Origin of the sequence: Mycobacterium talmoniae, from assembly GCF_001854525.1 — a bacterium.
Lineage (GTDB): Bacteria > Actinomycetota > Actinomycetes > Mycobacteriales > Mycobacteriaceae > Mycobacterium > Mycobacterium talmoniae.
Genome location: NZ_MLQM01000008.1, coordinates 1 through 55059, shown reverse-complemented (window position 1 = coordinate 55059; position 55059 = coordinate 1). Strand labels below are relative to the sequence as shown.

59 protein-coding genes and 1 pseudogene (1 of these 60 only partly in view) are annotated in these 55059 nt (G+C 68.6%); 32 read left to right on the top strand and 28 right to left on the bottom strand.

Translation table 11 applies throughout. The features are described from left to right. The 7 genes from BKN37_RS03375 to BKN37_RS03345 form a co-directional block, all read left to right on the top strand. On the top strand, nt 1-39 hold the end of the coding sequence (locus BKN37_RS03375; protein ID WP_071021440.1) for an acyl-CoA dehydrogenase family protein. Its footprint begins 975 nt before the window's first position; the window shows 39 of its 1014 coding nt (coding positions 976-1014); the start codon falls outside the window, past its left edge; it ends in the stop codon at nt 37-39. Next, the gene (gene fadE29, locus BKN37_RS03370; RefSeq protein WP_071021436.1) at nt 24-1187 is read left to right on the top strand and encodes an acyl-CoA dehydrogenase FadE29; all 1164 of its coding nucleotides are present in this window, start codon (nt 24-26) and stop codon (nt 1185-1187) included. Before BKN37_RS03375 ends, fadE29 begins: the two co-directional genes overlap by 16 nt. After that, nucleotides 1184-2137 (top strand): bifunctional MaoC family dehydratase N-terminal/OB-fold nucleic acid binding domain-containing protein, encoded by a 954-nt coding sequence (locus BKN37_RS03365; RefSeq protein WP_071021433.1) that lies wholly within the window; start codon nt 1184-1186, stop codon nt 2135-2137. The genes fadE29 and BKN37_RS03365 overlap by 4 nt, the downstream gene beginning before the upstream one ends. A 49-nt stretch (nt 2138-2186) precedes the next feature. Further along, complete coding sequence (locus BKN37_RS03360; protein WP_071021429.1) at nt 2187-2588, top strand: MaoC family dehydratase; 402 nt, start codon at nt 2187-2189, stop codon at nt 2586-2588. Then, a complete protein-coding gene (locus BKN37_RS03355) occupies nt 2588-3745 on the top strand; it encodes a lipid-transfer protein (protein WP_071021427.1) in 1158 nt (385 codons plus the stop codon). Before BKN37_RS03360 ends, BKN37_RS03355 begins: the two co-directional genes overlap by 1 nt. 183 nt (nt 3746-3928) lie before the next feature. Next, nucleotides 3929-4420, top strand: a complete 492-nt coding sequence (locus tag BKN37_RS03350) for an EndoU domain-containing protein (protein ID WP_083341550.1) — start codon at nt 3929-3931, stop codon at nt 4418-4420. Between the two features lie 5 nt (nt 4421-4425). Continuing rightward, nucleotides 4426-4695, top strand: a complete 270-nt coding sequence (locus BKN37_RS03345) for a hypothetical protein (RefSeq protein ID WP_131823514.1) — start codon at nt 4426-4428, stop codon at nt 4693-4695. Here BKN37_RS03345 and BKN37_RS03340 read toward each other — a convergent pair. Genes BKN37_RS03340 through kstD form a run of 3 tightly spaced genes read right to left on the bottom strand, consistent with a single transcriptional unit; the run spans nt 4692 to nt 7605 of the window. Beyond that, nucleotides 4692-5009, bottom strand: coding sequence for a DUF732 domain-containing protein (locus tag BKN37_RS03340; RefSeq protein WP_071021417.1), 318 nt, complete (start codon nt 5007-5009; stop codon nt 4692-4694). The two genes, BKN37_RS03345 and BKN37_RS03340, sit on opposite strands and share 4 nt — an antisense overlap. A gap of 45 nt (nt 5010-5054) precedes the next feature. Further along, nucleotides 5055-5921 carry a MaoC family dehydratase gene (locus BKN37_RS03335; protein ID WP_071021414.1) on the bottom strand — a complete coding sequence of 289 codons (867 nt, stop codon included), beginning with the start codon at nt 5919-5921 and terminating at the stop codon, nt 5055-5057. A gap of 1 nt (nt 5922) precedes the next feature. Continuing rightward, the gene (gene kstD / locus BKN37_RS03330; protein ID WP_071021471.1) at nt 5923-7605 is read right to left on the bottom strand and encodes a 3-oxosteroid 1-dehydrogenase; all 1683 of its coding nucleotides are present in this window, start codon (nt 7603-7605) and stop codon (nt 5923-5925) included. Between the two features lie 72 nt (nt 7606-7677). Here kstD and BKN37_RS03325 point away from each other — a divergent pair, with 72 nt between their 5' ends. From BKN37_RS03325 to BKN37_RS03310, 4 genes are all read left to right on the top strand, one after another. Next, entirely contained in the window at nt 7678-8463 is a 786-nt protein-coding gene (locus BKN37_RS03325) for a 2-keto-4-pentenoate hydratase (RefSeq protein WP_071021410.1), read from the top strand. A 10-nt stretch (nt 8464-8473) separates the two neighbouring features. After that, on the top strand, nt 8474-9391 hold the full coding sequence (locus BKN37_RS03320) for an acetaldehyde dehydrogenase (acetylating) (RefSeq protein WP_071021407.1): 918 nt from the start codon (nt 8474-8476) through the stop codon (nt 9389-9391). Continuing rightward, a complete protein-coding gene (gene dmpG, locus BKN37_RS03315; protein WP_071021404.1) occupies nt 9388-10440 on the top strand; it encodes a 4-hydroxy-2-oxovalerate aldolase in 1053 nt (350 codons plus the stop codon). The genes BKN37_RS03320 and dmpG overlap by 4 nt, the downstream gene beginning before the upstream one ends. A gap of 61 nt (nt 10441-10501) precedes the next feature. After that, nucleotides 10502-10813, top strand: a complete 312-nt coding sequence (locus tag BKN37_RS03310; protein WP_071021467.1) for a hypothetical protein — start codon at nt 10502-10504, stop codon at nt 10811-10813. Nucleotides 10814-10817: 4 nt separating this feature from the next. Here the strand turns inward: BKN37_RS03310 and BKN37_RS03305 are convergent, their stop codons facing one another. Continuing rightward, a complete protein-coding gene (locus tag BKN37_RS03305; protein WP_071021401.1) occupies nt 10818-12821 on the bottom strand; it encodes an FAD-dependent monooxygenase in 2004 nt (667 codons plus the stop codon). Nucleotides 12822-12903: 82 nt separating this feature from the next. Here BKN37_RS03305 and BKN37_RS03300 point away from each other — a divergent pair, with 82 nt between their 5' ends. After that, complete coding sequence (locus BKN37_RS03300; RefSeq protein WP_071021397.1) at nt 12904-13497, top strand: TetR/AcrR family transcriptional regulator; 594 nt, start codon at nt 12904-12906, stop codon at nt 13495-13497. 19 nt (nt 13498-13516) lie between these two features. Here BKN37_RS03300 and BKN37_RS03295 read toward each other — a convergent pair whose 3' ends face one another. After that, nucleotides 13517-14452 (bottom strand): TIGR03619 family F420-dependent LLM class oxidoreductase, encoded by a 936-nt coding sequence (locus BKN37_RS03295; RefSeq protein WP_071021394.1) that lies wholly within the window; start codon nt 14450-14452, stop codon nt 13517-13519. A 10-nt stretch (nt 14453-14462) separates the two neighbouring features. After that, on the bottom strand, nt 14463-15377 hold the full coding sequence (locus BKN37_RS03290) for an IclR family transcriptional regulator (RefSeq protein ID WP_071021391.1): 915 nt from the start codon (nt 15375-15377) through the stop codon (nt 14463-14465). 127 nt (nt 15378-15504) lie between these two features. Here BKN37_RS03290 and BKN37_RS03285 point away from each other — a divergent pair, with 127 nt between their 5' ends. Genes BKN37_RS03285 through BKN37_RS03275 form a run of 3 tightly spaced genes read left to right on the top strand, consistent with a single transcriptional unit; the run spans nt 15505 to nt 18562 of the window. Then, nucleotides 15505-16632, top strand: a complete 1128-nt coding sequence (locus tag BKN37_RS03285) for a hypothetical protein (protein ID WP_071021386.1) — start codon at nt 15505-15507, stop codon at nt 16630-16632. 2 nt (nt 16633-16634) lie between these two features. After that, the gene (locus tag BKN37_RS03280; RefSeq protein WP_071021383.1) at nt 16635-17417 is read left to right on the top strand and encodes an SDR family oxidoreductase; all 783 of its coding nucleotides are present in this window, start codon (nt 16635-16637) and stop codon (nt 17415-17417) included. After that, nucleotides 17417-18562, top strand: coding sequence for a sulfotransferase family protein (locus BKN37_RS03275; protein ID WP_071021380.1), 1146 nt, complete (start codon nt 17417-17419; stop codon nt 18560-18562). The genes BKN37_RS03280 and BKN37_RS03275 overlap by 1 nt, the downstream gene beginning before the upstream one ends. Before the next feature lie 115 nt (nt 18563-18677). Here BKN37_RS03275 and BKN37_RS03270 read toward each other — a convergent pair whose 3' ends face one another. Both BKN37_RS03270 and BKN37_RS03265 read right to left on the bottom strand, forming a co-directional pair. Next, nucleotides 18678-19142, bottom strand: coding sequence for a hypothetical protein (locus BKN37_RS03270; protein WP_071021376.1), 465 nt, complete (start codon nt 19140-19142; stop codon nt 18678-18680). Beyond that, the gene (locus BKN37_RS03265) at nt 19139-20293 is read right to left on the bottom strand and encodes a 3-ketosteroid-9-alpha-monooxygenase, oxygenase component (protein WP_071021371.1); all 1155 of its coding nucleotides are present in this window, start codon (nt 20291-20293) and stop codon (nt 19139-19141) included. The genes BKN37_RS03270 and BKN37_RS03265 overlap by 4 nt, the downstream gene beginning before the upstream one ends. 113 nt (nt 20294-20406) lie before the next feature. On the opposite strand from BKN37_RS03265, the gene BKN37_RS03260 reads away from it, so the two are divergent. Beyond that, nucleotides 20407-20931: a gamma carbonic anhydrase family protein gene (locus BKN37_RS03260; RefSeq protein ID WP_071021368.1), complete on the top strand. Its 525-nt coding sequence runs from the start codon at nt 20407-20409 to the stop codon at nt 20929-20931. Here BKN37_RS03260 and BKN37_RS03255 read toward each other — a convergent pair. From BKN37_RS03255 to BKN37_RS03235, 5 genes are read right to left on the bottom strand one after another with little or no spacing between them, the layout of a single operon-like run. Further along, entirely contained in the window at nt 20928-21335 is a 408-nt protein-coding gene (locus BKN37_RS03255; protein WP_071021365.1) for a nuclear transport factor 2 family protein, read from the bottom strand. The two genes, BKN37_RS03260 and BKN37_RS03255, sit on opposite strands and share 4 nt — an antisense overlap. Next, complete coding sequence (locus BKN37_RS03250; protein WP_071021360.1) at nt 21332-22216, bottom strand: TIGR03619 family F420-dependent LLM class oxidoreductase; 885 nt, start codon at nt 22214-22216, stop codon at nt 21332-21334. The genes BKN37_RS03255 and BKN37_RS03250 overlap by 4 nt, the downstream gene beginning before the upstream one ends. Before the next feature lie 2 nt (nt 22217-22218). Further along, nucleotides 22219-23391 (bottom strand): thiolase domain-containing protein, encoded by a 1173-nt coding sequence (locus tag BKN37_RS03245; protein WP_071021356.1) that lies wholly within the window; start codon nt 23389-23391, stop codon nt 22219-22221. Next, the gene (locus BKN37_RS03240) at nt 23391-24458 is read right to left on the bottom strand and encodes a thiolase domain-containing protein (protein ID WP_071021352.1); all 1068 of its coding nucleotides are present in this window, start codon (nt 24456-24458) and stop codon (nt 23391-23393) included. The genes BKN37_RS03245 and BKN37_RS03240 overlap by 1 nt, the downstream gene beginning before the upstream one ends. A gap of 8 nt (nt 24459-24466) precedes the next feature. After that, nucleotides 24467-25459 carry a Zn-ribbon domain-containing OB-fold protein gene (locus tag BKN37_RS03235; RefSeq protein ID WP_083341549.1) on the bottom strand — a complete coding sequence of 331 codons (993 nt, stop codon included), beginning with the start codon at nt 25457-25459 and terminating at the stop codon, nt 24467-24469. Nucleotides 25460-25517: 58 nt separating this feature from the next. On the opposite strand from BKN37_RS03235, the gene BKN37_RS03230 reads away from it, so the two are divergent. From BKN37_RS03230 to BKN37_RS03220, 3 genes are read left to right on the top strand one after another with little or no spacing between them, the layout of a single operon-like run. Further along, nucleotides 25518-26549, top strand: a complete 1032-nt coding sequence (locus BKN37_RS03230; RefSeq protein WP_071021345.1) for an LLM class F420-dependent oxidoreductase — start codon at nt 25518-25520, stop codon at nt 26547-26549. 44 nt (nt 26550-26593) lie between these two features. After that, entirely contained in the window at nt 26594-27334 is a 741-nt protein-coding gene (locus BKN37_RS03225; protein ID WP_071021342.1) for an acetoacetate decarboxylase family protein, read from the top strand. After that, on the top strand, nt 27331-28533 hold the full coding sequence (locus tag BKN37_RS03220; protein WP_071021339.1) for a cytochrome P450: 1203 nt from the start codon (nt 27331-27333) through the stop codon (nt 28531-28533). The genes BKN37_RS03225 and BKN37_RS03220 overlap by 4 nt, the downstream gene beginning before the upstream one ends. Before the next feature lie 54 nt (nt 28534-28587). Here the strand turns inward: BKN37_RS03220 and BKN37_RS03215 are convergent, their stop codons facing one another. The 3 genes from BKN37_RS03215 to BKN37_RS03205 all read right to left on the bottom strand — a co-directional run bounded on the left by BKN37_RS03215 (nt 28588) and on the right by BKN37_RS03205 (nt 31320). Next, nucleotides 28588-29445 (bottom strand): hypothetical protein, encoded by an 858-nt coding sequence (locus tag BKN37_RS03215; protein WP_071021336.1) that lies wholly within the window; start codon nt 29443-29445, stop codon nt 28588-28590. 100 nt (nt 29446-29545) lie between these two features. After that, the gene (locus BKN37_RS03210; protein WP_071021332.1) at nt 29546-30532 is read right to left on the bottom strand and encodes an NAD-dependent epimerase/dehydratase family protein; all 987 of its coding nucleotides are present in this window, start codon (nt 30530-30532) and stop codon (nt 29546-29548) included. After that, nucleotides 30532-31320 (bottom strand): crotonase/enoyl-CoA hydratase family protein, encoded by a 789-nt coding sequence (locus BKN37_RS03205; RefSeq protein ID WP_071021328.1) that lies wholly within the window; start codon nt 31318-31320, stop codon nt 30532-30534. The genes BKN37_RS03210 and BKN37_RS03205 overlap by 1 nt, the downstream gene beginning before the upstream one ends. 69 nt (nt 31321-31389) lie before the next feature. On the opposite strand from BKN37_RS03205, the gene BKN37_RS03200 reads away from it, so the two are divergent. Together BKN37_RS03200 and BKN37_RS03195 are read left to right on the top strand one after the other, a co-directional pair. Continuing rightward, nucleotides 31390-33042, top strand: a complete 1653-nt coding sequence (locus tag BKN37_RS03200; protein ID WP_071021325.1) for an acyl-CoA synthetase — start codon at nt 31390-31392, stop codon at nt 33040-33042. Beyond that, entirely contained in the window at nt 33042-34166 is a 1125-nt protein-coding gene (locus BKN37_RS03195; RefSeq protein WP_071021321.1) for an NAD(P)H-dependent flavin oxidoreductase, read from the top strand. Before BKN37_RS03200 ends, BKN37_RS03195 begins: the two co-directional genes overlap by 1 nt. Before the next feature lie 392 nt (nt 34167-34558). Here BKN37_RS03195 and BKN37_RS03190 read toward each other — a convergent pair whose 3' ends face one another. From BKN37_RS03190 to BKN37_RS03185, 3 genes are read right to left on the bottom strand one after another with little or no spacing between them, the layout of a single operon-like run. Then, a complete protein-coding gene (locus BKN37_RS03190) occupies nt 34559-34822 on the bottom strand; it encodes a hypothetical protein (protein ID WP_071021317.1) in 264 nt (87 codons plus the stop codon). Then, complete coding sequence (locus BKN37_RS27550; protein ID WP_083341547.1) at nt 34819-35049, bottom strand: hypothetical protein; 231 nt, start codon at nt 35047-35049, stop codon at nt 34819-34821. Before BKN37_RS27550 ends, BKN37_RS03190 begins: the two co-directional genes overlap by 4 nt. Before the next feature lie 56 nt (nt 35050-35105). Next, entirely contained in the window at nt 35106-36659 is a 1554-nt protein-coding gene (locus BKN37_RS03185) for a succinic semialdehyde dehydrogenase (protein ID WP_071021464.1), read from the bottom strand. Nucleotides 36660-36743: 84 nt separating this feature from the next. On the opposite strand from BKN37_RS03185, the gene BKN37_RS03180 reads away from it, so the two are divergent. Then, the gene (locus BKN37_RS03180; protein ID WP_071021313.1) at nt 36744-38294 is read left to right on the top strand and encodes an acetolactate synthase large subunit; all 1551 of its coding nucleotides are present in this window, start codon (nt 36744-36746) and stop codon (nt 38292-38294) included. Here BKN37_RS03180 and BKN37_RS03175 read toward each other — a convergent pair. From BKN37_RS03175 to BKN37_RS03165, 3 genes are all read right to left on the bottom strand, one after another. Next, nucleotides 38291-39079, bottom strand: coding sequence for a serine hydrolase (locus BKN37_RS03175; protein WP_242657067.1), 789 nt, complete (start codon nt 39077-39079; stop codon nt 38291-38293). The two genes, BKN37_RS03180 and BKN37_RS03175, sit on opposite strands and share 4 nt — an antisense overlap. A 20-nt stretch (nt 39080-39099) precedes the next feature. Continuing rightward, a complete protein-coding gene (locus tag BKN37_RS03170; RefSeq protein ID WP_071021309.1) occupies nt 39100-39453 on the bottom strand; it encodes a hypothetical protein in 354 nt (117 codons plus the stop codon). Between the two features lie 182 nt (nt 39454-39635). After that, entirely contained in the window at nt 39636-40685 is a 1050-nt protein-coding gene (locus tag BKN37_RS03165) for an urea carboxylase-associated family protein (RefSeq protein ID WP_207547205.1), read from the bottom strand. 228 nt (nt 40686-40913) lie between these two features. Here BKN37_RS03165 and BKN37_RS29710 point away from each other — a divergent pair, with 228 nt between their 5' ends. Beyond that, nucleotides 40914-41048 carry a hypothetical protein gene (locus BKN37_RS29710; RefSeq protein WP_242657066.1) on the top strand — a complete coding sequence of 45 codons (135 nt, stop codon included), beginning with the start codon at nt 40914-40916 and terminating at the stop codon, nt 41046-41048. 101 nt (nt 41049-41149) lie between these two features. On the opposite strand, the gene fadD17 is transcribed toward BKN37_RS29710, so the two are convergent. From fadD17 to BKN37_RS03135, 6 genes are read right to left on the bottom strand one after another with little or no spacing between them, the layout of a single operon-like run. Next, nucleotides 41150-42658, bottom strand: a complete 1509-nt coding sequence (fadD17, locus tag BKN37_RS03160; RefSeq protein ID WP_071021302.1) for a long-chain-fatty-acid--CoA ligase FadD17 — start codon at nt 42656-42658, stop codon at nt 41150-41152. Next, on the bottom strand, nt 42648-43157 hold the full coding sequence (locus tag BKN37_RS03155) for a nuclear transport factor 2 family protein (RefSeq protein ID WP_071021297.1): 510 nt from the start codon (nt 43155-43157) through the stop codon (nt 42648-42650). Before BKN37_RS03155 ends, fadD17 begins: the two co-directional genes overlap by 11 nt. Beyond that, the gene (locus BKN37_RS03150; protein ID WP_071021293.1) at nt 43154-44020 is read right to left on the bottom strand and encodes an LLM class F420-dependent oxidoreductase; all 867 of its coding nucleotides are present in this window, start codon (nt 44018-44020) and stop codon (nt 43154-43156) included. Before BKN37_RS03150 ends, BKN37_RS03155 begins: the two co-directional genes overlap by 4 nt. 6 nt (nt 44021-44026) lie before the next feature. Next, nucleotides 44027-44818, bottom strand: a complete 792-nt coding sequence (locus tag BKN37_RS03145) for an SDR family NAD(P)-dependent oxidoreductase (RefSeq protein ID WP_071021458.1) — start codon at nt 44816-44818, stop codon at nt 44027-44029. Nucleotides 44819-44871: 53 nt separating this feature from the next. Beyond that, nucleotides 44872-45969: an acyl-CoA dehydrogenase family protein gene (locus BKN37_RS03140; RefSeq protein WP_071021289.1), complete on the bottom strand. Its 1098-nt coding sequence runs from the start codon at nt 45967-45969 to the stop codon at nt 44872-44874. 19 nt (nt 45970-45988) lie between these two features. Beyond that, nucleotides 45989-47167, bottom strand: coding sequence for an acyl-CoA dehydrogenase (locus tag BKN37_RS03135; protein WP_071021285.1), 1179 nt, complete (start codon nt 47165-47167; stop codon nt 45989-45991). 149 nt (nt 47168-47316) lie between these two features. Between BKN37_RS03135 and BKN37_RS03130 the strand changes: the two genes are divergently transcribed. The 9 genes and pseudogenes from BKN37_RS03130 to BKN37_RS29705 all read left to right on the top strand — a co-directional run. Continuing rightward, nucleotides 47317-47508, top strand: a complete 192-nt coding sequence (locus BKN37_RS03130) for a ferredoxin (RefSeq protein WP_071021281.1) — start codon at nt 47317-47319, stop codon at nt 47506-47508. Between the two features lie 15 nt (nt 47509-47523). Further along, entirely contained in the window at nt 47524-48432 is a 909-nt protein-coding gene (locus BKN37_RS03125; RefSeq protein ID WP_071021278.1) for a 3-oxoacyl-ACP reductase, read from the top strand. Nucleotides 48433-48641: 209 nt separating this feature from the next. Next, a complete protein-coding gene (locus BKN37_RS03120; protein ID WP_071021275.1) occupies nt 48642-49406 on the top strand; it encodes an MlaE family ABC transporter permease in 765 nt (254 codons plus the stop codon). 7 nt (nt 49407-49413) lie between these two features. Continuing rightward, nucleotides 49414-50256: an MlaE family ABC transporter permease gene (locus BKN37_RS03115; RefSeq protein WP_071021272.1), complete on the top strand. Its 843-nt coding sequence runs from the start codon at nt 49414-49416 to the stop codon at nt 50254-50256. 14 nt (nt 50257-50270) lie between these two features. After that, on the top strand, nt 50271-51470 hold the full coding sequence (locus tag BKN37_RS03110) for an MCE family protein (RefSeq protein WP_071021268.1): 1200 nt from the start codon (nt 50271-50273) through the stop codon (nt 51468-51470). Next, nucleotides 51470-52507 carry an MCE family protein gene (locus BKN37_RS03105; RefSeq protein ID WP_071021265.1) on the top strand — a complete coding sequence of 346 codons (1038 nt, stop codon included), beginning with the start codon at nt 51470-51472 and terminating at the stop codon, nt 52505-52507. The genes BKN37_RS03110 and BKN37_RS03105 overlap by 1 nt, the downstream gene beginning before the upstream one ends. Beyond that, nucleotides 52494-53561 (top strand): virulence factor Mce family protein, encoded by a 1068-nt coding sequence (locus BKN37_RS03100; RefSeq protein WP_071021262.1) that lies wholly within the window; start codon nt 52494-52496, stop codon nt 53559-53561. Before BKN37_RS03105 ends, BKN37_RS03100 begins: the two co-directional genes overlap by 14 nt. Beyond that, nucleotides 53558-54916 carry an MCE family protein gene (locus BKN37_RS03095; RefSeq protein WP_071021259.1) on the top strand — a complete coding sequence of 453 codons (1359 nt, stop codon included), beginning with the start codon at nt 53558-53560 and terminating at the stop codon, nt 54914-54916. Before BKN37_RS03100 ends, BKN37_RS03095 begins: the two co-directional genes overlap by 4 nt. After that, a pseudogene (locus tag BKN37_RS29705) lies at nt 54913-55059 on the top strand (mammalian cell entry protein); the annotation flags it as partial. The gene BKN37_RS03095 and the pseudogene BKN37_RS29705, both read left to right, overlap by 4 nt.

The following is a 55059-nucleotide window of genomic DNA, read 5'->3' as shown; positions in this document are numbered from 1 at the left end:
CGTCTCGACCTGGTGGGAGCGCAATGTACGTCGATCTGACCCCCGAGCAGCGGGCGCTGCAAGCCGAACTGCGGGAGTACTTCGCCAATCTGATCTCCTCGGACGAGGCCAAGGCGATGCAGTCCGACCGGCACAATGCGGCCTACCGCGCGGTCATCAAGCGGATGGGCGCCGACGGCAAGCTCGGCGTGGGCTGGCCCAAGGAGTTCGGCGGGCTGGGTTTCGGTCCGATCGAACAGCAGATCTTCGTCAACGAGGCCCAACGCGCCGACGTCCCGCTGCCGGCGGTCACCCTGCAGACCGTCGGCCCGACGCTGCAGGTGTACGGCAGCGAGGCGCAGAAGAAGAAGTTCCTGCCGGCGATCCTGGCCGGGGAGGTGCACTTCGCGATCGGCTACACCGAACCGGAGGCCGGCACCGACCTGGCGTCGCTGCGCACCACCGCGGTCCGGCACGGCGACGAGTACATCGTCAACGGGCAGAAGGTGTTCACCACCGGCGCCCACGACGCCGACTACATCTGGCTGGCGTGCCGCACCGACCCGGACGCGGTCAAGCACAAGGGGATTTCGATCCTGATCGTGGACACCAAGGATCCGGGCTACTCGTGGACGCCGATGATCCTGTCCGACGGTGCGCATCACACCAACGCCACCTACTACAACGACGTCCGCGTCCCGGCCGACATGCTGGTCGGCGAGGAGAACGGCGGCTGGCGGCTGATCACCACCCAGCTCAACAACGAGCGGGTGATGCTCGGGCCGGCCGGCCGGTTCGGCGGCATCTACGACCGGGTGCGGGCCTGGGCGGCCAAACCGGGCGCTAACGGGGTGAGGCCGATCGAGCAGGACGACGTCAAACGCGCGCTCGGGGAGCTGCACGCCACCTGGCGGATCAACGAGCTGTTGAATTGGCAGGTGGCCGCCGCCGGCGAGACCATCGATGTCGCCGACGCCGCCGCCACCAAAGTGTTCGGCACCGAACGGATTCAGCGGGCCGGCCGGTTGGCCGAGGAGATCGTCGGCAAGTACGGCAACCCCGCCGACGAGGACACCGCCGAGCTGATGTCCTGGTTGGACAGCCAGACCAAACGCAATCTGGTGATCACCTTCGGTGGCGGCGTCAACGAGGTGATGCGCGAAATGATCGCCGCCTCGGGGCTGCGGGTGCCGAGGGTGCCGCGATGAGCGACCTGGCCGCCGGCATCGAAAAGCTCAAATCCACCGGCCCCAGCAAGCCGCGGATGGGTCGGGATCCGGTGAACCAGGCGATGATCCATCACTGGGTCGACGCGATCGGCGATGCCAACCCGATCTACGTCGACGAGGCGGCCGCCCGCGCCGCCGGACATCCCGGCATCGTCGCCCCGCCGGCGATGATCCAGGTGTGGACCATGATGGGGCTTTCCGGGGTGCGCCCCGACGACGACCCGCTGGGCAAGATCATCGAGCTGTTCGACAGCGCCGGGTATGTCGGCGTGGTCGCGACCAACTGCGAGCAGACCTACCACCGCTACCTGCGGCCCGGCGAAGAGGTCAGCGTCACCGCCGAGATCACCGACATCGTCGGCCCCAAACAGACCGCGCTGGGGGAGGGCTACTTCATCAACCAGCGCATCGCCTGGCAGGTCGGCGACGAGGATGTCGCCGAAATGATGTGGCGCATCATGAAGTTCATTCCGGCCGATCGGCAATCCGCCGCGGCGCCGGTACCGGAGGACCTGGACCCGGACAAGATGATGCGCCCGGCGTGGTCGCGGGACACCCAGTTCTTCTGGGACGGCGTGGCCGCCCACGAGCTGCGCATCCAACGCCGCCCGGACGGAAGCCTGGTGCATCCGCCGGTGCCCGCGGTGTGGGCCGACAAATCCGAGCCGATCGACTATGTGGTGGCTGCCGGCACCGGCACGGTGTTTTCCTACGTGGTGCACCACGCCCCCAAGGTGCCCGGCCGCAGCCTGCCGTTCGTGATCGCGCTGGTCGAACTCGACGAAGGGGTGCGGATGCTCGGTGAGCTGCGTGGCGTCGACCCCGCCGCCGTGCAGATCGGAATGCCGGTCCGCGCAACGTATCTCGACTTCCCGGCCAGCGACGTCGGGCCGGCCTGGACCCTCTACGCCTGGGAGAAGGACGCATGAGCGCCGCGCCAGCGACGATGCAGAGCGAAGCGATGAGGAGGAGCGGCGCATGAGCGCGCCGACGGTAGCGGTGGGCACCAAGCTGCCCGAACTCAAACTGTACGGCGACCCGACGTTCATCGTGTCCACCGCGATCGCCACCCGCGACTACCAGGACGTGCACCACGACCGGGATAAGGCGCAGGCCAAGGGATCCAAGGACATCTTCGTCAACATCCTCACCGACACCGGCCTGGTGCAGCGCTACCTCACCGACTGGGCCGGCCCCACCGCGCGGATCCGTTCGATCGGGCTGCGGCTGGGGGTGCCGTGGTATGCCTACGACACCGTGACCTTCACCGGCGAGATCACCGGCATCGAGGACGGGCTGATCACGGTGAAAGTGGTGGGGAGCAACAGCCTGGGCGACCATGTCATCGCCACGGGCACACTGACGATCGGGGAGGCGTGATGCTGTCCGGGAAGGCCGCGATCGCCGGGATCGGTGCCACCGATTTCTCCAAGCAGTCCGGCCGCAGCGAGCTGCGGCTGGCCGCCGAGGCGGTGCTCGACGCGCTCGACGATGCGGGGCTGACCCCGGCCGATGTCGACGGCCTGTGCACGTTCACGATGGACTCCAACCTGGAGACCGCGGTCGCGCGCTCCACCGGGATCGGGGAGCTGAAGTTCTTTTCCCAGATCGGCTACGGCGGTGGCGCCGCGGCGGCGACCGTGCAGCAGGCCGCGCTGGCGGTGGCCACCGGGGTCGCCGAAGTCGTGGTGGCCTACCGGGCCTTCAATGAGCGTTCGGAGTTCCGGTTCGGCCAGGTGATGACCGGCCTGACCGTCAACGCCGATTCCCGCGGGGTGGAGTACAGCTGGTCCTACCCGCACGGGTTGAGCACGCCGGCTGCGTCGGTGGCGATGATCGCCCAGCGCTACATGCACGAATACGGGGCCACCAGCGCGGATTTCGGGGCGGTGTCGGTGGCGGACCGCAAGCATGCGGCCACCAACCCCAAGGCGCACTTCTACGGCAAGCCGATCACCATCGAGGATCACCAGAACTCGCGGATGATCGCCGACCCGCTGCGGCTGCTGGACTGCTGCCAGGAGACCGACGGTGGGGTGGCGATCGTGGTAACCACCCCGGAGCGGGCCAAAGACCTCAAGCACCGGCCGGCGATCATCGAGGCGGCCGCGCAGGGCTCGGGCGCCGACCAGTTCACCATGTACTCGTATTACCGCGAGGAGCTCGGCCTGCCCGAGATGGGGCTGGTGGGCCGCCAGCTGTGGGCGCAGTCCGGCCTGGCGCCGACCGACATCCAGACCGCGGTGCTCTACGACCACTTCACCCCGTACACGCTGATCCAGTTGGAGGAGCTGGGTTTCTGCGGCAAGGGCGAGGCCAAGGACTTCATCGCCGGCGGGGCCATCGAGCTCGGCGGCCGGCTGCCGATCAACACCCACGGCGGCCAGCTCGGCGAGGCCTACATCCACGGCATGAACGGCATCGCCGAAGGGGTACGGCAGCTGCGCGGCACCTCGGTCAACCAGGTCGACGGCGTCGAGCACGTGCTGGTCACCGCCGGCACCGGGGTGCCCACCTCCGGCCTGATCCTGGGTTAGTCCTCCCGCGACCGTGCGTGTCCCCGGCCGACACGCCGTGCGGAACACCGTTTCTGCGCACGCGCACGGGGCAGTGGACGGCATCGACTCACACACAAACTGAAGTGACGCGATCGCCGGTCCGTGGCATGCTGCGGCCGTGGGGGAGTCATCGGATAACCCGCTGGCAGAGTTCACCCGCTGATGTCGCGGCGCACGGGTGATGAGGATCGTCCACCGCCGCGGGTCAAGGGCATGCTCGGGCCGAGTACCGACGACGATTTCGGGAAGTTCGGAGGCTACCGACCCCCGGCGCTGCGCAGCCAGATCGACGAGTTCGCTGTGGCTTACGCGCAATTGGTGCTCGATGGAAACGTGACGCCCGAGGAATCGCGGGCGATCGCGAAAAAGGTCCGCTTGGCGCTGCGCCAGGGCAGGCACTACATCGTGATCGAGCATGGTGGTCATCGACACGGCACCGGTTGGGGCAAATCGGAGTTCGCCCCAGGTTGGGGCGACGCCGACGTTATCGACTTCACCCGCGGCATCGTGGACAACCCGACGATTGCGACCGAAAGTCCGCGGGGATTCAAGCTGCACGGCACCTATCGAGGCGTACAGGGCGTCGTCGTGGTCAATACGACCGGTGGCGGCCGCTGGTACATCGCGACCGCGTACCCAACCGGACTACCATGACGAGCGTGGACGGAGCCGAATTGGTGGCACGGTTGTACGACCGGTACGCCTCGGCGCTGTCCGAATCCCAGCGCGCGGATATGGACTGCCTGATCCACGAGGAAGCCCTGGTGGCGCTTATCGACCTGCTGTACCTCGGCTTGGACCGTGGCGACCTGCAATCGCCTGAAGTCAGTGCGGGTCTAGAGTTGGCCCGCGCCGGCAAGTTTCTGAAGTCCAGCGATGACCTTGCCGCCCGGTTAGCCGAGTACCAGCGCACCCACGTCGCGGTCTAGCTGGAGGTGCTGGGCGCCAGCTGGTCCGGGCAGTACGACCGCACCGCGATGCCGACAAACCGGGCCGCGTGGTCGTGCGTGAGTTCGGGGTTGCGGGCCCGCAGGATGGCGAGGACCTCCGGCGCCGGCTGGCCGTCGGTGATCAACCGGCACACCGTTTTGGCGCTGGTGATGACCTGATCGGCGTCGGTGTAGGTGATGCCCGCGGCTTGCAGGGAGGCCAGGAAGGCCGCGTCGGTGTCCGGGTCGCCGTGCGCGGGCCCGGCGAGGCCGATTGCGACGGCCACGCTCGCCAGCGCCACTCGCAGTCTCACCGGTCCTCCCGCTGTTGCAGCGTGGAAAACCCCAGGATATCGCCGTTACCCGGCGGCGCGCACCAACTCCACCCCGGTCAGCACCGCCGCGTTGTCCCGGGCCGGCGCCACCACGGTGGCCACGAAGCGGCCGTCGTCCTTCCAGATCGCGGCCCGCAGCGTCTCACCCGGAAACACCACACCGGCGAACCGGGCGCCGTAGGAGCCCACCGCGCCGGCGTCCCCGTCCAGCAGCGTGTCGACGATCGCCTTGCAGGTCATGCCGTAGGTGCACAGGCCGTGCAGGATCGGGCGGTCAAAGCCGGCGGCGGCGGCGAACTCCGGGTCGCTGTGCAGCGGGTTGCGGTCCCCGCAGAGCCGGTACAGCAGCGCCTGCTGTGGCAGCACCGGGATGTCCACCTCGAAATCCGGGGCCCGGTCCGGCGCGGCCGCCGACGTCGACGGGCCCCGCTCGCCGCCGAATCCGCCTTCGCCGCGGGCGAAGATCGACCGCTTCTGCGTCCACAGCACGGTGCCGTCCGGGGCGGTGGCGGTGGTCTCCGACCAGATCACCGCGGCCTTGCCCTTGTCCCAGATGTCGGTGAACCGGGTGACCGCGGTCGCCGAGCCCGACGGCGGCAGCGGTGCCGGCGCGGAGATGCCCTCGCTGGCGTGCAGCACCCTGCTCAATTCGATGTCGATGCCCGGAAACTGCACCGTGGGCGGCTCGGTCATGTGGAAGCTGGCCGCGACGTTGCCGAACGTCGGCAGCACCTGCGGGGTGTTGTCGACCAGGTAGCGCAGTTCCCGCGGGCTCATCGGGTCCGCGCCGGCGCCCAACCCGAGGTGGTAGAGCTGGATATCGCTGCTGGTCCACGAGAATTCGATCGGCTCCAGCTCCGCGCCCAGCGCGACATCGAGATCGATGGGCATATCAGGCCTTTCCCGCAAGGTGGAGTGCCGCCAGGTAACCGAACGTCATCGCCGGCCCGATGGTGCCGCCCGGACCGGGATAGGTGTGGCCCATCACCGGGGCGCTGACGTTGCCGGCGGCGTATAGGCCTTCGATGACGCTGTCGTCGTCGCGCAGCGCCCGGCCGTGTACATCGGTGCGGATACCGCCCTTGGTGCCCAGGTCGCCGGGCACCATCTTGGCGGCGTAGAACGGTCCCTGGCTGATCTCGCCGAGGTTGGGGTTCGGCTTGTTGGTCGGGTCCCCGTAGTAGCGGTCGTACGCGCTTTCACCGCGGTGGAAGTCTTCGTCGACGCCGCTGCGGGCGAAGCCGTTGAAGCGCTGAACGGTGTCCACGAACGCCTCGGCGGGCAGCCCGGTCTTGGCGGCCAGCTCCTCCAGGGTGTCGGCGGCGACGATGACCTCCGATTCCAGCCACTTCTTCGGGAAACGTTGTCCGGGCTGCAATCCGGCGAAGATGTAGCGGTCCCGGTAGCGCTGGTCGAACACCAGCCAGGCCGGGATGTTCTCGCCGGGGCCCGGGCCCTGCCCGTACTGGCCGCCGTACATGTGGTGGCAGGCCTCGACGTAGGGCATGGACTCGTTCATGAAGCGCTTACCGGACATGTTGACGATGATCGAGCCCGGCGAGTTGCGCTCGGACAGCGCGAACCACGGCGCACCCGGCAGCGGCACCGTCGGCCCCCACCAGGCGTCCTCCATGATGTCCAGTGCGGCGCCGAGCTTCTCGCCGGCCAGGATGCCCTCGCCGGTGTTGGCCTTGGCGCCGACCGTCCACTCGGTGGTGATCGGGGCGCGCTGGTACTTCACCCGCATCTGCTCGTTGTGCTCGAACCCGCCGCTGGCCAGGATCACCCCGCGCCGCGCCCGAATCAGTTCCGGCTCGGCCGATTCCGAGCCGGCCGTGTCCCGGACATAGATGCCGCGCACCACCCCGTCCTCGACGTACAGGTCGGTCAGCGCGGTGTTCAGCCGCACCGGCACCCCGGCCTGCTTGAGGCCGATGCGCAGCGGCGCGATCAGGGCCCGGCCCATCCCGACCAGGTTTTTGCCGGTGGCCTGCGCCCACATGGTGCGCACACCGACCTTCACACTGCGCAGCACCCCGCGTGGATGGCGTTTGAGCTGGTTGAGCCGGACGTAATCCTGCTGCATCACCACGACATTGAGCGGCACCTTGCCGTACGCCGGCTCCAGGCCGGGCAGGTCGGCGCCAAGCTTCTTGGCGTTGAACGGCTTCGGCTCGATCGAGCGCCCGGTCGGCTTGCCGCCCGGGGTCTCCGGGTAGTAGTCGGCGTAGCCGGGCACCCAGCACATCTTCAGCGGCGAATGCTTGAGCACGAACGACAACATCTCCGGGCCGCGCTGCAAGTAGGTGTCGATCTTCTCGGCCGGAACCACGTCGCCGACGATCGCGTGCAGATAGGTGCGGGCGGCGTCGGCGGTGTCGCGGACCCCGTCACGCTGCAGCACCTCGTTGTTCGGGATCCACACGCCACCGCCCGAGCGGGCGGTGGAGCCGCCATAGTGTGCGGCCTTCTCGACGACTACTGTTGAGAGACCCTGGTGAGCGGCGGTGAGGGCGGCGACCATGCCCGCGCCGCCGCTGCCGACCACGACGACGTCGTACTCCTGACCTGTCATGTAGAACACGTTATAGAATTGCCCCGTCCGGGCGCTAGTTGCCCGGTCACAACGATGAGGGGACTTTGCGAAATGCTCACCGTCCAGATCCGTGACGAGCTGGCCGCCGACCTGGCCCAGGCCGAGCGCAGCCAAGTCCCGATCTCCCCGTTGACGACGGCATATCCGGACATCGACGTGGTCGACGCCTACGAGATCCAGTTGATCAATATCCGCCAGCGGGTCGCCGAAGGGGCCCGGGTGGTCGGCCACAAGGTCGGGCTGTCGTCGCTGGCCATGCAGCAGATGATGGGCGTCGACGAGCCGGACTACGGGCACCTGCTCGACGAGATGGAAGTCTTCGAGCACACCCCGGTCAAGGCAGCGAAATACCTGGCCCCGCGCGTCGAGGTCGAGGTCGGGTTCATCCTGGCGCACGACCTGCCGGGGGCGGGCTGCACCGAGGACGACGTGCTGGCCGCCACCGCGGCGTTCGTGCCGTCGATCGAGCTGATCGACACCCGGATCACCGACTGGCAGATCAAGCTGTGCGACACCATCGCCGACAACGCCTCGTCGGCCGGGTTTGTGCTGGGGCAGGCCCGGGTGGCGCCGGCCGACATCGACATCACCAGCATCGACGCGGTGTTGACCAAGAGCGGGGAAGTGGTGGCCAAGGGCCGCAGCGACGCGGTGCTGGGCAATCCGGTCACCGCGGTCGCGTGGCTGGCCCGCAAGGTGGAGAGCTTCGGGGTGCGGCTGAAGGCCGGCGACATCGTGTTGCCCGGCTCGTGCACCCGAGCGATCGACGCCCGGCCCGGGGATGATTTTGTCGCCGACTTCACCGGATTGGGTTCGGTCCGGCTGGTTTTCGAGTAGAGGAGCGTTAATGCCTGCTAAAGCGTCGGTCGCGATCGTCGGGTCCGGCAATATCAGCACCGATCTGCTGTACAAGCTGCTGCGGTCGGACTGGTTGGAGCCGCGGTGGATGGTCGGAATCGATCCGGAGTCCGAGGGGCTGGCCCGGGCCCGCAAGCTGGGGCTGGAGACCACCCACGAGGGGGTGGACTGGCTGTTGGCGCAGGACGAGAAACCCGACCTGCTGTTCGAGGCCACCAGCGCCTACGTGCACCGCGACGCCGCCCCGCGCTACGCCGAGGCCGGCATCCGGGCCATCGACTTGACCCCGGCCGCCGTCGGCCCGGCGGTGATCCCGCCGGCCAACCTGCGCGAGCACCTGGACGCCCCCAACGTCAACATGATCACCTGCGGTGGGCAGGCCACCATCCCGATCGTGTACGCGGTGTCCCGGGTGGTGCCGGTGCCCTACGCCGAGATCGTGGCCAGCGTGGCCAGCGTCAGCGCCGGGCCGGGCACCCGTGCCAACATCGACGAGTTCACCAAGACCACCTCGGCCGGCGTGCAGACCATCGGCGGTGCCCAGCGGGGCAAGGCGATCATCATCCTCAACCCGGCCGACCCGCCGATGATCATGCGCGACACCATCTTCTGCGCGATCCCCGAGGACGCCGACCGCGACGCCATCGCCCAGTCGATCCACGACGTCGTCAAAGAGGTGCAGAGCTACGTGCCGGGTTACCGGTTGCTCAACGAGCCGCAGTTCGACGACCCGTCGATCAACTCCGGCGGCCAGGCCCTGGTCACCACGTTCGTCGAGGTGGAGGGCGCCGGGGATTACCTGCCGCCGTACGCGGGGAACCTGGACATCATGACCGCCGCCGCCACCAAGGTCGGCGAGGAAATCGCCAAGGAATCACTGTCGGCCACCGCAGGAGGCACCCGATGAGCACCGATATCTTCTTCAATCCGGTGTGGGACGTCCGCATCACCGACACCAGCCTGCGCGACGGCAGCCACCACAAACGCCACCAGTTCACCAAGGAGGAGGTCGGTGCCATCGTCGCGGCGATCGACGCCGCCGGGGTGCCGGTGATCGAGGTGACCCACGGCGACGGGCTGGGCGGGTCCAGCTTCAACTACGGGTTCTCCAAAACCCCGGAGCAGGAGCTGATCAAGCTGGCCGCCGAGACGGCCAACGACGCCAAGATCGCGTTCTTGATGCTGCCCGGGGTGGGCACCAAGGAGGACATCAAGGAGGCCCAGGGCAACGGTGGGTCGATCTGCCGGATCGCCACCCACTGCACCGAGGCCGACGTGTCCCGCCAGCACTTCGGGCTGGCCCGCGAGCTGGGCCTGGAAACCGTCGGGTTCTTGATGATGGCGCACACCATCCCGCCGGAGAAGCTGGCCGCGCAGGCCCGGATCATGGCCGACGCGGGCTGTCAGTGCGTGTACGTGGTCGACTCGGCCGGGGCGCTGGTGCTCGAAGGGGTGCGCGACCGGGTGGCGGCGTTGGTCGCCGAACTCGGCGACGACGCCCAGGTCGGCTTCCACGGTCACGAAAACCTGGGGCTGGGGGTGGCCAACAGCGTGGAGGCGGTGCGCGCGGGCGCCAAGCAGATCGACGGCTCGGTGCGCCGGTTCGGTGCCGGCGCCGGTAACGCGCCGGTCGAGGCGCTGATCGGGGTGTTCGACAAGATCGGGGTCAAGACCGGCATCGACTTCTTCGACATCGCCGACGCCGCCGAGGACGTGGTGCGCCCGGCGATGCCGGCCGAATGCGTGCTGGACCGCAACGCGCTGGTGATGGGTTACTCCGGGGTGTACTCCAGCTTTCTCAAGCACGCCGTGCGCCAGGGTGAGCGCTACGGGGTGCCCGCCCACGAGCTGCTGCACCGCGCCGGGCAGCGCAAGCTCATCGGCGGCCAGGAGGATCAGCTCATCGACATCGCGCTGGAGATCAAACGCGAACAGGGTGCCGCGGCCGCGGGGTGACCTGCCGGGCCGTGGGGAACGGCACAGGCGGCGCAAAGGTCGCGCGAGTAACCTGGCCCGCATGAGCACATCCAACACAGCCGGCCCTCGTCGCCGCGGGCTGTACGGCCTGCTCGCCGGCGGGTTCCTGACTGCGACCGCCGCGACGGTGATCGCGCTCCCGTTGGCGGGCCCGGCCAGCGCGGATCCCCCGTGCGATCAGACCGTCGGCAACACCATCGACGACTACCTGCAGCGCCATCCGGACCTGCACCGGGAGCTGCAGGCCAAGTCGGAGGCCGAGGGCGGTAACGGCAACGTCATCGACTACCTGAACCGGCACCCGGACGTGCGGCAGCATCTGATCGATCTGTCGCAGCAGTGCGTGCCGTAGCTGGTCAGCGGGCGGACAGTCGCATTCCGTCGCGGATGCTTACGGTTTGGATGCGCCAACCTGCCGGGGTGCGGGTGTAGGTGAGGTCGGCGCTGAGGTAGGCCGCGCCGCGGTCGTTGTCGATGATTGAGGCGACCCACATCAGCCAGGTGCCGGTGGCGGCGTCGCCATCGATCGTGATGGCTGGGTTGAGGAACGTGTGCATGGCGAAGCTGACGGCTGCCGTTGCTGCCGGGAGTTCGGTGGCGATGGCCGCTGCACCGTGGGTAGCTGGGCTTCCAGGAATTTCGACGCTGGCGTCGGCGACGAAGAGGTGCGGGATCGCATCAAGAGTGAGTTTCTTGCCGTTCCATTGGTTGGTCGCGTCGGCGTAGCGTGCGGTGAGGTCGGTGATCGCCTGGATGTCTTCCAGACGACGCAGACGGCGCGACAACGGTGAGAACCCCATGGCCGCGGTCTGGAGGGCGGCGGTCAGGGCTGCGGTTCGGCTGGTAGGTGGCGTGCGGGCGCGCCAGGCGACGTAGCCGTCGGGCCGGATCAGCGCCGCGCCGCCGGGGCCCAGCCCGTAGGCGATCCTGAATTGCGCCGCGGCATCCGGGGCGGTGGCGGCGTCGATGTGGGTGAACGCGGCGGATACACCCAGCTCGGCGGTGGCGCGTGCGGCGGCGAGTTCCCAGGCGTGGTCGTCGGAGACCAGCACCCAACCGCGACCGAATTCGTCGAGGAGCGAACGGTGCGCCGTCGTGTCGAGCCACAGGTGCGGGGCGCGGGTGCCGGGTTGGCCGGTCCACTGGTCGGGCCGGCGCGCGGGGGGTAGGTCAGCGCCGGTCTCGGGCAGCGCGGCCGATCGGTAGAGCTGGCCGAGTTCCATGGCGGTGTCGTCGATGATCGGCACCGCGGATTCGGGGGCGTCCAGGAACGCTTTGTAGTCGGCGCGGGCGAAGAGCTGGTCGTGACGCAGCCAGGCGATCGGTCGGCGTTCACTGTCGTAGGTGTCGAGCAGTTCGGGGCGGCTGGTGCCGCCAAGGACCGCGGCCAGCTTCCAGCTCAGGTTGTGGGCGTCTTCGATGCCGGTGTTGGCTCCGTAGCCGCCGCGGTTGGGCGGCAGTTGATGGGCGGCGTCGCCGGCCAGGAAGACGCGGCCGTAGCTGAACTGGTCGGCGATCGCCGCGGCGAGTTCCCAGCGTCCGGTGGTGATGAGGTCGATCGGAACGTTGCTGCGGCCGACGGCCTGTCGTACCACGGCGCGCTGCTCGTCCTCGGTGCGTTCGGTGTCGTCACCGAGCATCAGCACCCAACGACCGTCGGAGTAGGTGGTCAGAAACGCTTTGAGGTCGGCGTGGTCGATCTCGAACTGCACCACGCCGTGGCGCAAATAGTCTTGCAGGGGCGCACGGAACAGGATGCTGCGCTGCACGGAGAGCAATCCACGTCCACCGCGGCCGATGCCGAGGGTGTTTCTGATGGTGCTGGATCCGCCGTCGGCGGCAACCAGATAGTCGGCGCGCATCCGGTATTGCGACCCGTCGTCGCCGCGGTTCAGGACAGCCGTGACCCCGTCGTCGTCCTGGTCGAAGGCGATCAGTTTGGTGCCCAGGCGGAGGTCGGCGCCGAGCTCGATCGCTCGGGCACGCAGCAGGGATTCGAGGCGGTCCTGAGCGATCGCGGTGCCGTGCACCGGGGAGAAGTCGTCAGGGGAGCCGCCCTGGGCGTGTGGTGTCCAGGGGTATTCCTCATGCCAGGCTCCGGCGAGGCTTTCGACGCGGGCCCGCCGCGGTGGCCCGCCCCGTTCCACGCTGCGGGGCACCTCGATGCCCACGCTGCGGAACAACTCCAGGGTGCGGGTGGTATAGCCGATGGCCCGGGGATGCACCGAACTGCCGGTGTGGCGTTCCACCAACACCGTCGGCACCCGGTGCCAGGCCAAGAACACCGCGGCCGACAAGCCGACCAGGCTGCCGCCCACGATCAGGACCGGGGTGTTGTCGTGGTCTCGCGAGGTGTCCATCGCCCCAGCAAAACATGATTGACTCAAAAAAACAACTGACTAAAGGTATTGAAGCGATAAATCAGGTGGTTATGATCCGGGGATGACGGCAAAGCCACTGGGCCGGCGGGAGCGGAAGAACGCGCAGACGCGGCGAGCGCTGGCCGAGGCCGCGGCGCGGCTCTTCCTGGCCAAGGGCTACGACCAGGTCAGCGTCAAGGAGATCGCCGACGCGGTCGACGTCTCGGTGCCCACACTGTTCAACCACGTTCCCGACGGCAAGGAAGCGGTGATGTTCGACGACGGCATCGAACGCCGGGAAAGCCTGCTGGCCGCGGTCCACCACCGCGCCGAGGGGACGTCGGTGATGGCGGCCTTGCGCGAATTCATGTCCGGCCGTGGACCGTTCATCGTCGACCCGACGCCGGAGATGCGCGAGCGCACCGAGCTCATCGTGAACACCCCCGCGTTGCGGGACTATTCACGCAAACTCTGGATCCGGTGTGAAGCGCCCCTCGCCGAAGCCATCGCCGCCGAGCTCGGCCGCCCGCCCGACGATATGACCGCCCGCGCGGCGGCACGCTACGTCCTGGAAATCCCGCAATTCGTCGTCAACGAACCAGACCGGCTCGCCGCCCTCAACGCAGTGTTCGATCTGCTCGAATACGGTCTACCCACCGCCGACCCCGCGCCTTGACTTGACCGGGGCGGAAGTCTCAACTGGTCGCCGCCCGGAACGCGGCAACGAGTTCGGTCAGCAGATCGCGCGCCTGCCCGACGTCGCGGGGCAGCGAGCAGGTGACCCGCACATCGGTGACCCCGGCCGCGATCAACGCCGGCGCCGACGCCACCGTCGCCCCGAGGTCGACGGAACCATCGGCTCGCTTGACCGTGGTGGCGTGACCGAGCACCTGCAGCTCGGTGGGATCGCCGCCGAGGTCGGCGATCTTGTCCTTCATCGTGGCGATCGCCCCGGCCGGATCGGCGATGGCCGGACCCCACGGGATCCAGCCCCGCCCGAAGCGCCGCAACCGGCGCGCGACCGCGTCGTTGACGGTGCCGCTGACCCAGATCGGCACCCCGCCGGCCTGCACCGGTTTGGGCATCTGGTGAATGCGCTCGAACGCCAACTCCGGTGCGCGATACGTGCTGCGCTGCTGGGTCCACGGCGCGTCGCACACCTCCAGGGTGTGATCGAGCAGCCGGCCGCGGCGCTCAAACGGCAGGCCGGCCGCCTGGTACTCCTCGCGCTGCCAGCCCACCCCGACCCCGAGATCGACCCGGCCGCCGGACAGCACATCCAAGGTGGCGACCTGCCTGGCCAGCACCGCGGGACGGCGCAGCGCCGCCAGCAGCACCGCGGTGCCGAGCCGGATGCGGGTGGTGAGCGCGGCCAGCGCGGTGAGCACGGTCAGCGGCTCCAGCCACTGCCCGTCCGGTCCGGTGGGTTGGCGGCCGCCGGCGATCCCGCCCAGCGCCGGGTCGCCGTAGGCGTCCAGGTTCTCGCCGAACGCGATGTGATCGGAGACGACGACGCGGTCCACCCCGGCGGCGTCCATCGCCTGCCCCAACGCCAGCGTCGCACCCCAGTCGTGGTCCGGGTCGTCGGTGAACGTGCGCAGCTGCAGCGAGATCTGCGGCGAGAGCGACATGAGCATCCTTCTACGCGTCGAAAACCGGTTTGGACCCGCCCAGCTGGGCGGTCACCGCGTCGGCGGCCGCGGTCAGGCCGCGGGCCCATTTGGTGATCTCGGTGTCGGTCAACGCCCGGCCGATCTGCAGGGACACCACCATCACCTGGCGCTGGTGGTGGTCGTAGACCGGCGCCGCGATCACGCTGATGTCGTGCCGCTGCCGCCCGGAGGTGCCGGCCTCGCCGCGCAGGTAGACCCGCTCTCCGATGTCGGCGACCAGTTCGCCGAGCAGCGCCTGCAACTCGGCGGGCAGGGTGGACGACATGCCGGCCATCAGCGCATACAGCCGGCGGCCGCCGGGGGTGAGCCGTTCGACCAGGTAGCCCTGCGCGCGGCATTCGGCGACGACGCGGTCCAGCCGCTGGCCGTCGGTGCGCAGCGGGATGGTCGGTTCGCGGGCCAGCCACCCGCGCAGCGCCGCGTCGTCCCACAGCACGAACATCAGCCCCACCGGCGGCGCGAACGGATAGCTCTGCCCGACCCGCACCCCCGGTTTGGCTCCGGGCGGGGCGACCAGCTCCAGCAGGGTGATGCGGTCATCGATGACCGCGGCCAGCGCGGCGGTGGTGCTGAACGCCGCCGACAGCCGCCGCAGCTCCTCGCGGGCGGCCGGGCTGACCCGCATCGACTCCTGGGCGGTGTGCCCCAACCCGATCAGCGCCGGTCCCAGCCGGTAGGTCTTGTCCTGGGGGTCGCGGACCAGGTAGCCGGCGTCGGTCAGCGTGGTCACGATCCCCAGGCAGGTCGGCTTGCTCAGGTCCAGCCGCCGGGCCAGTTCGGACAGGCCGAACTGGTCGTGCGGATGCTGGGCCAAAAAGTCCAAGATGGCGACCACGCGGCTGGTGGGCGGGGAGGCCCGACCCGATGACTCACCCGGTGGCATTCCAAAATACTAACGCAGCGATCCAGATCTGTACCGACGCGCCCGTTGACTCAAACTAGAACCCGTTCTAATCTTCTTTCAGAATCTCTACCGATACGGTTCATTATTGAACCACTAAGGACGGTCGATGTTTACCCAACCGCTGGCCGAGGCGATCGCCGAGGCCGAGAGACTGGTGGCCGACGCCCCGCACATCGAGACCGAGGCCGACCTGCTCGAGGGCCTGCAGTACCTCGCCGGCGGCATCGCGGCGTGCACCCACCTGGCCTTCGACTACGACCGCGACCACCCGTTTTTGCAATCGGGGACCGGGCCGTTCACCAAGATGGGCCTGGACAACCCGGACACCCTGTACTTCGGCACCCGGGTGCACGGCGGGCACGAATACGTGGTGACCGGGACGCGCGGCACCACCACCGACCTGAGCTTCCAACTGCTCGGCGGCGAGTACACCGACGACAACGTGCCGGCCAGCCAGGCCGCGTTCGACGACCGGGAACTCGACATCGCCGCCGACGGCAGCTTCGAATGGCGGGTGCGCCCGGACAGCAACGGACAGCTGGTGATCCGGGAGGTCTACAACGACTGGTCGGCGCGGCGCGGCACCCTGGCCATCGCGCGGACCGACACCGCCGGCACCGCGCCGCCGCCGCTGAGCCGCCCGCTGATCGAAAAGCGGTACGCCATCGCCGGAAAGCAACTGGTGCAGCGGATCAAGACCTGGCTGGCGTTTCCGCAGTGGTTCTACCTCAACATCCCGGTCAACACCATGGTGGCGCCGCGGCTGACCCCCGGCGGGCTGGCCACCCAGTACTCCTCGGCCGGGCATTTCGAGTTGCGACCCGATCAGGCGCTGGTCATCACGCTGCCGGTCAGCGACGCGCCCTACCTCGGGTTCCAGCTGGGCAGCCTGTGGTACATCTCGCTGGACTACATCAACCACCAGACCTCGCTGAACGGCACCCAGGCCCAAGCCGACCCGGACGGCAAAATCCGCATCGTGGTGGCCGACCAGAATCCGGGCGTCACCAACTGGGTGGAGACGCTGGGGCATCGGCGCGGCTTCCTGCAGTTCCGCTGGCAGCGGGTGTCGCGGGCGCTCACCGAGGCCGACGGCCCGACCGTGGAGCTCGTCGACGTCGACGCGGTGCCGGCCGCGCTGCCGTATTTCGAGCACAACAAGATCTCCGACGACGACTGGCGGGCGCGCATCGCGACCCGCCAGCTCCAAATTGCGAACAGAATGCTGGGGTAGTGATGGCCGGAATGCTGGACGGCAAGGTCGTGGTGATCAGCGGGGTGGGGCCCGCACTGGGCACCACGCTGGCGCAGCGCTGCGCGGCGGCGGGCGCCGATCTGGTGCTGGCCGCGCGCACCGCGGAGCGCCTCGACGACGTGGCCAAACGCGTCGCCGAGAGCGGCCGGCGCGCGGTGGCGGTGTCCACCGACATCACCGACGAGACGCAGGTGGCCAACCTGGTCAGCGAGTCGTTGGCCGCCTACGGCAAGGTCGACGTGCTGATCAACAACGCATTCCGGGTGCCATCGATGAAACCCTTGGCCGGCACCAGCTTTCAGCACATCCGGGATGCGATCGAGCTCAGCGTGCTGGGCGCGCTGCGGCTCATTCAGGGCTTCACCCCGGCCCTCGCGGAGACCAACGGGGCGGTGGTCAACGTCAACTCGATGGTGATCCGGCATTCGCAGCCCAAGTACGGCGCCTACAAGATGGCCAAGTCCGCGCTGCTGGCGATGTCGCAGTCGCTGGCCAGCGAACTCGGCAGCGACGGAATCCGGGTCAACTCGGTTGCGCCCGGCTACATCTGGGGCGACACCCTGAAAAGCTACTTCGAGCATCAGGCCGGCAAGTACGGCACCACGGTGGAGGCGATCTATGACGCCACCGCCGCCAACTCCGACCTCAAGCGGCTGCCCACCGAGGACGAGGTGGCCTCGGCGATCCTGTTTTTGGCCAGCGACCTGGCCAGCGGCATCACCGGCCAGACCCTCGACGTCAACTGCGGGGAGTACAAATCCTGATGACCGAACGCACCGATGTCGGCACCGTCGAGGACCTGCACGCCTCGGCCAGCAAGTTCGTCGGGCTCGACGATTTCGGCGCCGACGACGACAACTACCGCGAAGCCCTGGGTGTGCTGCTGGACTCCTACCAGACCGAAGCCGACCTAACCCCGTTGGGCAGCAAGATGAACCGGTTCTTTCTGCGCGGCGCGCTGGTGGCCCGGCTGCTGTCGCAGGCCGCCTGGCAGCAGCACCCCGAGCACGCCGACGTCGTCATCGAGCGGCCGATCTTCGTGACCGGGTTGCCGCGTACCGGCACCACCGCGTTGCATCGGCTGCTCGGCGCCGACCCCGCGCATCAGGGTCTGCAGATGTGGCTGGCCGAATACCCGCAGCCGCGCCCGCCGCGGGACACCTGGGACGCCAACCCGGTGTTCCAACAGCTGCAGGCCCAGTTCAGTCAGCACCACGACGAAAACCCCGGCTACACCGGCCTGCACTTCATGACCGCCGACGAGCTGGAGGAGTGCTGGCAGCTGCTGCGCCAGTCGCTGCATTCGGTGTCGTATGAGACGCTGGCGCACTTGCCCAGCTACGCGCAGTGGCTATCCCGGCAGGACTGGGGGCCGTCGTATCGGCGGCACCGCCGCAACCTGCAGCTGATCGGCCTGTACGACGCCGAGAAGCGTTGGGTGCTCAAGAACCCCAGCCACCTGTTCGCGCTGGACGCGCTGATGGCCACCTACCCCGACGCGCTGGTCGTGCAGTGCCACCGCCCGGCCGAGACCATCATGGCGTCGATGTGCTCGCTGGCCCAGCACACCACCGCCGGGTGGTCGAACAGCTTTGTCGGGGCGCAGATCGGCGCGGACGCGATGGAGACCTGGTCGCGGGGGCTGGAGCGGTTCAACGCCGAACGCGCCAAGCACGACCCGGCGCAGTTCTGCGACGTCGACTACGCCGACTTCGTCGCCGATCCGCTGGCGACCGTGGAGTCCATCTACCGCCACTTCGGCTTGCCGCTCACCGAGGCGGCCCGGGCCGCGATGCAGGCCAGCCACGCCGCGAGCCAACAGGGCCCGCGCGCGCCCAAGCACACCTATTCGCTGGGTGATTACGGGCTGACCAGCGACGCGGTCAAGGAGCGGTTCGCCGGGCTGTGACCCGCGAGGCGCTCTGTCCGCCGAGCGTGTACTCAGCGCGAAAAATCGGCTGAAATCCCGGTCTGATTACACGTTCGGCGCGGGCCGGTTCGGCGCGGGCCGGTTCGGTGGGCCGCTAACCGTCGCCGGGGGGCGGTGCGCTGGACACCTCTTCGAGGCAGCCTTCGGCGACCGCGTGTTTGATGCTGTCGGCCAGCTTCGGGCAGGAGCGGGCCCGGCCGCTGTGCTCGCCGCTGCTGCGCAGCTCGGCGAAATACGCGCAGCGCCCGGTGGCCTCGGAATTCCACTGCACCGCAGTGTGTCCGGGCCCCAGCTTCTTGACGGCGACGGTGGCGTGGCAGAACCGGCAGTCCACCGGCACCAGTCCCGCGGTGAGGTAGCGTTCGCGGTCGGCTCGGGTGGCGGCGGCCACCTCGGCGGCCCGCGCCGGATCGTTGGCGAAATCCGGCGCCTTCGCCCACCGGCCGACGCCGGCGTCACTCGGCGGGTGGTCGTGGTCGTCGTGCGGGCCGTGCAGGGACAGCATGGACCGAGCCAGCAGATCGACGTCTGGCGGCGGCTGCGGCCCGGAGTCGGTCATGCCGAGCCCTGTTCGGCCTTCTCTTTCTCTGCGGCCTGGCGTTTGAGGTTCTCCTCGACCTCCACGTGCCATTTCTCGTTGGCCACCGTGGTGTCCACCTCGATTTCGAAGCGGTCGGTCATCTCCGGGGTGACGTCGGCGACGTCGACGTAGAACTGCTGATACCACCGGCGCATCTGGTAGACCGCGCCGTCCTCCTCGACCAGCAGCGGATTGTCGATGCGGGTCTTGTGCTTCCAGATCTCGACGTCCTGCAGGAAGCCCTTGCTGACGCCGTCGGTCATCGCCGCCGCCAGCTTCTCGGTGGTCGCGTCGTCCATGCCCTTGGGCTTTTCCACGATCACCCCCCACTGCAGGACGAACTTCTCCTGGCTCACCGGGTAGTGGCAGTTGATCAGGATCGACTCGGCCTTGAACCCGCCGTAGCTGTTGTGCAGCCAGTTGATCATGAACGACGGGCCGAAGTAGCTGGCCTCCGAATCCAGGTGCGCCTCACCGTAGGTGGTGCCCATGTCGTTGACGTCCGGGCGGCCGACGTTGTGCAGGTACTGCGAGGCGATGTGGCCCTCGAACACGTTCTTGAAATAGGTGGGCAGCCCGTAGTGGATGTAGAAGAAGTGCGCCATATCGGTGACGTTGTCGATGATGTCGCGGCAGTTGGCGTCGATCTCAATGCTGTTCCAGCGCCATTCGGTCCACTCCCCGCTGGACGCCTCCGGGATCTCCGGGATCCGCACTTCCTCCGGCGGTGGGTTGCCCTCGTGGTCGTGCCAGACGAACAGCAGCCCGCCGCGCACATCGGTGGTCCAGGCGCGGGTGCGGGCCAGTCGCGGGGTGCGCTTGGCGTAGGGCACCAGCTTGCATTTGCCGTCGCCGCCCCAACGCCAGTCGTGGAACGGGCAGGCGATCTCGTCGCCCTTGATGGTGCCCTGGGCCAGGTTGCCGCCCATGTGCCGGCAGTAGCCGTCGAGGATCTTCAGCTCGCCCTGCGAGTCCGCGAACACGACGAGGTGGGTGCCGAAAATCTCGATGCCGTGCGGTTGGCCGTCCAGGAAGTTCTTGACCGGACCCAAGCAGTGCCACCCCCGGGCGTACCTGTCCGGCAGGGTGCCGGTGTCGATCTCGCGAATACCGGCCGTCTCGGTCGCCATCACGCCTCCCAGTTCCGTAGCTTCTAACTAGAACACGTTACAGTTTTTCCGTTGGATTGCGCAATAACGGCTGCTCGTGAGCTTGAGTACCCGCGCTGGGGTATATCTGGACGATGCCGCTGTTTTCCTTTGAAGGCCGATCGCCGCGCATCGACCCCACCGCGTTCGTCGCCCCCACCGCGACCCTGATCGGCGACGTCACCATCGAGGCCGGCGCGTCGGTGTGGTTCAACACCGTGCTGCGCGCCGACTACGCGCCGATCGTCGTGCGCGAGGGTGCCAATGTGCAGGACGGCTCGGTGCTGCACGCGCCGCCGGGCATCCCGGTCGACATCGGGCCGGGTGCGACGGTGGCGCATATGTGCGTCATCCACGGTGTGCATGTCGGCGCCGAGGCGCTGATCGCCAACCACGCCACCGTGCTGGACGGCGCGGTGATCGGGTCGCGGGCGATGGTCGCCGCGGGTGCGCTGGTGGTCGGCGGCACCAAGATCCCCGACGGGGTGCTGGTGGTCGGGTCGCCGGCGAAGGTCAAGGGTCCGATCGCCGGCACCGGCGCCGAAATGTGGGTCAACGTCAACCCGAAGGCCTACCAGGAGCTGGCCCAGCGCTACCGGGCCGGGCTGGAACCGCGCTAGATCTTGCGGGCGGTCGCCGCGGCGCGGTCCAACTCCCAGTACGCCCGCAGCGCCACCAGCTGGCCGGCGTCGTTGACCCGGTAGGTGAACACGCCGTCGGTGGTGATTTGGTGGCCGCCCATGGTGATGACGATGTTGCCGACGTTGGCTTCCTCGTCCCCGCAGCGGAAGCTGTCGACGAAGTTGAACTCGATCTTGTCGGTGGGCGCGATGGCCTTGTCCCAGAACGCGGAGATCTCATCGCGGCCGCGATGCCCCTTGCCTTCGGGGTCGAAGTGCGACGGCCCGATCGGGTCCTGCACGATCGCGTCGTCGGCGAAGACCGCCAGCCAGGCGTCCTTGTCGCGGGCGGCCACCGCCTCGCGGGAACGACGGCCGGCCGCCTGGGCGGGGTGTTCGGTCATTGTTGGTCCTGCCATCCCGAATGTATGTAGGTGTCGGCGAAGCGTTTCAGCGAGTCCTTCTTCTTGTCCAGCGGCGCGTCGAAGCCCAGGCCGTCGAACATCCACGGGATGACGATGTTGTCGGTGACGCCGGCGGCGGCCAGTTCGCGGTGGCCGTCCACCCCGAACTTGTCGATGCACACCGCCTGAAACTCGAACGGCTCGTTGGCACGGCCGAATTCGGTGCGCAACGCGTTGAGCCGGGCGATGGTCTGGCTCAACTGCTCACCGGTCATCATCGCCGACGTCCAGCCGTCACCGACCCGGGCGGCGCGCTTGAGTGCCACCTCGGTGTGCCCGCCGACGTAGAACGGCACCGGGCGCGACGGCGCCGGGCTCATCTGCAGCCGGTCGAAATCGAAGAATTCGCCGTGGAATTCCACCATGCCGCCGGCCAGCACGAGTTTGATCACCTCGATCATCTCGTCCACCCGGGCGCCGCGGCGCGCGTACGGCACCCCGCACCATTCGAATTCCTCCGGCGCCCAGCCGATCCCGACCCCGAAGCCGAACCGGTCGCCGGTCAGGTTGGCCACCGAGCCGACCTGGCGGGCCAGCAGCAGCGGATTGCGGGAGCCCAGCTTGAGCACGTTGGTGTAGAACCGCAGCGTGGAGGTCACCGCGCCCATCGCCGCGGCGGCGATCAGCGGATCCACCCACGGGGTGTTTTCGTCCCACATCCGCGAGCCGTCCGGGGTGTACGGATAGTCCGCGGCGGCCTTTTCCATGTAGAACAGCGAATCCGGCAGCGCGATCGCGTCGAACCCGACTTCTTCGGCGGTCTTCGCCAGATCGACCAACTGATCGATCGGGCCCATCGCCACGCTGCAGGTGTACTTCATGGTCACGGCTTGTCTGCCCCCACCACCCACATCGAGTAGTACTGCGAGCCACCGCCGTAGGCGTGGCCCAGCGCCTTGCGCGCGCCGGGCACCTGGTGGTCACCACCCTTGCCCATCACCTGGATCGCCGCCTCGGCGAACCGGATCATGCCCGACGCGCCGATCGGGTTGCTGGAGAGCACCCCGCCGGAGGCGTTGACCGGCAACCGGCCCCCGATCGCGGTCTCGCCGGCCTCGGTGAGCTTCCAGCCCTCGCCCTCGGCCGCGAACCCGAGGTTCTCCAGCCACATCGGCTCGAACCAGGAGAACGGCACGTAGATTTCGGCGGCGTCGATCTCCTCGATCGGGTTGGTGATGCCGGCCGCCTTCCACAGCGCCGCCGCGGCGTCCCGGCCGGCCTGCGGGTTGACCTGGTCGCGGCCGGAGTAGGCCAGCGGCTCGGTGCGCAGCGCGGTGGCATGAATCCACGCCACCGGATGCCCGTCGGCGACCCGGGCGTCGGCGGCCTGCTGGTCGCCGATCACCACCGCGCAGGCGCCGTCGGAGGACGGGCAGGTTTCGTCGAACCGGATCGGATCCCACAGCATCTGCGAGGCCATCACCTTCTCCAGCGTGATGTCCGGCTGGTGCAGGTGGGCCAGTGGGTTTTTGGCGCCGTTGAGCCGATCCTTGACCGCCACCATCGCGCCGATGTGGGTGGGGGCGTTGGCCCGGCGGATGTAGGCCCGCACGTGCGGGGCGAAGTAGCCGCCGGCGCCGGCGCCGACCGGCTTGGTGAACGGGACCGGGATACTCAGCGCCCACATGGCGTTGGATTCGGACTGCTTCTCCCAGGCCATCGCCAGCACCCGGCGGTACTTGCCGGACTGCACCAGGCTGGCGGCCACCACACCGGTGGAGCCGCCCACCGAACCGGCGGTGTGCACCCGGATCAGCGGCTTGCCGGACGCGCCGACGGCGTCGGCCATGAACAGCTCCGGCATCATGACGCCCTCGAAGAAGTCGGGCGCCTTACCGACCACGACGGCGTCGATGTCGTCGAACGTGGACCCCGAGTCGGCCAGCGCGCGGTCGATGGCCTCGCGCACCAGGCCGTTCATCGACACGTCCTGACGTTTGGCGACGTACTTGGTCTGTCCGGTGCCCAGCACCGCGGCGAGTTGCTTCGCGGCCATTACTTGTCCCGACCTTCCATGACGGCCACCAGGTTCTGCTGCAGCGCAGGTCCGCTGGTGGCGTGGGCCAGCACCCGCTGCGCGGTCCCGTTGAAGATGTGCTGGGCGGCGAACCCGATCCGTTCCAGCCCGGCGACGAACATCGGGTTGGCGGCCAGCGCACCGCCGGACGGGTTGACCCGCGCCGACGACGGCAACCCCATTGCCTCGGTGAGGATCAGCTGCTGGTGGGTGAACGGGGCGTGGATCTCGGCGACCTCCACCGAGCCGACGTCTGCGCCGGTGCCGGCTTGCGCCGACGCGGCGGTGGACGGCGATTGCGTCAGATCCCGGGCACCGAGCACCGGCGTTTCGATGCGGTGCTCGAAACCGGTGATCCAGGCCGGGTTTTCGCACAGCTCGCGGGCCTTGTCGCCGGCGGCCAGCACGATCGCGGCCGCCCCGTCGGTGATCGGCGCGATGTCGTGGCGGCGCAGCGGGTCGGCGAAGTACGGCCGCTCCAGCAGCTCGTCGATGCTCTTGGCCGGCTTTTCCGAATCCACCCGGTCGGCGCCGGCGAACGACTCCAGCGCCACCTGGGCCATCTGCTCGGCGGTCCACTTACCCGCGTCCAACCCGAGGCGGGCCTGCAGCCCGGCGATCGACACCGAGTCCGGCCACAGCGGTGCGACGGTGTACGGGTCGGTCTGCAGCGCCAACACCCGGCGCAGTATGCCGGCCGAGGACTTGCCGAACCCGTAGGCCAGCGCGGTGTCGACCTCGCCGGTCAGCACCTTGATGTAGGCCTCATACAGCGCCCACGCGCCGTCCATCTCCACGTGCGACTCGTTGATCGGCGGCACCGCACCGATCGAGTCGATCGCCGAGATGAACGAAAACGCGCGGCCGGCCAGGTAGTCCGAGGACCCCGAGCACCAGAAGCCGATGTCGGCGCGTTCGATGCCCAGCTCGGAGTACAGCTGGGCAAAACACGGCATCAGCATTTCGACGCCGTTGGTGGTGCCGTCGGTGCGGCGGACGTGCGGGGCGTGGGCGAACCCCACCACCGCGACTTCGCGTTGCGTCATGCTGCCCCTCACAGGTGGTGCTTGTAGCTGTCGTAGTCGGCGTCGGGTTCGCCGGAGGGCCGGAAGTACTCGATGTTGTCGATGCCCAGACCCCACTCCTCGCGCGGCTTCCACACCGCCTGCACCCGCATGCCCATCCGGACCTCGTGCGCGTCGATGTCGGAGACCAGGTGCAAGAACGGGATATCGGCGCCGTCGAGCAGCACGTAGGCCGCCACATACGGCGGCTTGATGCGCTGACCGGCGAACGGGATGTTGATGATCGCGAACGTCGTCACGGTGCCCGTGTCCGGCAGTTCGACGAAGGTGTCCAGGGGTAGCCCGGTGGCCGGATCTGCTTCCTTGGGCGGGAAGTACAGCTTGCCGGTTTCGCCGGTGCGCGCGCCGAGCAGCTTGCCGTTCTGCAGCGCCCGCAGATAGGCGCTCTCCGGTTGCGACGCGGTGTGCTGGATCTCGATGTTGGCCGGGCTGACCACCATCGTCACCGGATCCCGCTGCTCGGTGTCATCCGGCACCGGTTCGGCCTGATCCCCGAGCGCGAAGTAGGCGATATCGGTGATCGCGCCGACCGGCTCGTCGGCCCAGTGCACGTGCACGCGGGTGCCGGCGCTGATGGCGGACGGGTCGCCGGCGTCGACCGCGTGCAGGATCGGGGTGTCGGCGCCGTCCAGGGTGATCAGCGCCCAGGCGAACGGGCGGTCCAGCGGCTGGCCCTGCAGCGGCGCCGGCTGCCAGCTCCAGGAGACCACGGTGCCCACGCTGCTCACCGGTACCATCTCGGTCAGCTGTTCATAGGTGACCGGGTCGTATTCGGCCGGCGGTACGTGGACCCGACCGTCGGAGCCGCGGGCCCCCACGATGCGGCGCTCCCGCAACGCGGTGAAGAACGCGCCGAGGGTGGGACCGACTGAACGGGTGTAGTCGAAGGACAACGTCAGCGGCGCGGAGAGGGGCGGCTCATGCTGGTCCATCAGCGCCGGGCGGCTTTGGCTGGCAGTCACAGCATCGAGTAGAACAGGTTCTAACAATGGTTTCAAGAACGGGCCGGAAGGCGATCGCATGAAGCTTGGACTCCAGCTGGGATATTGGGGCGCACAGCCCCCGGAAAACGCCGCCGAACTGGTCGCGGCCGCCGAGGCCGCCGGCTTCGACGCGGTGTTCACCGCCGAAGCGTGGGGCTCCGACGCCTACACCCCGCTGGCCTGGTGGGGTGCCGCGACCAGCCGGGTGCGGCTGGGCACCTCGGTGGTGCAGCTGAGCGCGCGCACCCCGACCGCGGCGGCGATGGCCGCGCTGACGCTGGATCACCTGTCCGGCGGCCGGCACATCCTCGGGCTCGGGGTGTCCGGCCCGCAGGTCGTCGAGGGCTGGTACGGCCAGCGCTTTCCCAAGCCGCTGGCCCGCACCCGCGAATACATCGACATCCTGCGCCAGGTGTGGGCGCGGCAGGCGCCGGTCACCAGCGCCGGCCCGCACTACCCGTTGCCGCTGACCGGGGAGGGCACCACCGGGCTGGGTAAGGCGCTCAAGCCGATCACCCACCCGTTGCGCGCCGACATCCCGGTGATGCTCGGCGCCGAGGGCCCCAAGAACGTGGCGCTGGCCGCCGAGATCTGCGACGGCTGGCTGCCGATCTTCTACACCCCGCGGATGGCCGACACCTACAACGCATGGCTCGATGAGGGCTTCGCCCGGCCCGGCGCGCGGCGCAGCCGGGCGGACTTCGAGATCTGCGCGACCGCCCAGGTGGTCATCACCGACGACCGTCCCGCGGCGTTCGCCGGGATCAAACCGTTCCTGGCGCTGTACATGGGCGGGATGGGCGCCGAGGACACCAACTTCCACGCCGACGTCTACCGCCGGATGGGTTACGCGGAGGTGGTCGACGACGTCACCGCGCTGTTCCGTTCCGGGCGCAAGGACGAGGCGGCCAAGGTCATCCCCGACGAGCTGGTCGACGACGCCGTCATCGTCGGCGACATCGACTACGTGCGCAAGCAGATCACCGTGTGGGAAGCCGCCGGGGTGACGATGATGGTGGTGTCGGCGCGCAGCACCGCCCAGATTCAGGAGCTGGCCGCCCTGATCTGACCAAAGCGCTACCGTCGGATTAGAACACGTTCTAAGTTGGCGGTATGACTGCCGGAAACCTGTCCCAGCACACGATCGCCGGCACCGTGCTGACCATGCCGGTGCGCATCCGCCAGGCCGACACCCACGTCGCGATGTTCTCGGTGCCCGCCGCCGCCGCGCAGCGCCTCATCGACTACAGCGGATTGTCGGTGTGCGAATATCGGCCCGGCCGGGCGATGACGATGCTGATGCTGGTCCGCTACGTCGACGGCGACCTGGGGCAGTATCACGAGTTCGGCACCGCGGTCATGGTCAACCCGCCCGGGTCCACCGCGCGCGGGCCGCGGGCGCTGGGCTCGGCGGCCGCGTTCATCCACCACCTGCCGGTCAACCAGGGCTTCACCTTGGAAGCCGGGCGGCGGATCTGGGGCTTCCCCAAGGTGATGGCGGATTTCACCGTGCGCGAGACGCCGCGGTTCGACTTCGACGTCACCGTCGACGGCCAGCTGGTGGCCGGCATCGAATTCGGTGCGGGCCTGCCGATCCCGTCGGCGCTGACGTCGCGACCCCAGGTGTTGACGACCTACAGCCACAGCGACGGCGTGACCCGCGAAATCCCCTGGGAAATGCGTAATTACGGGATGCGGGTGCGGCTGGGCGGGGCGCGGCTGCGGCTCGGCGACCACCCGTACGCGGCCGAGCTGGCGGCGCTGGGGCTGCCGAAACGGGCGTTGGCCAGCCAGTCGTCGGCCAATGTGCAGATGACCTTCGGCGACGCGCACGAGATCGGGGCGACCCGATGACCACCACCGCCCTCGACGTCGACCTCACCGACGGCACCTTCTACGCCGACGGCGGCGCGCGCGACGCGTACCGCTGGATGCGGGCCAACCAGCCGGTGTTCCGGGACCGCAACGGGCTGGCCGCGGCGGCGACCTACCAGGCCGTGATCGACGCCGAACGCCGCCCGGAACTGTTCTCCTCCACCGGCGGCATCCGCCCGGATCAGCCCGGGATGCCGTACATGATCGACATGGACGATCCGGCGCATCTGTTGCGCCGCAAGCTGGTCAACGCCGGGTTCACCCGCAAACGGGTCAAGGACCGGGAGCCGGCGATCGCCGCGCTGTGCGACACGTTGATCGACGCGGTGTGTGAGCGCGGGGAATGCGACTTCGTCCGCGACATCGCCGCCCCGCTGCCGATGGCGGTGATCGGCGACATGCTCGGGGTGCTGCCCGAGGACCGCGGCATGCTGCTGAAATGGTCCGACGACCTGGTGACCGGGCTGAGTTCGCATTTCGACCCGACGTCGCCGCAGTTTCAGGCGGTGATGGCGGCGTTCGCCGCCTACACCGAGTTCACCAAGGGCGTGATCACCGAGCGCCGCCGTGAACCCACCGACGACCTGTTCTCCATCCTGGTCAACGCCGAGGTCGACGGGCAGCGGATGTCGGACGACGAGATCGTGTTCGAGACGCTGCTGATCCTGATCGGCGGCGACGAAACCACCCGGCACACGCTTTCCGGCGGGACCGAGCAGCTGCTGCGGCACCGCGACCAGTGGGACCGGCTGGTCGCCGACCCGTCGCTGTTGCCCGGCGCGATCGAGGAGATGCTGCGCTGGACGTCGCCGGTGAAGAACATGTGCCGCACGGTGACCGCCGACACCGAGTTCCACGGCACCGAACTCACGGCGGGCGAGAAGATGATGCTGCTGTTCGAATCGGCCAACTTCGACGAATCGGTGTTCGGTGATCCGGAGAACTTCCGCATCGACCGGGATCCCAACAGCCACGTGGCGTTCGGTTTCGGCACCCACTTTTGCCTGGGCAACCAGCTGGCCCGCCTGGAGCTGAGCATGATGACCGCCCGGGTGCTGCAGCGGCTGCCGGATCTGCGGCTGGCCGCCGAGGACGCCGTCCCGCTGCGGCCGGCCAACTTCGTGTCCGGCCCGGAAGCCATGCCGGTGGTGTTCACCCCCAGCTCACCGCTGCGCTGAGCTTTTCGCCGAGCGTGTACTCAGACCGAAAAATCGGCCGGAAAATCGGTCTGATTACACGTTCGGCGCGGGCACACCGCGACGCTCCCAGGCCGCTGCGACCCGCCCGATGATGCCGGCCTCGCAGTCCTCGACCGTCACCCGCACATCGATCCAGTCGAGCCCGGTCACCGTCTCGTGGCGCCTGATGCCCTTGTTGAATTCCCGGCGGGTGGTCCGGTGGTGCTCGCCTTCGTAGTCGACACCGACTTTGATGTCCTCCCATCCCAGATCGATCACCGCGACGAGTTGCCCGTATTCGTCGTACAGCGGGATCTGGGTTTGCGGCCGCGGGAAGCCGGCCCGGATCAGCAGCAGCCGCAGCCAGGTTTCGCGCGGCGACTCGGCACCCGGGTCGACGAGGTCCAGCGCGATGCGGGCGCGGCGGATGCCGCGACGCCCGGGGTACCGCTCGGCGAGCAACTCGACATCGGCCATCTTGAGGTGGGTTGCCCGAGCCAACGCGTCGATGGCCGCGACCGCCCGCCCGACCGGATAGCGGCAGGCGAGGTCTAAGGCGGTGCGCGCCGGGGTGGTCACCTTCATGCCGGCGATCAGCTCGACCTCGTCGTCTTCGACGCGGTCGGACCAGGTACGGAGGCCTCGGGGCGGGCGCCGGTAGTCGTACAGCAACTGGGCGGGTGCGCGGCCGTCGACCCATTGGGCGCGATGCAGCGCCGCGGCCGAATGGCCCGCGATCACCCCGCGACGGCGCGACCACAGCCACGCGGCCTGCGCTTTGTGCACGGCGGTGAGCTCAGTGCCTCGAGGCAGGTAGACGTCCGGATGGATGGCGACGAACCTGCTGCTCAGCGCGTACTTGGTCACCTGGCCCGCGGCGACGGCCGCGCTGCCGATAAAGGGCTCCCCCATGGCCCGAGTGTGCCGGTGGGCACCGACAGCCTCCGACGGCGTCGGCCAGCGTCGCCGAGCGTGCACTCAGACCGAAAAATCGGCCGAAAAATCGGTCTGATTACACGTTCGGCGCGGGGGCCCGCAGCGACTCCACGATCGCCTCGACCGGGGAGCGCCACGCCATCCCGAGGTCGGCCAGCGTCGCGGAGTCGTCGGTGGGGGTGGCCGCGGTCAGCAGCAGCGCCGCCTCGTAGCTGAGGCCGTCGCCGAGCGGCAGGTACCGTCCCACGGCGTCGGCGACCCAGCCGAGGCCGCGAAACACGCTCGGCGCGACCGGGATCCGCCGGATCGGACGCCCGATGCCGGTCTGCAGCGCGGTGATCATCTCGTCGAAGCTCAGCAGCAGCCCGCCGCACACGTAGCGGCGCGGCCCGCGCCCGGGCCGCATCAGCGCCGCGTGCACGTCGGCGACGTCGCGCACGTCGACCATCTGCATCCCGCCGCGTAGCCGCGGCGCCACCCGGTACCGCACGATCGGCGCCCAGCCCTGCTCGGTCACCCCGGGCGCGGTGAAAAACGCCGGCCCCACCACGCTGGACGGGTAGGTGACCACCACCGGGGCGCCGCCGTCCTGCAGCCGGCGCGCCACCTTATCGGCGTAGGCCTTGGTGCGGGCGTAGGCGCTGCGGCCCTCCACGGTGGGGGAGTCGGGCCCGATCACCCCGTTCGGCGGCGGAAACAACGCGCTGTAGCTGCTCACCGACACCACCGGATCCAGGCCCGCCTCCACGGCGCGGGTCAGGATCGCCTCGGTGGCGTAGGCGTTGATGTCCCACATCAACCGCTCGCGGCGGCTGTCGGTGCCGACGACGCCGGCGGCGTGCAGCACCGCGTCGCAGCCGTCCAGCAGCGCGGCCACCACGCCGGGGTCGCGGACGTCGCCGTCGAGGACCTCGAGGTCACCGAGTTCACGCAGCCGGGGGATCACCGGCTCGTCGCCGCAGCCCGGGGCCACCAGCAGCCGCACCCGGTGTCCGGCTTCCAGCAGTGCCTTGACGGTGTGCGCCCCGAGATACCCGGTGCCGCCGGTGACCGCGATCTGCATCAGCGGTTCTTGAACACCGGTGCGCGTTTCTCGGCGAACGCGCGCGGCCCCTCCTTGGCGTCCTCGCTCAAGAACACCTTGATGCCGATCTGGGTGTCGATCTTGAAGGCGTCGTTTTCGTGCAGGCCCTCGGTCTCGTGGATGGTGCGCAGCATCGCCTGCACGGCCAGCGGCCCGTTGTTGTTGATCAGCTCGGCGATCTCCAGCGCCTTGTCCAGCGCGGACCCGTCGGGCACCACGTAGCCGATCAGCCCGATCTCCTTGGCTTCGGCGGCCTTGATGTGCCGGCCGGTCAGCAGCAGGTCGCAGGCCACCGTGTAGGGGATCTGCCGGACCAGGCGCACCGCCGAGCCGCCCATCGGGTACAGGCTCCAGCGTGCCTCGGAGATACCGAACTTGGCGCTTTCGCCGGCGATGCGGATATCGGTGCCCTGCAGGATCTCGGTGCCGCCGGCGATGGCCGGGCCCTCGACCGCGGCGATCAGCGGCTTGGTCAGCCGGCGGCCCTTGAGCAGCGCGTCGATCCGCGACGGGTCGTAGCTGCCGTCGGCGAACGAGTCGCCCGGCGGCTTGGCGGTGGCCGCCTTGAGGTCCATGCCGGCGCAGAAGTAGCCGCCGGCGCCGGTCAGGATGCAGGACCGGATGTCGTCGTCGCCATCGACCCGGTCCCACGCCTCGACCATGATCGAGAGCATCTCGGAGGACAACGCGTTGCGCGCCTCGGGCCGGTTCAGCGTCACGATCAGGGTGTGTCCGCGCTGCTCAACCAGCGCATGGGGGTCGCTCACCGATAGCCGCCTTTCCGCGGGAGGGCCAACAGACTTGTGTCGAAATGTAACACGTTCTAGTTTGGGTCCGTGGCTCTGAACATTGCCGACCTTGCCGAACATGCCATTGACGCCGTGCCCGACCGCGTCGCCCTGATCTGCGGCGACCAGCAGTTGACCTACGCCCAACTGGAGGAGAAGGCCAACCGCCTGGCGCACTACCTGATCGACCAGGGGGTGAAAAAGGACGACAAGGTCGGGCTGTACTGCCGAAACCGCAACGAGATCGTCATCGCGATGCTCGGCATCGTCAAGGCCGGCGCCATCCTGGTCAACGTCAACTTCCGCTACGTCGAGGGTGAACTGCGCTACCTGTTCGACAACTCCGACATGGTGGCGCTGGTCCATGAGCGCCAATACGCCGACCGAGTCGCCAACGTGCTGCCCGACACCCCCAACGTCAAGACCGTGCTGGTGGTCGAGGACGGCAGCGACGGCGACTACCAGCGCTACGGCGGGGTGGAGTTCGAGGCCGCGCTGGCGCAGGGCTCCCCCGAACGGGACTTCGGGGAACGCAGCGCCGACGACATCTACCTGCTCTACACCGGCGGCACCACCGGATTCCCCAAGGGCGTGATGTGGCGCCACGAGGACATCTACCGGGTGCTGTTCGGCGGCACCGACTTCGCCACCGGTGAACCCATCGCCGGCGAATACGACCTGGCCACCCAGGCCGCCGCCAACCCGCCGATGATCCGCTACCCGATCCCGCCGATGATCCACGGCGCCACCCAGTCGGCGACGTGGATGTCGCTGTTCTCCGGTCAAACCGTGGTGCTGGAACCGGAATTCGACGCCGACAAGGTGTGGCGCACCATCCACGACCACAAGGTCAACCTGCTGTTCTTCACCGGCGACGCGATGGCCCGCCCGCTGCTCGACGCGCTGCTGGCGCACCAGGACGCCGGCAACAACTACGACCTGTCGTCGCTGTTTTTGCTGGCGTCCACCGCGGCGCTGTTCAGCCACAGCATCAAGGAGAAGCTGCTGGAGCTGCTGCCCAACCGGGTCATCACCGACTCCATCGGCTCGTCCGAGACCGGGTTCGGCGGCACCAGCATCGTCGCCAAGGGCCAGGAGCACACCGGCGGCCCGCGGGTGACCATCGACAAAACCACCGTGGTGCTCGACGAGGACGGCAACGAGGTGCAGCCCGGTTCCGGGGTGCGCGGCATCATCGCCAAACGCGGGCACATCCCGGTCGGCTACTACAAGGACGAGAAGAAGACTGCGGAAACGTTCCGCACCATCAACGGGGTGCGCTACGCGATCCCCGGCGACTACGCGCAGGTCGAAGCCGACGGCACCGTCACCATGCTGGGCCGCGGGTCGGTGTCGATCAACTCGGGCGGGGAAAAGATCTACCCCGAGGAGGTCGAGGCCGCCCTCAAGGGCCACCCCGACGTGTTCGACGCGCTGGTGGTGGGGGTGCCCGACCCGCGCTACGGCCAGCACGTCGCCGCCGTGGTGCAGGCCCGCCCGGGGGCGCGCCCGGCGTTGGCCGAGCTGGACAGCTTCGTGCGCTCCGAGATCGCCGGCTACAAGGTGCCGCGCAGCCTGTGGTTCGTCGACGAGGTGAAGCGCTCCCCGGCCGGCAAACCCGACTACCGCTGGGCCAAGGAGCAGACCGAGGCGCGGCCCGCCGACGAGGTGCACGCCAACCACGTGGGGGCAGGCAGGTAGTGCGCACCGATCTGTGCGACCGCTTCGGCATCGACTACCCGATCTTCGTCTTCACCCCGTCGGAGAAGGTGGCCGCGGCGGTCAGCCGCGCCGGCGGGCTGGGGGTGCTGGGCTGCGTGCGGTTCAACGAGGCCGACGACCTCGAGGCCGTGCTGAGCTGGATGGACGCCAACACCGGCGGCAAACCCTACGGCGTCGACATCGTCATGCCGGCCAAGGTCCCCACCGAGGGGGCGGCGCCGGATCTGGACAAGCTCATCCCGGCCGCGCACCGCGCCTTCGTCGACAAGACGCTGGCCGATCTGGGGGTGCCGCCGCTGCCGGCCGACGAGCAGAAATCCGCCGGTGTGCTGGGCTGGCTGCATTCGGTGGCCCGCTCGCACGTCGAGGTCGCGCTGCGGCACCCGATCAAGCTGATCGCCAACGCGTTGGGCTCCCCACCCACCGACGTGATCAACCAGGCGCATGAGGCCGGGGTGCCGGTCGCCGCGCTGGCCGGATCGGCCAAACACGCGCTGCACCACGTCGACAACGGGGTGGACATCGTGGTCGCGCAGGGCTACGAGGCCGGCGGGCACACCGGCGAGATCGGGTCCATGGTGCTGTGGCCGGAGATCGTGGACGCGCTGGACGGTCGGGCGCCGGTGCTGGCCGCCGGCGGGATCGGCACCGGCCGGCAGGTCGCGGCGGCGCTGGCGCTGGGCGCGTCCGGGGTGTGGATGGGTTCGGCGTTCCTCACCGCCGCCGAATACGACCTGGGCGCCCGGGAATCCGGGGTGTCGGTGATCCAGCAGGCGTTGCTCGGCGCGACCTCCAGCGACACGGTGCGGCGCCGCATCTACTCCGGTAAACCCGCCCGGCTGCTCAAGAGCCGCTGGACCGACGCCTGGGACGCCCCGGACGCCCCCGACCCGCTGCCGATGCCGCTGCAGAACATCCTGGTCGGCGAGGCCCATCAGCGGATGAGCCGCTCGACCGACCCGACCGCGGTGGCGATGCCGGTCGGTCAGATCGTCGGGCGGATGAACCAGATCCGCCCGGTCGCCGACATCATCGCCGAGCTGGTGTCCGGGTTCGACGCCGCCAGCCGCCGGCTCGACGACGTCCGCGACGCGTCGCCCTAGCCGCGGCCACCGCCGGGTGGGTCACCGCGGTGACGTGACGGAAGGCGCGGCGGGGGAGACCATGTGGTGTTGCGTCCGCGTCTGAGCGACAATGATCGGCTTTGACGTGGTGCATGGGGCCAGAAAACCGCCGCTGACGACGCTGCCGCTTCAATTGCGCACCTGCGGTGCAGGTTGTCCCTGGCGAGAAAGTGCCCGCCTTTCAGCGACAACGATTGAATGCCCGCGTCACTTTGTCGCTGTGAGGCGGACGAAACACCACATCCCAACTTCCTTCGGGTGCCAGTGGATTCTGAAAAGGAGGTGCTCCAGACGACGGGCGATCGATCGTGAGCCGGGGTGACCTTCGCCTTACCGCCGGACGCAGCGATGAGGGAGCGTGGCATGGCTGCCTAAGGGTGCGGGAATACGGCTTCGATGCGTGGCCCCTCGGTCGACCAGAAGACTTTGTAGGGCGGATGCCCAGGGACCGGAAGCCGCATGCGGATACCGTCCTTGGTGGTGACCGCACTGGACAACGCGTGCGCCTGCCCGGGCAGGCGGAAAATCAGCTCGCAGGCGTCGAGGACCGCGTTGTAGAGATCGACGTCGGGTCCGGATTCCAGTGCGTCGAGTTGGGCGTTAGCCACCGCCGAGTAGTCGCCCTCGGCGGTCACTGAGTTCTGCGCTGACGTGCCCGACGCACCGTGGGCGATGCGGTGGCACGGGCCAGCAACTCGCGTAACTCGGGGTCGCTGTCGTATTCGTGTTGCGCCTCCGTCACCACCCGCGCGGGTTGGAGCAAGATGCTGCCGTCAGCGTTCTCGCGGACGACGAATCGCCGGTTGGGGTGTCCCGGGAGCACAACCCGACTTCGATCGTCTGTTTCGACGGTGGTCGCCATGCCGCCAGGTTACGCCCATATTCCCATAATGGGAAAGCTGCGTCGGTGGGATGAACTCAGCGCCCGGGTAGTTTTTGAATCGCCCGGATCATCGGGGTCAGCGATTTCTGCCAGAACGTGTTCGAAATCCCCAGCGGCGGATCCAGATTCAGCACCCGTGCGGTCGACACCGTCTGTGACTCGGTGTATTTCAGCAGACCCTCGGCGCCGTGCCGGCGGCCCACCCCGGACGCCTTCATGCCGCCCATCGGCGCGGCGGTGCTGCCGAACGTCAACGCGTAGCCCTCGTCGACGTTGACCGTCCCGGCGCGGACCCGGGCGGCGATCGCCTCGCCCTCGGCCTTGGTGGCGGCCCACACGCTGGCGTTCAGACCGTATTCGGTGTCGTTGGCCTTGGTGATGGCCTCCTCGACGCTGTCTACCGGGTAGATCGACACCACCGGCCCGAAGGTCTCGTTGCGTCCGCATTCCATCTCGTCGGTGACGTCGGCCAGCACCGTTGGCTCGAAAAACAGCGGGCCGATGTCGGGGCGGGCGTTGCCGCCGGCGACCACCGTGGCGCCCTTGGCCTTGGCGTCGTCGACATGCCCGGACACCGTCTTGATCTGGTCCTCCGAGATCAGGCTGCCCATGTCCGCGGAGAAGTCGTAGGCCGGCGACAGTGTCATGTTGCGCACCCGCTCGGCGAACTGGTCGGTGAACTCCCGCGCGATCTCCCGCTCGACGTAGATGCGTTCGATGGAGATGCACAGCTGCCCGGCATTGGAGAAGCAGGCGCGGGTCGCCGCCTTGGTGACCTCGGGCAGGTTCGCGCCCTTGGCCACGATCATCGGGTTCTTGCCGCCCAACTCCGCGGAGAACCCGATCAGCCGGCGGCCGCACTGCTCGGCCAGCGAGCGGCCGGTGGCGGTGGAGCCGGTGAACATCAGATAGTCGCAGTTGTTCACGATCGCGGTGCCGACCACCGAACCCGGGCCGGGCACCACCGCGAACAGCTCGCGCGGCAGCCCCGCCTGGTACAGCAGTTCGGCGTTGGCCAGGGTGCAGTACGGCGTTTGGCTGTCCGGTTTGATCACCACCGCGTTCCCGGCCAGCAGCGCCGGGATGGAATCCGAAATCGACAGCGTCATCGGATAATTCCACGGCGAGATGACCCCGACGACCCCCTTCGGGTGCCGGATCACCATGGTCTTGACGAACCCGGGCAGCAGCCCCTGCACCCGCTGGGGGGCGAGCAGCTTGGCGGCCCCGCGCGCGTAGTAGCGCGCGTTGAGCATGATGTCGACGATCTCTTCCTGCGCGGCCGAGCGGGCCTTACCGGTCTCGGCCTGCGCGACGTCCATCAGGAAATCCCGGTTGGCCGCCACCAGGTCGCGGTACCGTTCGATGATCGCGGCGCGCTCCTTGACCGGCCGGTTGGCCCAGTCCGTCTGCGCCGCGCGGGCTTTGGCGAATGCGGCGGTGACGTCGTCGGCGGTGCCGACCGGGATCGTGGTCAGCTCCTTGCCGGTGAACACCTCATCGATCGTCCGCGTCTGGCGCGCGTCGACATCGTCGATGGCGACCAGCTGACGCAGTCGGGCGAAGTCCGCAGCGGACGGAGCGGGCATGATGGGCACTCCCTACTGGTGAGTAACTAAGCGGTTATCCGCCAACCTACTCGGCCGGTTTGGGCTGGTCTACAGTCGGCGGGTGTGAACGGTGCCCAAGCGCTCATCCACACCCTGGTCGATCACGGCGTCGACGTCTGCTTCGCCAACCCCGGCACCTCGGAGATGCACTTTGTGGCCGCCCTGGACACGGTGCCGGCGATGCGGGGGGTGTTGACCCTGTTCGAGGGGGTGGCCACCGGCGCCGCCGACGGCTACGCGCGCATCGCCGGGCGGCCCGCGGCGGTGTTGCTGCACCTGGGGCCCGGCCTGGGCAACGGGCTGGCCAACCTGCACAACGCCCGTCGGGCCGGGGTGCCGATGGTCGTCGTCGTCGGCGACCACGCCACCTACCACAAGAAGTACGACGCCCCGCTGGAATCCGATATCGACGCGCTGGCCGGCAGCGTGTCCGGCTGGGTGCGCCGCTCCGGTGCCACCGCCGAGGTGGCGGCCGACACCGCCGACGCGATCGCCGCCAGCCGGGCCGGTATCTCGACGCTGATCCTGCCCGCCGACGTGTCCTGGACCGACGGCGCCGCGGCCGTCGTCGCCGCCGAACCGGCGCCGGCCGCCGCCGAGGTGGACACCGACGCCGTCGCCCAGGTGGCCAAGGTGCTGCGGTCGGGGGAGCCCACCGTGATCCTGGTCGGTGGCCAGGCCACCCGCGGCCCGGCGCTGACCGCCGCCGCACGGATCGCGCAGGCCAGCGGCGCGCGCTGGTACGCCGAGACGTTTCCGACCCGGCTGCAGCGCGGCGCCGGCGTCCCGGCCGTGGACCGGCTCGGCTACTTCGCCGAGGCCGCCGCCGCCCAGCTGGCCGGCGCCCAGCACCTGGTGCTGGCCGGGGCGAAATCGCCGGTGTCGTTCTTCGCCTACCCGGATAAGCCCAGCAGCCTGGTGCCCGACGGCTGCCAGGTGCATCTGCTGGCCGACTCCGCGGACGCCGGCGCGGCGCTGGCCGCGTTGGCCGACGCGGTGGCGCCGGACACCGACGCCCCCGTCGCGCCGGCCTCCCGCCCGCAGGCGCCGACCGGGCCGCTGACCGCCGCGTCGGCGGCCGACGTGATCGGTGCGCTGCTGCCCGAACGCGCGATCGTCGTCGACGAATCCAACACCTCGGGGCTGCCGCTGGCCGCCGCCACCGCCGGGGCGCCGGCCCACGACTGGTTGTCGCTGACCGGCGGCGCGATCGGCTACGGCATCCCCACCGCGATCGGTGCCGCGATCGCCGCGCCGGACCGGCCGGTGCTGTGCCTGGAATCCGACGGGTCGGCGATGTACACCATCTCGGCGCTGTGGACCCTGGCCCGGGAGCACCTCGACGTCACCGTGGTGATCTACCGCAATAACGCCTACGACATCCTGCGCGTCGAGCTGCAGCGTGTCGGCGCCGAGGCCGCGCCCGGACCCAAAGCGGCCGATCTGCTCGACTTGTCGCGGCCGAGTTTGGATTTCGTGAAGATCGCCGAGGGCATGGGGGTGCCGGCGCGCTCGGCGAGCACCGCCGAGGAATTCGCCGACGCGCTCCGCGACGCCGTCACCACGCCGGGGCCGCACCTGATCGAGGCGGTGGTGCCGTCGCTGCTGGGCTAGCCGGCGCAGCGGCCGGCCGGCAGCTCGGCTTTGTGCGCGGACACCCAGTGCGCCATCCGGTTCAGCGCGTCGGCTCCCGCTTCGAAGGTGGCCGCGTCGGCGGCCAGGGCCACGCCCACTTGGCCGGTTGCGGTGGGCACGATGCCGAATTGGCGCACCAGATATCCGTCGGTCTGGCCGGGCCCCCAGCCGCCCTTGGCGGCGTCGCCGTCGGCGGCCAGCCCCCAGCGCTGCTCGGGGATCAGGTGCTGCATCAGCTCGACGACCGGGCCGGAGTCGGCCAGGCACGGCAGGTGCGCGGCGAACTGCGCCTGCAGCGCCAGGGTCCACTGCGTCTGGCCGAAGGCGGTGAACGGCGGTCTGAGCCGACGTGATTCAACCACCGTGGCGGGATCGCCGCCGTCCCGCAGGACGTCCTGCACGTGGTGGGCGGCTTGGTCGGGCGGACCGAGCTGGGACCACAGCTGCTCCGCGGCGCCGTTGTCGGATTCGGTGATCGCCTTGACCGCCAACGGCTGGGCCGCGTCACGGTTGGCCCGCAGCGCGGCGATCGCCAACGGCACCTTGATCGTCGACCACGCCACCCCGTTCGACCAGGCGCCGAGGGGGGACACCGTGTTCCCACCGACCGGGGCGAAGGCGATACCGACGGTGGCCGGGATCGATTCGGCCAGGTCGGTAAAGCTGGCGGTCAGCGGGTCACGAGCCGTGCCGCCGGAGCACCCCGCAATGAGCAGAAGTACCGCGGTTGCGATGGCGAGCCACCGTCGATGGTCAGCCGGCATCCCCCTATTGAACACGGCCCCTAAAACGGCGGTGGTTCGTCGTTGGGGTCGATGCCCGGTGGTGCGGGGCCGCCGGTTAAGGCCGCTTGGCGGGCTTCGCGTTTGGTGCGGTTTCGGCGGCGCTCGGCGGCGACGTAGTTGGCGTGGTTTTGGGCGCGGGTGTGACGCCGTTTCGGCATCATCGCGCTGCGGTCACCGCATTGCCGGGAGGCGGGCAGCTGGTGGTGGTGCACCTCGCCGGTGGGCGTCATCAGCACCGGGAACAGCAGCGCGCAGCCCGGCGTGGTCACGTAGACGTGGCCGGTCGGCGCGGACCAGATCACGGTGCCGTCCGGGAGTTGCCGGTCGTCCCAGGACAGGAAGGTTTTCAGCAAATGGTGTCACTGACTACGCCCATGCCATGCCTGCACGGGATGTGAAGGAACTTTCCGCGTCACGCTGGGCAGACAGGTGAGCGCAAACGTGGTGTCGCTGCGACGGTCTGATTTGGCCCCACTTTCATGGCCGCCAACGGTGGGGCCGCCGCTGGGGTCTGACCAGGATTCTGGGCGCGGGCTTACCGCCAGGGTTGTCCTCGGAGGCCGTGCCCGCCTGCGTACTTGGGGGGTTTTGCCGGAATCCAGCCTTCCAACAGCGCGTCGTTGACTTTGCACACTTCGATACCGATGGGCCGGCACACTTCAACCGGATCGTGCGCACCGTCGCCCCACATCGGTATCGAGAGGTCACCACCGGGGCAGGTGGACAAGGCCATCAGCAAGTCTTGTTCGGCGAATAGTTCAAAATAGTCGCCGACCTTCGCCGGGCACGTCTTCATAAAGTACTGGTCGGCGTCGTTGAGGCCGGTGCACTGGAATACGTTCAGTACGTCGTGCACGTCGAACTCGGTAAGGCCGAACGGGCGGACGGCCCGCACCAAATTGGAGTGGCAGAAGTAGTCGAAGTCGACACCTGTCAGCATCCGGTTGACGTACGGATCGCACCGCGTACCAAGTAGGTCGTGGACACGGCCGCCTTCGCTGTCGATGCCATAGTTTTCCAAGGTGTCAGCGGTAATGGTCGCCAGTGGGCGCAGGTAAGGAAGGTTGGACCACAGCCGGTCGAACGTGGTGACGTGCGCAGCCTGTAACTGCCGGGTGCGTGCCGCCCAGAACCGTTCGCGCGGGTTGTTGAAGTTCCAGATGTTCAGATCGCCAACCTGCGGCCCGTCTACGGTGAGAATCCGACACACATGGCCAGCCGGAACTCTCCACGCCTTGCCGGAACGGATTGGGATGACGAACGATTCGACAGTTATGCGGGAGCCGATTTTCTGGGCGATCGCACCGTAAAACTCACGATCTACTTCGAGAGCCGGGCCTTTGTACGCGGCGTCGGTGAGCGCGGCCACTTTTCTGCTCATGTCGTCCTTTCTTGATGTTAGGCGTGCTCCGTGCGCAAGTTTGTACGCTGCGCGGCGGGCGTGGAGGTCGAGCACCCGGGCCGCCTTGGGTCCGAAGTCGGGAGCGCGGGGGAAGATCCAGGAGCGGTGCTGCCAGGGCTTGATCGCGTCGGCGGACAGCCAGCGCCAGATCGTGGTGCCCGTTGCCCAGGCCGTCGGCCGCATAAAGCATCCGGGCCCGCGCAACGTCTGAATACGATGACGTATATCGACGCGCGCGGGCTTCGAGTTCGGTGCGCTCGGCTTCGGCCAAGGTGATGCTATACGGGCTGGTTCGTGGCATGCCGCTCCCTTCGTCACGGGAACCATCTCACGTAACCGTAGGGAAACGATCCGCAGTGCGGAACTGCTGGCCCTGTCCGGCCGCGCAACCCCTATCCCGGACGCCTCGGGGTGGTGGCCGAAGGGGCGCTGGCCGACCTGATCCTCGTCGACGGCGACCCGCTCGCCGACATTTCGCTGATCGCCCGGCCCGACGAGGCGTCCACCGTCATCAAAGACGGTCGCCTGGTCAAGGGTGCGGTGTGACCGCACCTGGATTGGGCCGCCCCATCGCCGAACGTGTACTCAGACCGGAAATCCGACCCAAAAATCGGTCTGAGTACACGTTCGGCGAGAAGGACGGCGAGTCACCGCGGGATGCGGAACACCGGATCGGCGCAGTCGGTGCCCTCGGCCGCCAAGGCCCGTTTGAGCACCTTGAAGGTTTGGGTGCGCGGCAGTGTGGCGGCCACCCGCACGAACGACGGCCACTGTTTGGGTCCCAGGTCGGGCTGCGCGGCCAAAAAGGCCCGGAACTCGTCGGCGTCGAAGGAGGCGCCGGCGGACAACACCAGCGCGGCCATCACCTGATCGCCCACCGCCGGGTCCGGGATGGCATACACCGCGACCTCGGTGACGTCGTTGTGTCGCAACAACACCCGCTCGATGGGCGCAGTGCCGAGGTTTTCGCCGTCCACCCGCATCCAGTCACCCAACCGGCCGGCGAAATACACGTACCCGGCCTCGTCGCGGTAGGCCAGATCGCCGCTGTGGTACACCCCGCCGGCCATCCGCTCGGCCTCGGCGGCCGGGTCGTTGTAGTAGCCCTCAAACCGGCCGGCGCCCGAAGCATTCACCAGTTCACCCACCACCCCGGCGGGGCACGGCGCACCGGTGTCGACGTCCACGATCGCGATGCCCTCCGGCAGCGGCCCCAGCGCCCCGGCCGGGGTGTCCGGGGTGTGGCTGATCGCCACCCCGCCCTCGGTGGACCCGTAGCCGTCCATCGCCACACAGCCGAACCGGCGGGCGAAGCGCTCCACGTCGGCGGCCGCACCTTCGTTGCCGTACACCGCTTTCAGCGGATTGTCGGCGTCGTCCGGGTGCTCCGGGGTGGCCAGCACATACGACAACGGTTTGCCGACATAGTTGGCGTAGGTCGCCCCGTAGCGGCGTACATCGGGCAGGAACCCGGATGCGGAGAACTTGCGGCGCAACACCATTGAGCCGCGGGAGGCCAACGCCACCGCCCAACCGGCGAGCACCGCATTGGAGTGGAATAACGGCATCGACACATAGCAGACGTCGTCGCCGCCCAGCCCGAACCGCTGCTGCATCGTCACCCCGGCGATCGCGACCTTGCCGTGGCTGCACTTGACCGCCTTCGGCTCGCCGCTGGTGCCCGAGGTGAAGATCAGCATGAACAGGTCCTCGGGGGCGGCCGGCACCACCGGCGGCGCGGCGTCCCGGTGCGCGGCCAGCTCGTCGGCCCAGGCCGCGGAGTCGACGTTGAGGTGCGCGATATCGCCCAGTGTCGCCGCGGAGGTCGAGTCGGCCAGCACCACTTGGCAGTCGGCGCGGTCGATGTCGCGGGCCAGGGCGGCGCCGCGGCGTACCGGGTTGAGGCCGACCGGGACGATGCCGTACAGCCCGGCCGCGGCCAGCAGCGCGGAGAAGAACGGCGTGTTTTCCAGCAGCACCCCCACATGCGGGGGGCGGTCGGGGTCCAGCCGCGCCCGCAGCGCCGCCGCGATCGCCGCGGCCTGCCGCAAATGGTCCCGCCAGCTGGTGAAGCCGTCCTCGAAGTAGACGCCCCGGTCCTCGACGTCGGTCAGCGGGGTCAGCAACTCGGTGACGGTGGGGAGATCAGGCACCATTAGATTCAATCAGGGTCGGGGTCTGGCCGGTGATACCCGCCGCGAGCAGCCCGCGCGCTTCGCGGCCGCCGTCGAGCGTGCGGGTAACGCGGCTGGTGATCTGCCACCGCTGCTCGATGCGCCGGAGCCGGAAATGGTTCGCCCCTGCCCGGGCAACGACATACCGCTGCTCGTGACGCACCACCAACAGTGATTCACAGACCGCCACGGCATCGTCGCCATCGACGGTGACGACGGCCGGGCCGAGGAAATGGGCGCTGCCGCGGCCGATCAGACCTTGGTGGGCGTCGGAACGAACCATCGCGGCAACGTCTTCCCGGCTCGCCATCGACCAGCCTTCGACGTCGTAGCTGCCGGTCTCGGCCCACAGCTCGGCCGCCGCCTCGGCCTCACCGGCGTCCACCAGCGGGCCGTAGGACGCGACTAACCGCTCGATTGCTCGTTCGTCTTCGATGCGGGCCAGGCGCTGCTCGAGTTCGGCCAGTCGATCGTTACTCATGACGTCTCCTGTTCGAGGTCGTTGGCCAGGTCGCGCAGGGCGCCCAGTTGGTCGCAGAAGTGGGTGGCGGACTCCGCGGTAATCGAGCAGGTGACCGCGGTGGCGCCGTGGTCGCGCAGCGACCGCAGCTGGCTCAGTGTTTGCTCGGGCTGCCCCGTTGGGTCGAGGGGCCGCGTCGCCAGCACCACGTCGAAATTGTCCGGAACGGCCACGGCCGCCAGCATTTCGGTTATCTCGTTGCCCCGCAGACCGAACGGCATCCATCCATCGCCCAACGTCACGGCGCGCCGCAACGAACGACGACTCCGGCCGCCGACCCAGATCGGCACGCGCGGCTGCAGGGCGCAGGGGTCGACGATGAGATCACGGTAGCGGTAGTACTCGCCGTCGTAGCGGGGCCGCGTGGTGGACAGTGAGGCGCGCACCGCGCGAATCGCATCGTCGGCGCGGGGACCGCGCTCCTCCCAGCAGGCCCCCAATAAGCCGAACTCTTCTTTGAGCGAGCCCACCCCGACCCCCAGCACCAGCCGGCCCCCGCTGATCCGGTCCAAGGTGCCGTAGCGCTTGGCGATTTCCAGCGGATGGTGGTAGCCGAGCACCACCACGGAGGTGGCCAGCCTGATGCGGGACGTTCGGGCGGCCAGGAATGCCAAGGTCGCCAACGGATCCCAGTAGGTGGATCCGCGGCGTTCGGTCTCGTCCGGCGGAACGGCCACGTGTTCGGGACAGGTCAGGTAGTCGAATCCGAATTCCTCGGCGACTCCGGCTATCCGCGCGATGTCATCGATGCCGGCGGTACGCTCCCAGGTCGCGGTGGCGCCGGGTATCTGCATCACGACCGGAGTCGATAAACCGATACGCACGCTGGCCTACTCCTGACCGGTCAACCGTTGCATGAAGCGGTGGGTGCCCAGCACGACCTTCGCCCGATCCGGGTGGTTGCGGCGCGCGACGTCCTCGGCGTTTCCGCCCGCGACGAAGACCGGCCCGTTGGGCAGCTGTTCCAAGCCTTCCCGCGCGACGTCGGCCGGGTCGGCGACCCGCAGGCCCGGCACGTCGAAGTTCAGCCCGACGCGTTGCATCGCGGGGGTGCGGGTCACACCCAGCACCAGTTCCAGCACGTGCACATTGTGCTCACGCAGTTCCAGCCACAAGCCCTCGGCGAAGATCCGGCCGAACGCCTTCACCCCGCCGTAAACCGTGTGCCGCACCGAGCCCAGGTACCCGGCCATCGACCCGACCAGCAGGATGCCGCCGCGCCGGCGCTCCCGCATGCCGCGGCCGTAATGCTGAATGAGCCGCATCGGTGCGTTGATGTTCAGCTCGATCACCCGGGCGAAATCGGCCAGGTCGCCGTCGAGGAACGCCTCGCTGCAGGTGTTGGCGCCGGCGTTGTAGATCAGCAGCCCGACCGTGAGGTCGGCGGTCGCTTCAGCGACGCGGTCGGCGGCCGCAGGCTCGGTCAGGTCGATCGCCAGCGTGCGGACGTCGACGCCGTGGCTGCGGCAGCTCGCAGCGGTCTCCTCGAGCGGTTGCGGTTTGCGCGCCAGCAGCACCAGGTTGAGCCCCGCGGCCGCGAGTTGCTGCGCGAACGCGGCACCGACGCCCTCCGACCCACCGGCGATGACCGCCCACGGCCCGTATACCGAAAGATCTGTCACCCCGACATCGTCTCTCCCGGCCGCGATGTCCGGGCGGCGGTCCACGACCGCGGTCAGGCCGGGGTGTCGGCCAGCTCGCGGCCGATCGCCAGCAGCGCCCCGGTGGCGCCGCCCACCGCGAACTCGGTCTGCTTGGCCGCCAAGAAGTAGCGGTGCACCGGGTGGTCGACGTCGATGCCGACGCCGCCGTGGACGTGCACGATTGTGTGCGCCACCCGGTGCCCGGCGTCGGCGGCCCAAAATGCCGCGGTGGCCACCTCGGTGTCGGCGGGCAGATCCTCGGCCCCCCGCCAGGCCGCCTGGGTCAGCGTCACCCGCAGCCCCTTGATGTCGATGTAGCCGTCGGCCAGCCGCTGCGCCCCCGCCTGGAAGCTGCCGATCGGCTTGTCGAACTGTTCCCGTTCGCGGGCGTATTCGGCCGTCATCGCCAGCCCGCGCTCCAGCACGCCGAGCTGAAACGCGCTGCGACCCAACGTGCCCAGCGTCGATAGCCAGCCGACGACCTCGTCGCCGCCGACCCGCCGCGCACCGTCCAGCTGGACCCCGGCCAACTCCAGATACCCGACGCTGCCCAGACCGGTGGTCGCCAGCGCGGTCACCGTGACGCCCGGGTCGTCGGCGGCCACCAGGAACACCGCCGTGCCCGACCCGGTGTCGGCGGGCACCAGGAATGCGTCGGCCAGCGGTGCGTAGCCGACTTGGGTGCGGGTGCCGGTGAGCCGGAAGCCGTCACCGGACTCGGTGGCCTGCACCGGGCCCTGGCCCATCTCCTCGTCGGCCGCGACGGTGAGGATCTTCTCGCCGGCCACCGCCGCGGTGCCCCAGCCCTGCTGCAGCTCGGGGGACCCGAAGCGGGCCAGCGCCCCGGCGGCCAGCACCACCGAATCCAGATACGGCACGGCGGCCAGTTGACGGCCCAGCGCGGTCAGCGCCGCGGTCTGCTCCAGCACGCCAAAACCGCCGCCGCCCAGCGACTCCGGCGCTGCGGTGGACAGAATGTCGGCGTCGATCAGCTTGCGCCACAGCTGCTGGTCGAATCGCTGGTCGAGCCCGTCCAGCTCACGCTGGTGCTCGGCGGTGCACACCGCGTCGACGATGGTGTCGACCAGACCCGAGAGGTCCTGCGCCGCTTCGGTGGTGGTGAAGTCCATGATTGAAAGTCCTTCCAGGTCAGCGGCTACGGGGTAGGCCCAGGGCCACCATGGAGATGATGTCGCGCTGCACCTCGTTGGTGCCGCCGCCGAACGTCAGGATCAAACACGCGCGGTGCATCCGCTCCACTCGGCCGCGCAGCAGCACACCCGGCGAATCCTGCCGCAGGGTGGCCGCGGTGCCCAGCACCTCCATCAGCAGCCGGTAGGCCTCGGTGGCCAGCTCGGTGCCGAACACCTTGGCCGCCGAGGCGTCCGCCGGGGACGGGGCGGCGTCGGTCGCCGAGGCGAGCTCCCAGTTGTACAGCTTGAGCACCTCGGCCTTGGCGTGCACCCGGGCCAGGTTGAGCTGCACCCACTGGGAGTCGATCAGCCGGTGGCCGTGGATGTCCTTGGTGTGCTGCGCCCACTCGCGGACCTCGCCGAGCGCGGTGAAGATCGGCTGCGCCGACACCAGGGCCACCCGCTCGTGGTTGAGCTGGTTGGTGACCAGTTTCCAGCCGGCGTTCTCCTCGCCGACCCGATTGGCCACCGGCACCCGCACGTCCTGGTAGTAAGTGGCGCTGGTGTCCGGACCGGCCATGGTGTGCACCGGCGTCCAGGAGAATCCCTCCGCGGTGGTCGGCACGATCAGCATCGAAATGCCCCGGTGCTTTTTGGCTTCCGGGTTGGTGCGCACCGCCAGCCAGACGTAGTCGGCGTAGGCGATCAGCGAGGTCCACATCTTCTGGCCGTTGACCACGTAGTCGTCGCCGTCGCGCACCGCGGTGGTGCGCAGCGCGGCCAGGTCGGTGCCGGCCCCCGGCTCGGAATACCCGATCGAGAAGTGCAGCTCACCGGAGGCGATCTTGGGCAGGTAGAACTTCTTCTGCTCCTCGGTGCCGAACGCCATGATGGTCGGCGCGACGCTGTTGATGGTCAAAAACGGCACCGGGGCGCCGGCGATCGCGGCCTCGTCGGTGAAGATCAGCTGATCCATCGCCGAGCGGGCCTGCCCGCCGTACTCGGTGGGCCAGCCCAGCGCCAGCCAACCGTCGTGGCCCATCTGCGCGACGGTCTCCCGGTAGACGTTGCCGGTGCCGTACTCGCCCTGCGTCGAGCTCAGCGCCTCCCGGCGCTCCGGCGTCATCAGCTCGGTGAAGTACGACCGCAGCTCGCGACGCAGCTCCTCCTGCTCAGGGGTGTAACTGATTCGCATCCGCGTCTTCCTCCTCGGCTACCTATTCGCCATCTCTTGTAACACGTTCTAGTCTGTGGGTCCAGGCCGACGGTTCAGCCGCCACCGCTGCTCGTATTGTGGGGGTCACCGGACCGGCCGGCTTAACCCCGCGACGCAAGGAGGTTGTTATGCGAGTGGAAGTGGACCTCGACCGGTGTGAGGGTAACGCCGTGTGCGTGGGAATCGACCCGGACCTGTTCGAACTCGACGACAACGACTACGCCGTCGTCAAGGTCGCGCCGATCCCGGCCGACAAGGAAGCCCATGCCCAGCAGGCCGTCGACGAATGTCCCCGGGCCGCCCTGATCCGCAAAGACTAGAGGTATTCGTAAAACATGACTGAGAACAGCAACGCGACCGATCTGTCCGGCAAGGTCGCGGTGGTGACCGGTGCGGCCGCGGGGCTGGGCCGCGCCGAGGCCATCGGGCTGGCCCGCTCCGGCGCCACCGTCGTCGTCAACGACATCGCGAAGGCCCTGGATGCCTCCGATGTGCTCGATGAAATCGCCGCCGTGGGCGCCAAGGGCGTCGCGGTGGCCGGCGACATCAGCCAGCGCGCCACCGCCGACGAACTGATCAGCAGCGCCGACGGGCTGGGCGGGCTGAGCATCGTGGTCAACAACGCCGGCATCACCCGCGACCGGATGCTGTTCAACATGTCCGACGACGAATGGGACGCGGTCATCGCCGTGCACCTGCGCGGCCACTTCCTGTTGACCCGCAACGCGGCCGTGTACTGGCGGGCCAAGGCCAAAGAGGGCGACGGGTCGGGGTACGGGCGGATCATCAACACCTCGTCGGAGGCCGGGCTGGTGGGGCCGGTGGGCCAGGCCAACTACGGGGCGGCCAAGGCCGGCATCACCGCGTTGACGCTGTCGGCGTCGCGGGCGCTGGGCCGCTACGGGGTGTGCGCCAACGCGATCGCGCCGCGGGCGCGCACCGCGATGACCGCCGACGTGTTCGGTGCGGCACCGGCCGACGGCGGCATCGACCCGCTGTCTCCCGAGCACGTGGTCACCCTGGTGTCATTCCTGGCCTCCCCGGCGTCCGCCGCGGTCAACGGCCAGCTGTTCATCGTCTACGGTCCGCAGGTCACCCTGGTGGCGGCGCCCACCGTGGAACGCCAGTTCGCCGCCGACGCGTCGGCCTGGGACCCCGCCGAGCTGTCCAGCACCCTGCAGGGCTATTTCGCCGACCGGGATCCGGCGCTCGGGTTCTCGGCGACCGCGCTGATGGAGACGTAGACACTAGAACTTGTTTCATCATGACCTGCGTCACAACCGGCTCTGACCTGGACAAATAACCGCGTTTTGTCCATTTCTGCAGTTCTTTGACACTGCGAACGTGTTCTAGTTACGATGAGCCGGCTCACGGAGACGGGCGTCACACCCGTGGGACAGTACGGGTTTCGCTAAGGCTGAGTTCCAGCGCAACACCGAGAAGGGAACCGAGGTTGATCGAGCAGCTCACGGTTCCAGCGCGGGCCGTGGGCGGATTCGTCGAGATGTCCTTGGAGACCCTCCGCGGCATCTTCCGGCGACCGTTCCAATTCCGCGAATTTCTCGACCAGACCTGGATGATCGCGCGGGTGTCGCTGGTGCCGACCCTGTTGGTCGCGATCCCGTTCACCGTGCTGGTGGCGTTCACCCTCAACATCCTGCTGCGCGAGATCGGCGCCGCCGACCTGTCCGGCGCCGGAACCGCGTTCGGCACCATCACCCAGCTGGGACCGGTGGTGACGGTGCTGGTGGTGGCCGGCGCCGGGGCCACCGCGATCTGCGCCGATCTGGGGGCCCGCACCATCCGCGAAGAAATCGACGCGATGCGGGTGCTGGGCATCGACCCCATCCAGCGGCTGGTGGTGCCCCGGGTGCTGGCCTCCACCTTCACCGCGCTGCTGCTCAACGGGTTGGTGTGCGCGATCGGCCTGACCGGCGGCTACGTGTTCTCGGTGTTTTTGCAGGGGGTCAACCCGGGTTCGTTCATCAACGGGCTGACCGTGCTCACCGGCCTGGGCGAGCTGGTGCTGGCCGAGATCAAGGCGCTGCTGTTCGGCACGGTCGCCGGGCTGGTCGGCTGCTACCGCGGCCTGACCGTCAAGGGCGGCCCCAAGGGTGTGGGTAACGCCGTCAACGAGACCGTCGTCTACGCGTTCATCTGTTTGTTCGTGATCAACGTCATCATGACCGCGATCGGCGTGCGGGTGTTGGTACGGTGAGCCGCCGATGAGCTACGACGCGACGCTGCGGTTCCGTCGCCTGTTCCGCGGGGTGCCCCGGGTGGTCGACAACTTCGGCGAACAGGCGCTGTTCTACGGCCAGTCGATGCGCTACATCCCCAACGCGCTCACCCGGTACCGGCGGGAAACGGTGCGGCTGATCGCCGAGATGACGATGGGCACCGGCGCGCTGGTGATGATCGGCGGCACGGTCGGCGTGGCCACCTTCTTGACCCTGGCCTCCGGCGGGGTGATCGCCGTGCAGGGCTACTCGTCGCTGGGCAACATCGGCATCGAGGCGTTGACCGGGTTCTTATCGGCGTTCCTCAACGTGCGCATCGTCGCCCCGGTGATCGCCGGCATCGCGTTGGCCGCCACCATCGGCGCCGGGGCCACCGCCCAACTCGGGGCGATGCGGGTCGCCGAGGAGATCGACGCCGTCGAAGTGATGGCGGTGCACTCGGTGTCCTACCTGGTGTCCACCCGGCTGATCGCCGGGCTGATCGGGATCATCCCGCTGTACTCGCTGTCGGTGCTGGCCGCGTTCTTCGCGGCCCGGTTCACCACCGTGTTCATCAACGGGCAGTCCGCGGGGCTCTACGACCACTACTTCGACACCTTCCTGATCCCCACCGACCTGCTGTGGTCGTTCCTGCAGGCGATCGTGATGTCGATCGCGGTGATGCTGGTGCACACCTATTACGGCTACAACGCGGCCGGTGGCCCGGTCGGGGTGGGCATCGCGGTCGGCCAGTCGGTGCGCACCTCGCTGGTGGTGGTCGTCGTCATCACCTTGTTCATCTCGCTCGCCGTCTACGGCGGGTCCGGCAACTTCAACCTCTCCGGGTAGCGCGGGCAGGGACGATGGAGACCGACGCGAAGCGCACCCATGTCAGGATCGCCGCCGCCGTGCTGGCGACCCTGATCGCGGCCGCGGCCGTGTTCACCTATCTGGCCTACACCGCGGCGTTCACCTCGGCCAAGACGGTGACGGTGACCTCACCGCGCGCCGGGCTGGTGATGGAACGCGACGCCAAGGTCAAATACCTCGGCATCCAGATCGGCAAGGTCAAAGCCATTGACTACCAAGGCGAACAGGCCAAGCTGACCCTGGCCATCGACAGCAGCGAGTTGCACTACATCCCGGACAACGCCGGCGTGCGCATCGCCGGCAACACCATCTTCGGGGCCAAATCGGTGGAGTTCGTGCGGCCGGACAAGCCGTCGGCCAAGCCGCTGCGCGCGGGCGCCCACGTGGCGGCCTCGTCGGTGCAGTTGGAAGTCAACACGCTGTTTCAAACCCTCACCGACGTGCTGGACAAGATCGACCCGGTGCACCTCAACGGGACGCTGGGCGCGCTGGCCGAGGGAATGCGGGGCCACGGCGACGATCTGGGCGCGACCCTGGCCGGGCTGAACAGCTACCTGGTTCAGCTGAACCCCAAGCTGCCCACCCTGCATGAGGACTTCCGCAAGACCACCACGGTGGGCAACATCTATGCCGACGCGGCCCCCGATCTGGTCACCGTCATCGACAACGCGCCCACGATCAGCAAGACGATCGTCGCTGAGCAAGACGACCTGAACGCGACGCTGTTGGCGGCGACGGGCTTGGCGCACAACGGCTATGACACCCTGGCTCCGGCGGCCGACGACTACATCGCCGCGGTCCAGCGGTTCCGCGCCCTGGCCAAGGTTTTGGGTGACTATTCCCCCGAATTCGGCTGTCTGCTGAAGGCCATGGTGGCCGGCGCGCGGAAGTTCGGGCCGGTGATCGGCGGTACCAAGCCGGGCTTGTTCGTGGATGCGAGCTTCATTCCGGGTGTTCCGGCCTACACCTATCCGGAGAGCCTGCCGATGGTCAACGCATCCGGTGGCCCCAATTGCCGTGGCTTGCCCGATATCCCCTCCAAGCAGAACGGCGGATCCTGGTACCGGGCACCGTTCCTGGTCACCGACAACGCCTACGTTCCCTACCAGCCCAACACCGAGTTGCAGTTTGACGCACCGTCGACCGTGCAGTTCCTGTTCAACGGTGCCTTCGCCGAGCGGGACGAGTACTGATGGGCAGCAACAAAACTCTGGTCAACGTCGGTGTCTTCACCGCCGTCATGCTGGTGGTGGCGGCCGGCCTGATCGTGGTGTTCGGCGAGTTCCGGTTCGCCGCCGCCCACACCTACCACGCCAACTTCGTCACCGCCTCCCGGCTGAAGTCCGGCCAGGATGTGCGCATCGCCGGCATCCCGGTAGGCACCGTGAAATCCGTGGAATTGGCGCCGGACCACAGCGTTGACGTCACCTTCGATGTCAACAAGCGCTACCAGCTCTACACCTCGACGCGGGCGCTGGTCCGGTACGAGAATCTGGTCGGCGACCGATACCTGGAGATCGCGTCCGGCCCCGGCGACCTGCGCAAGCTGCCGCCTGGGGGCACCATTCCGCGGGAACACACCCAGCCGGCGCTGGACCTGGACGCGTTGCTGGGCGGTTTGCGTCCGGTGCTCAAGGGGTTGGACGGCAACAAGGTCAACGAGATCAGCGGCGCGGTCATCGAGCTGCTGCAGGGCCAGGGTGGGGCGCTGTCGCAGATGCTGTCGTCCACCAGCGCATTCACCCAGAACCTGGCGGCCCGCGACCAGCTCATCGGCGATGTTATCGCCAACCTCAACACCGTCCTGGGCACCGTCGACGCTAAAAGCGCCGAATTCGATTCAAGCGTCGATCAGCTCCAGCAGCTGATCTCCGGCCTGGCGCAGGGCCGCGATCCGATCGCCGGGGCGATCGGGCCGCTGGCGTCGGCCGAGACCGACCTGACCGACATGCTGCAAAAATCGCGACGGCCGTTACAAGGTGTGCTGGAGAACGTCCGCCCGTTGGCGACCGAGCTGGACCAGCGGCAGCAGGACATCAACGCCATGTTGGACCCGCTGGAGGAGAACTATCTGCGGCTCAACGCGCTGGGCGCCTACGGGTCGTTCTTCAACATCTACTACTGCACCGTCCGGATCAAGATCAACGGACCCGCCGGCAGTGACATCCTGATCCCGTTCGGCGGTCCCGCCGACCCGTCCAAGGGGAGGTGTTCTCCTGTCAAGGACTGACCGCACGCCTCTCGATCGCGCGACCCGCACCGGTATTTTCGGCATCGTTTTGGTGGCCTGCCTGGTGCTGGTGGCGTTCGGGTACACCAGCCTGCCGTTTTGGCCGCAGGGCAAGACCTACCACGCGTACTTCGGTGACGCCGGCGGCATCATTCCCGGCAACGACGTGACGGTATCCGGTATCAAGGTCGGGGCCGTCGAATCGGTGTCATTGGCCGGTGCCAGCGCCAAGGTGACGTTCACCGTGGACCGCAAGCTCAGAGTGGGCGACCAGTCGTTGGCCGCGATCCGGACCGACACCGTCCTGGGGGAGAAGTCCCTGGCGGTCACCCCGGGCGGGTCGGGCTGGGCGACGGACATCCCGCTGGGCCGTACCACCACCCCGTACACCCTCAACACCGCGCTGCAAGATCTCGGTGGCAACGTCAGCGACTTGGATAAGCCGCGGTTCGAGCAGGCCCTGCAGGTGCTCACCGATTCGCTGCGCGACGCGACCCCGCAGCTGCGCGGCGCGCTGGACGGCGTGGCCGCGCTGTCCCGCAGCATCAACCGCCGCGACGAGGCGCTCAAGCAGCTTCTCGCCCATGCCAAGTCGGTCACCCAGGTGCTCAACCAGCGGGCCAACCAGGTCAACCAGCTGGTGCTCGACGGCAACCAGCTGTTTGCCGCGCTCGATGAGCGGCGGCAGGCGCTGAGCACCCTGATCGGCGGCATCGACGACGTGTCGACCCAGCTGTCGGGTTTGGTCACCGACAACCGCGCCGAAATCGGTCCGGCCTTGACGAAACTGAACTCGGTGCTGGACAACCTGATCGACCGCCGGGACCGGATCAGCGGGGCACTCAAGCGGCTGCCGGGGTATGCCACCGCGCTGGGCGAGGTGGTGAGCTCCGGCCCCGGTTTCCAGATCAACGTCTACGGGCTGCCGCCGGCCACCATGGCCGAAGTGCTGCTGGACGCCTACTTCCAGCCCGGCAAGCTCCCGGACAGCCTGGCCGACATGCTGCGCGGCTACATCGCCGAGCGCCTGATCATTAGGCCGAAGTCACCATGACCGTGTTCTCCGTCTTTCGCACTCGTCACCGGGCCTTGCGCAGGTCCCTCGCCGTCGCGCTGGCTGTGTTGCTGGCGGTCGGCGCCTATGTGATCTGGCCGTCGCGCGGCGGTCACCAGATCACCGCCTACTTCACCTCGGCGGTCGGCCTGTACCCGGGTGACGACGTCCGCGTGGTCGGGGTGCCGGTCGGCCGAATCGACACCATCGAGCCGCGTGCCGAAGACGTCAAGATCACCATGACGGTGAGCCGTGACGTCCAATTGCCGGCCGACGCGGGCGCCATCATCGTGGCGCCGAACATCGTGTCGGCGCGATTCATCCAGCTCACCCCGGCCTACACCGGGGGGCCGACCCTGGCCGACCACGCGTCGATCGGGCTGGACCGCACCGGGGTGCCGGTGGAATGGGATGAGGTCAAAGAGCAACTGACCCAGCTGAGCGCCCAGCTGGGTCCGCAGGGCGCCGATCTGCAGGGCCCGCTCAGCGACGTCGTCAACCAGGCCGCCGACACGTTTGACGGCAACGGCGACTCCTTCCGGAACGCGTTGCGCGAGCTGTCGGCGACCGCCGGGCGGCTCGGCGATTCGCGCACCGACTTGTTCGGCACCGTCAAGAACCTGCAGGTGCTGGTGAACGCGTTGTCGTCGAGCAATGAGCAGATCGTCCAGTTCTCCGACCATGTCGCGTCGGTGTCGCGGGTGCTCGCCGACGCGTCGACCGGCCTGGACAGCACCCTGGGCACCCTGAACCAGGCGCTGCGCGACGTGCGGGGCTTTTTGCACGACAACAACGACGTGCTGGTCAGCCAGGTCAACAAGCTGGCCGATTTCACCAAAATTCTGTCCGACCAGCACGACGACCTCGAGCAGGTGCTGCACGTAACGCCGAACGGCCTGGCCAACTTCTACAACATCTACGAGCCCGCGCAGGGCACCGTGGCGGGGCTGCTGTCGGTGCCCAACTTCGGCAACCCGGTCCAGTTCATCTGCGGCGGCACCTTCGACACCGGGTCGAACCCGGACAACTTCAAGCGGGCCGAGATCTGCAAGGAGCGGATGGGGCCGGTGATGCGGCGCTGGACGATGAACTTCCCGCCGCTGCTGTTCCACCCGGTCAACACCATCACCGCGTACAAGGGTCAGATCATCTACGACACCCCGGAAACCGAGGCGAAGGCGCAAACCCCGCTGCCGTATCTGCAGTGGCAGCCGGCGCCCGGGGTGACGCCGCCCAATCCGGACGATGTGGCCGCGCTGTTCTTGCCGCCCGCCCCGCCGCCCGTGCCCGGGCAGCTCGGTCGACCACCCGGGCCGGCACCGGCGGCGCCGCAGGCGCAAGGGGGTGGCCGATGAGGCGGATCGCGTTGCGGGCCGGCGCCCTCGGCGCGGGAACCTTACTGCTGGCGGGGTGTCAGTTCGGCGGCCTGAACTCGCTGAACATGCCCGGCACCGCGGGACATGGCAAAGGGTCCTACACCATCACCGTGGACCTGCCC

Bases quoted from the DNA above. Each gene is read 5' to 3' on its own strand.
- fadE29 (WP_071021436.1), top strand. From the start codon at position 24: ATGTACGTCGATCTGACCCCCGAGCAGCGGGCGCTGCAAGCCGAACTG.
- BKN37_RS03365 (WP_071021433.1), top strand. From the start codon at position 1,184: ATGAGCGACCTGGCCGCCGGCATCGAAAAGCTCAAATCCACCGGCCCC.
- BKN37_RS03360 (WP_071021429.1), top strand. From the start codon at position 2,187: ATGAGCGCGCCGACGGTAGCGGTGGGCACCAAGCTGCCCGAACTCAAA.
- BKN37_RS03355 (WP_071021427.1), top strand. From the start codon at position 2,588: ATGCTGTCCGGGAAGGCCGCGATCGCCGGGATCGGTGCCACCGATTTC.
- BKN37_RS03350 (WP_083341550.1), top strand. From the start codon at position 3,929: ATGTCGCGGCGCACGGGTGATGAGGATCGTCCACCGCCGCGGGTCAAG.
- BKN37_RS03335 (WP_071021414.1), bottom strand. From the start codon at position 5,921: ATGCCCATCGATCTCGATGTCGCGCTGGGCGCGGAGCTGGAGCCGATC.
- kstD (WP_071021471.1), bottom strand. From the start codon at position 7,605: ATGACAGGTCAGGAGTACGACGTCGTCGTGGTCGGCAGCGGCGGCGCG.
- BKN37_RS03325 (WP_071021410.1), top strand. From the start codon at position 7,678: ATGCTCACCGTCCAGATCCGTGACGAGCTGGCCGCCGACCTGGCCCAG.
- BKN37_RS03320 (WP_071021407.1), top strand. From the start codon at position 8,474: ATGCCTGCTAAAGCGTCGGTCGCGATCGTCGGGTCCGGCAATATCAGC.
- dmpG (WP_071021404.1), top strand. From the start codon at position 9,388: ATGAGCACCGATATCTTCTTCAATCCGGTGTGGGACGTCCGCATCACC.
- BKN37_RS03310 (WP_071021467.1), top strand. From the start codon at position 10,502: ATGAGCACATCCAACACAGCCGGCCCTCGTCGCCGCGGGCTGTACGGC.
- BKN37_RS03305 (WP_071021401.1), bottom strand. From the start codon at position 12,821: ATGGACACCTCGCGAGACCACGACAACACCCCGGTCCTGATCGTGGGC.
- BKN37_RS03300 (WP_071021397.1), top strand. From the start codon at position 12,904: ATGACGGCAAAGCCACTGGGCCGGCGGGAGCGGAAGAACGCGCAGACG.
- BKN37_RS03295 (WP_071021394.1), bottom strand. From the start codon at position 14,452: ATGTCGCTCTCGCCGCAGATCTCGCTGCAGCTGCGCACGTTCACCGAC.
- BKN37_RS03290 (WP_071021391.1), bottom strand. From the start codon at position 15,377: ATGCCACCGGGTGAGTCATCGGGTCGGGCCTCCCCGCCCACCAGCCGC.
- BKN37_RS03285 (WP_071021386.1), top strand. From the start codon at position 15,505: ATGTTTACCCAACCGCTGGCCGAGGCGATCGCCGAGGCCGAGAGACTG.
- BKN37_RS03280 (WP_071021383.1), top strand. From the start codon at position 16,635: ATGGCCGGAATGCTGGACGGCAAGGTCGTGGTGATCAGCGGGGTGGGG.
- BKN37_RS03275 (WP_071021380.1), top strand. From the start codon at position 17,417: ATGACCGAACGCACCGATGTCGGCACCGTCGAGGACCTGCACGCCTCG.
- BKN37_RS03270 (WP_071021376.1), bottom strand. From the start codon at position 19,142: ATGACCGACTCCGGGCCGCAGCCGCCGCCAGACGTCGATCTGCTGGCT.
- BKN37_RS03265 (WP_071021371.1), bottom strand. From the start codon at position 20,293: ATGGCGACCGAGACGGCCGGTATTCGCGAGATCGACACCGGCACCCTG.
- BKN37_RS03260 (WP_071021368.1), top strand. From the start codon at position 20,407: ATGCCGCTGTTTTCCTTTGAAGGCCGATCGCCGCGCATCGACCCCACC.
- BKN37_RS03255 (WP_071021365.1), bottom strand. From the start codon at position 21,335: ATGACCGAACACCCCGCCCAGGCGGCCGGCCGTCGTTCCCGCGAGGCG.
- BKN37_RS03250 (WP_071021360.1), bottom strand. From the start codon at position 22,216: ATGAAGTACACCTGCAGCGTGGCGATGGGCCCGATCGATCAGTTGGTC.
- BKN37_RS03245 (WP_071021356.1), bottom strand. From the start codon at position 23,391: ATGGCCGCGAAGCAACTCGCCGCGGTGCTGGGCACCGGACAGACCAAG.
- BKN37_RS03240 (WP_071021352.1), bottom strand. From the start codon at position 24,458: ATGACGCAACGCGAAGTCGCGGTGGTGGGGTTCGCCCACGCCCCGCAC.
- BKN37_RS03230 (WP_071021345.1), top strand. From the start codon at position 25,518: ATGAAGCTTGGACTCCAGCTGGGATATTGGGGCGCACAGCCCCCGGAA.
- BKN37_RS03225 (WP_071021342.1), top strand. From the start codon at position 26,594: ATGACTGCCGGAAACCTGTCCCAGCACACGATCGCCGGCACCGTGCTG.
- BKN37_RS03220 (WP_071021339.1), top strand. From the start codon at position 27,331: ATGACCACCACCGCCCTCGACGTCGACCTCACCGACGGCACCTTCTAC.
- BKN37_RS03215 (WP_071021336.1), bottom strand. From the start codon at position 29,445: ATGGGGGAGCCCTTTATCGGCAGCGCGGCCGTCGCCGCGGGCCAGGTG.
- BKN37_RS03210 (WP_071021332.1), bottom strand. From the start codon at position 30,532: ATGCAGATCGCGGTCACCGGCGGCACCGGGTATCTCGGGGCGCACACC.
- BKN37_RS27550 (WP_083341547.1), bottom strand. From the start codon at position 35,049: ATGGCGACCACCGTCGAAACAGACGATCGAAGTCGGGTTGTGCTCCCG.
- BKN37_RS03185 (WP_071021464.1), bottom strand. From the start codon at position 36,659: ATGCCCGCTCCGTCCGCTGCGGACTTCGCCCGACTGCGTCAGCTGGTC.
- BKN37_RS03175 (WP_242657067.1), bottom strand. From the start codon at position 39,079: ATGCCGGCTGACCATCGACGGTGGCTCGCCATCGCAACCGCGGTACTT.
- BKN37_RS03165 (WP_207547205.1), bottom strand. From the start codon at position 40,685: ATGCGGCCGACGGCCTGGGCAACGGGCACCACGATCTGGCGCTGGCTG.
- fadD17 (WP_071021302.1), bottom strand. From the start codon at position 42,658: ATGGTGCCTGATCTCCCCACCGTCACCGAGTTGCTGACCCCGCTGACC.
- BKN37_RS03155 (WP_071021297.1), bottom strand. From the start codon at position 43,157: ATGAGTAACGATCGACTGGCCGAACTCGAGCAGCGCCTGGCCCGCATC.
- BKN37_RS03140 (WP_071021289.1), bottom strand. From the start codon at position 45,969: ATGGACTTCACCACCACCGAAGCGGCGCAGGACCTCTCGGGTCTGGTC.
- BKN37_RS03135 (WP_071021285.1), bottom strand. From the start codon at position 47,167: ATGCGAATCAGTTACACCCCTGAGCAGGAGGAGCTGCGTCGCGAGCTG.
- BKN37_RS03130 (WP_071021281.1), top strand. From the start codon at position 47,317: ATGCGAGTGGAAGTGGACCTCGACCGGTGTGAGGGTAACGCCGTGTGC.
- BKN37_RS03125 (WP_071021278.1), top strand. From the start codon at position 47,524: ATGACTGAGAACAGCAACGCGACCGATCTGTCCGGCAAGGTCGCGGTG.
- BKN37_RS03115 (WP_071021272.1), top strand. From the start codon at position 49,414: ATGAGCTACGACGCGACGCTGCGGTTCCGTCGCCTGTTCCGCGGGGTG.
- BKN37_RS03110 (WP_071021268.1), top strand. From the start codon at position 50,271: ATGGAGACCGACGCGAAGCGCACCCATGTCAGGATCGCCGCCGCCGTG.
- BKN37_RS03105 (WP_071021265.1), top strand. From the start codon at position 51,470: ATGGGCAGCAACAAAACTCTGGTCAACGTCGGTGTCTTCACCGCCGTC.
- BKN37_RS03095 (WP_071021259.1), top strand. From the start codon at position 53,558: ATGACCGTGTTCTCCGTCTTTCGCACTCGTCACCGGGCCTTGCGCAGG.